This window comes from Salmonella sp. 741265055_HSA (genome assembly GCF_046569525.1).
GTDB lineage: Bacteria > Pseudomonadota > Gammaproteobacteria > Enterobacterales > Enterobacteriaceae > Salmonella > Salmonella enterica.
This window is the reverse complement of sequence record NZ_JBKFSQ010000022.1, coordinates 1-57,671: the sequence shown is the minus strand read 5'-3', so window position 1 is coordinate 57,671 and position 57,671 is coordinate 1. Positions and strand designations below refer to the sequence as shown.

The window sequence follows — 57,671 nt, the reverse complement described above, 5'->3', positions numbered from 1 at the left end:
TCTTTCTCACTGCCTATCTGGAACTGGTTGCCCCCACTCCATGCAATAGACTCCGGGTCGTGGATGCCCTGCAACGGCATCCGCCCTACCAGCTGCCCTTCTGTCGTTAACCAGACCAGTTCAGGGGGATTATTAATAACGGCGAAAAGCATCCTGTCTTCGGCGGAGTAGGTCAAACCTGAAAGGTTACTCTTAACTCCTGCAACTGGTTTTTGCTGAATAACCGCTTTATAGCTACTCAGTGCTAGCGCCGAGGGTTTATCACCATATTTGAGGATCAGTTGATAAACATAGCGTATATCGTCCCTGACCATAAATAAAATCACGCCCAAGAGTACAACCACAATAACGCGTTTTAGTAATCTCATAAAAAATCCATAGCAGATCGCGTCACGACTGATGTCGTAACGCATTTCTTAAAAATAAAGCCGATGTCCGATAGAATCGTTATTCGGTTATGGCGAGCGCCATTAGCATAGGCAAAATGAAATAGTGAGGGTTATCACAAAAAGCCCGATTTTAATCACTAACGTACCCTTTTTGTAAATTGACATAATCAAGAGGAGGGTAGTTTCGGCTAATTATTTAAATAGTACGTCTGCAAATTCGCCCCTGTATGCAGGGCAAATGACAAAAAGTGATAATTAATGAGATGTAACACCGCAATCTGATCTGCTATTGCTGCTCCCACTTCTATTCAACCGGGCAGCAAAAAAATGAAACTCAACCTTATTACCGTCAGCCTGGCTACGCTCGTTGCCGCTGGCGTATTCCCGGCCCATGCTGGTCCTCAGGCGCATGTCGTGTGCGGCTATCACCACACGCTGGGCGATGACGCGATTATGATGTTTGGTAAAGCGAATCAGGCGATGTGGCATGACTTTTTTGGCAACACCCACACCGACGCGGTCTCTACCTACCAGACGTTGCGCGCGCAACCAGATACCACCTGTGATAATAAAGCCGACAGCTCCGCTTACTGGGCGCCGTCCATGAAATTACCCGATGGTGAAATCGTAAAACCGGCCTACCAAAAGACCTATTATCAATCCACAAATGTAGCGCAATATCCGCTCCATCCATTCCCGGCCGGGCTGGAGTTACTGGCAGGCGATCATCACGGTACTGGCCCCAGTTCCGCAATCACCTTTTTATGTGCCAACGGCAAAGGTTACACCAACAAGGTAGGCGAAATATGCGGCCTGCGTAAAGCGGGCGATGCCGTCCAGTTTAATATCGGGATCGCTTTCCCCAACTGTTGGGATGGCGTCAACCTGAAACCGACCCATAGCCACAATAATGCTATCTATGCCGACCACGGGAAATGTTCCGCAGACTATCCGGTCAAAATCCCGACGGTTAATATGAACATCGCCTGGGTACTCCCGCAGATCTCCTCGCTGGATACGTCCAAAGTGGAATTGTCGATGGACCCGGTAATGCATGGCGAAACCCGGGAAGAGCGCTGGGGAAGTCTTTATACCGCCCATGCCGATTTTATGAATGGCTGGACGGAAGATGGCGCGCAGTTTATGACGGATCTGTGTATGAATCAGGGACTGGATTGCGGCACTACGGTTCCTTACGCCTACAGTAAAGCGGAAGAAAATACCTGGATAAGCAGCGAAGACGACAAGCCTCATGCCAGCGTCGATACCTTGTACGTACAGGATGACTGGACAAATGGCGGACGCACGCAGCACCCGGAAACGCTCACGCTGGTGAAATTTAAGATCCCGCCCCTGCCTGCCAATATGGACGCTTCGCTATTCAAATACCGTATTCGCCTTTTTGGCGGCAAAACGGAAACGAACGGCGCCGATCAAATTTTCTTTTACCCGACCAGCAGTGACTGGCACACCAGTACCGTGTCCTGGAACAATAAACCGGCGATCAACTACCGTTCCGATGCCGTGTTATATCTAAACCATTCACATGAGTATCGCATGGTTGATGTCGATAAAGCGGTGCGCAAAGCGCTGGCGGAAGGGAAAACGGAAATATCCTGGTATATCGGCGGCGACCGTCAGGGAAATCACTACGATTTCACGCCAGCGGACTCAAAACAGAGCCTGGTGCTGATGCTGACCGGTTTCAAAAAGACGCCGGAGCTGTAATAGTAAACTGTGCCCGCTGACGCAACAGCGGGCACGATGGCGGCACAAGCATTATGGCACGCCATCAAAACCTGACCAATACCTCAGAAAAACAACCGTTTATTCTCAGGCTGTAGTCCCTGTTGCTGCTGAACATCCTGCAAATAACAGGTCGCTACGATGGCAAGCCGGGCATAGAAGGCGCTAACGGTATTGCGTTGCAGCAATTCCAGATAGCGGAATCCCCAGGGCAGCAGATGCGCCTCCAGTAACCGGTTGGCCGCCACGTTGTCGCCTCGTGCCAGCAGATCGCTACAGGCTAATAGCATCAGGCCAAACTGATCTTCCGGCTCGCGTTCACGGTCAGTGAATACCATGCCCTGCGCCTGTAAAAAAGCTCGATAATCGGCGGTGGTTTCCCCCATCAGCAAATTATCTGTTTCCAGATAGACCGATCCCCAGGGCGGGACGGGCATCTTTCCCTGGCCTTCAAACAACACGGAAAATTGCCATGTAAGCGCATCATCATCCGGTAGCGACCATGACGCACACAGTGATTCAATATGTCCGCGATCGCGCCAGGGGTAAAGCTCAGGCAACGTTGGCAAACAGTCGAACAACGCTTTCACCTCCGGCCTCTCAGGGGAGAAGTAAAACAGTGCGCCGAGGATACGCGGCAAAACAGCACGGGAAGGCATAGCAATAGCTCCTGAAATATTTCGCCTGATGACGCTACGCTTATCAGGCTTACATGGCATAAACCGGGCAAAAAACTACATTGGCAACGTCCACAGATTGTAAAACGCAATCCTACCCGCCAACTCCGCCGCGATAACCACCACAGCCGTCATGGCCAGCACCGCAGCGCTCGATTTCAGGCGCGCGCAGACCACCACCCCGACCACGCCCGCCGCCAGCAATATCGCCTGGGCGGTAAACCAGCTATGCTGCGCAGCGGTCAGAGCGCTATCGGCGCTCATCAGCGTCGCCATATAGCCCGGGCGCAGACAAAAGCTCACCAAAATCGCCAACACGCTGACCAGTAGCCCCAGACGGCGCACGCCAAACAATGCCGCCAACGCGCCGCCGCCAATCAACGGCGTCAATATCATCATTGCCGTGGTGTAAGATGAACGCCAGGTCGCCACCGTCGGCAGTTGGTAAATCTGCGGAACGGCGTATAAGAAGACAACTCCGACTATCGCCGCCAACCAGACCAACGCGTTACACAGCGGCGTCGCCCGGTTCAGCAACAAACCGAGCGCCCCCAGCCCGCCGAGCGCCGCAAAAGCCGCCGACAAGACAATCTCGTTACTCATCGGCGAATGTCCGACGCGCAGCAGCATATTCAGCGCACGCAGCGGTTGCCCGACGTGGAAGGTGCCGATAATGACGCCCAGCCCAAACAGGCACATCACCGAGAACAGACCAATAGCCTTGCGCCGCGGCGCGACCAGCCCCATTGCGCCGCCAATCAGCAGCAGAATAAACGCGCCGACCGCGCTCTGGGTAAAGACCGTAAAAAAGACCAGCGGTAACTCATGCATGGCGCACCTCCCGAATGTTCATGATTGCGCCTTCCGTATCGCCCGTGGGTCTCGCTTTCGGATGCGGTTTAATAATGAGGTTAGGATGGGTGAACGACGCCGAAGGCAGCGGCGCGATTTGATTCTCCGTGCCATATTTTGCCCGTAATTCATCGACAGGGCCGAAATCCAGCGCTCGCTGCGGGCAAGAATCCACACAGATAGGGCGCAGATTGTTCTCCAGTCGGTCAAGACAACCGTCGCATTTACGCATCACGTTCGCCTGCGTATCAAACTGCGGCGCGCCGTAGGGGCAACGCATTTCACAATAGCGACAGCCGACGCATACGCTGTCATCCACCACGACCAGACCATCTTCTTTGCGTTTATGCATCGCCCCGGTCGGACAGCCGGAGACACATACCGGCTCATCGCAATGGTTACAAGCAATAGAGAGGTAGTAGGTAAAGGTGTCGTGATGCCAGCTTTCCCCCTCTTTCACCCAGCTTCCGCCGCCATATTCATAGACGCGGCGCAGTTTCGGACCGACATCCAGATCTTTATTATCCTTGCAGCTTACCTGGCAGGTTTTACAGCCTGAACAGCGCGAGGAGTCAACATAAAAGCCATACTGTTTCATCGTACATCACTCCTTAAGCGCGTTTAATTTCAACCAGATTGGTATGCTGCGGATTGCCTTTCGCCAGCGGCGAAGGATGGTGGCTGGTCAGCGTATTGATACAGCCGCCGACATCAACGCCGTTGCCGTCAAGCTGCGTCCACGCGCCCTGCGGCATCGCCGCCACGCCGGGTAAAATGCGCTGGGTCACTTTACAGGGAAGCTCCACCACGCCGCGGTCATTGAATACATGCACCCGATCGCCGGACTTCAATTGGCGGGCGCTGGCGTCAATCGGGTTAATCCAGACTTCATCCGGCACTGCCTCATGCAGCATCAGCACATTGCTGTAGGTCGAGTGGGTATGCCCTTTGGTATGGAAGCCGCTTAACTGTAACGGATACTTCGCCGTCAGCGCTTTGTTAAGATGCGACTCTTTCGCCGGACAAAATTCCGGCAATGCGGGAATTCGCTCGCCTTCTGGCAACGTCCACGTTTGCGCCAGATCCGCCAGCGCCTGGGAGTAAATTTCAATTTTGCCCGACGGCGTGGAGAGTGGATTAGCCTCGGCGTCGGCGCGGAAATCGGCAAACGCAAGGCTCTGCTGCTCGGTAGCGATACGCTGGTCAATCACACCCATCTCTTTCGCCACGCTCCACTCCGGCAGGTATGGACGTTTTTCACGGATCTGCTGATAGTGCATCTCCGCCCACTGCGCCTGAGTTCGGCCCTCGGTATATTGCTCGCGCAGTCCAAGATGCCCGGCGATATCCGCGCAGATGTCATACGTGCTGCGCACTTCCCACATCGGTTTAACGGTTTTCTGAATCGCAATCATATAGTTATGCGATCCCGCCGCATAGGAGCTGTCCACCAGGTCTTCCGCCTCAAGATAGCTGGTCTCTGGCAAAAGCAGGTCCGCATACATCGCGCTGGGCGTCATATGGTTTTCAATCACGATAATGGTTTCACACAGCGATTCATCCGCGAGAATTTGACGGGTGCGGTTTGTTTCGCCGTGCTGATTCAGCAAAGTATTACCGGCCTGGTTGAAAAACAGCTTAATTCCGGTTTTTAGCCTGTCCGCGCCTTTCACGCCCATTGTCGTCGCGGTCATTTTCTCCGGGTGCTGAATGGCGTCCGTCCACAGATAGCAAGGAATAGAGGTTGTGATCGGATTCTTACCGACGGGCAACAATGGCACGCCATACGGCGTACCGTAAGGCCAGTTGCCATTGTTGGTGCCGGGCCGCCCGAAGTGGCCGGTTAACGCTGGCAGCGTCTGAATAGCACGCACGGTTTGTTCGCCGTTGGCATGACGCTGCGGCCCCCAGCCCTGGCAAATATAGCAGGCGCGCGCCGAGGCGATTTCGCGTGCCAGTTGGCGAATACGCGTTGCCGGAATACCGGTGATATCCGCCGCCCATTCCGGGGTTTTCGCGATACCGTCATCGCCCGTGCCAAGAACATAATCTTTATAGCTGGCGTTAGGCGCAGCCGTGTCCGGCAAGGTGCTACGGTCATAGCCGACGCAATAGCGGTTTACCAGCGCCTCGTCGAGAAGCTGTTCGGTAATCAGCGTATGCGCTATGCCGGCGACTAACGCAGCGTCCGTGGTTGGGCGAATCGGTAGCCATTCGGCGTGTTCGGTAATCACTGAATCGGTATAGCGCGGATCGATAATAATGACTCTGGCTTTCGAGGTCTCCAGCGCCCGGCGCAACTCTTCAACCTGACCGCCGCCGGACATCCGCGTTTCTGAGAGATTCAGGCCAAATAGCACCACCAGATCGGAATGCGCGATCTGCGTAAAATGGCTACCGACATAATCGCCGTGGGTATAGGGCGTGGCGGTGGCGATTTGCGCCGTGGAATAGGTGTTGTGATAATTTAAATAACCGCCAGTGAGATTTAATAATCTTATCCAGGCGGGCCTGCCCTGCGTATGATAATATGCCCCGGATTGATAATTATAATAAATAGCTTCCCGGCCATATTGTTCGCTAACGCGCGTTAATTCCGCGGCAATAAAGGCCGTGGCCTCATCCCATGAAATACGTTTAAATTTTCCTTCACCGCGTTTTCCCACTCTTTTCATCGGATACTTAATGCGATCCGGGCTATAGACGCGCCAGCGACTGGAACGCCCACGCAGGCAGGGACGAATCTGATGCTCGCCGAATACCGCGTCATCTTTCGCGTCTTCCGGCTCAATACGCACAATGCGATCATTTTTCACGATAACCTTAAGCGGGCATCGGCTGCCACAGTTGACCAGACAGGCGCTGTGCCTGACGGTTTCGTCGTTGGCATCCTTCGGTATCGGGGTATCCTGCGCCTGGGCAGTGGTAGCAAAAGGCAGCGTAATCGCCTGGCTTAGCGTCACCGCCGCCCCTACTTTTGCAGTAGCGACAATAGCATCACGTCGGGTTATGGTTGTGTTCAGCCATTTTTTTATTTCCATTTTTTATTTCTCACATTGCTTCCATAATTATTCATAATATGTAATGAAAACCAATCATAATAGATTAAACATTAGCGCTGATTGATTGTGATCAAACGCATTCTGAACGTCAGTAAAAATAAAACGTGATACCGCATACATTATTATAAAAATTAATGAAAAATTATTTTATGCAATTCTGATGAAAATAAATTATCCATCACGGTATCCGGCGATATTAATTAACGACATGACGTTTGCCAGTCGACATGAGCAGGTAGCGCCCCCTGCAAGGTAAGACGGGCTTTTCAACACTGGAGCAACATCGCCTATGCCTTTGAATTAGACGCCTCATCAGGGATAATAACCTTACGATTCGTCCGCTCAGGTCCACTATGAAACACTCCCTGCCATGCCGGGCGTTACGCAAACGCCCCATGAAACTCGGCACTACCGTCATTCTGATGGTCAGCGCCGTTTTGTTTTCGGTGCTCGTTGTGGTCCATCTGATCTATTTTTCGCAAATCAGCAGCATGACGCGCGACGCGCTGGCAGATAAAGCGCTGGCGGTGGCTCGCTCGCTGGCGGACTCTCCGGCAGTTCGCGAGGGGCTGAAAAAACCGCCTGCGGAAAGCGGCATTCAGACGCTCGCCGAAGCGGTGAGCCAGCATAATGGCTTTTTGTTTATTGTGGTGACCAATATGCAGGGCATCCGTTATTCGCACCCAGAAACGCAGCGAATCGGTCAACCGTTCAAAGGCGATGATATTCTGCTCGCGCTGCAGGGAAAGGAAAACGTTGCCATTAATCGCGGCTTTCTTGCCAAAGCGCTGCGCGTTTTCACACCGGTTTATGATGAACGCCACCGGCAGATCGGCGTGGTAGCGATTGGACTGGAACTCAGTCACGTTACGCAGCAGATCAACAACAGCCGCGGCAGTATTATCTGGTCCATTCTTTTCGGCGCTCTGGTGGGGTTATTAGGCACGTATGCGCTGGTCAAAGTGCTAAAACGAATCCTGTTTGGCCTCGAACCCTATGAGATCTCAACCCTGTTTGAACAACGCCAGGCGATGCTGCAGTCAATCAAAGAGGGCGTTATCGCCGTTGATGATAGCGGCGAAGTCACGTTGATTAACCATGCGGCGCAGGCGCTGCTCGATTATCGAAAAACGCAGGATGACGCCAGATTATCCACCCTGAGTCATGCCTGGTCGCAGGTGGTAGACATTAGCGAAGTGTTGCGTGACGGTACGCCGCGCCGCGATGAAGAGATCATCGTCAAAGGCCGTCTGCTGCTGGTGAATACCGTTCCGGTGCGCAGCAACGGCGAAATTATCGGCGCGATATCCACCTTCAGGGATAAAACAGAAGTTCGCCAACTGATGCAGCGGTTGGACGGGATGGTGAACTACGCGGATGCGCTCCGTGAACGATCCCACGAATTCATGAACAAATTACATGTGATTCTGGGATTATTGCACCTGAAGAGTTATAAGCAGCTTGAAGCGTATATTATCAAGACGGCCAATAACTATCAGGAAGAGATCGGTTTGCTGCTGGGTAAAATAAAGTCGCCGATTATCGCTGGCTTTTTGCTCAGTAAGATGACTCGCGCCTCTGATTTCGGGCACAGTCTGGTGATAAGCAGCGACAGCCAGTTACCGGATAATAACAATGAAGATCAGGTTACGGCGCTGATTACGGCGCTGGGTAATTTGATTGAAAACGCACTGGAAGCGTTGAGCCAGGAATCCGGCGGCGAAATCAGCGTCTCATTGCACTACCGCCATGGCTGGCTGCATTGCGAAGTGAGCGATGACGGTCCGGGTATCGAACCTGAGCGCATCGACGCGATTTTTGAAAAAGGCGTCTCGTCGAAAGGCGCCGAACGCGGCGTCGGTTTAGCGCTGGTTAAACAGCAGGTTGAAGCGCTTGGCGGCGTAATTTCCGTGGAGTCCGAGCCTGGGATCTTCACACAATTTTTTGTACAGTTACCCTGGGATGGAAAAAGGACCAGCCTATGATCAATGTATTAATTGTCGATGACGATGCGATGGTCGCGGAGTTAAATCGCCGCTATGTCGCGCAAATCTCCGGTTTTCATTGTTGTGGAACCGCTTCGACGCTGGAAAAAGCGAAAGAGTTTATCTTCAACAGTGAAAATCACATTGACCTCATCCTGCTGGATATCTACATGCAGCAGGAAAATGGATTGGATCTGCTGCCTGTCCTGCACAGCGCAGGCTGCAAAAGCGACGTTATTGTCATTTCTTCTGCCGCTGACGCCGCCACCATTAAAGATTCGCTTCACTACGGCGTGGTGGATTATCTGATCAAGCCTTTTCAGGCCACGCGCTTTGAAGAAGCGCTGACCGGCTGGCTACGTAAGAAAACGGCGATGGAAAAACGCCAGTATTACGAACAGTCTGAGCTTGACCTGCTCATTCACGGCAATTCATCCAGCGAGCAGGAGCCTCGCCGGCTGCCAAAAGGGCTGACGCAGCAAACGCTACGCACCTTATGCCAGTGGATTGATGCGCATCAGGAGCAGGAATTTTCTACCGACGAGTTGGCCAACGAAGTGAATATCTCTCGCGTCTCCTGCCGTAAATATCTTATCTGGCTGGTGAATTGCCATATCTTGTTTACCAGTATTCATTACGGCGTGACCGGCAGGCCGGTTTACCGCTACCGCGTTCAGCCAGAACATTACTCTTTACTGAAACAATATTGTCAGTAAGGATACCGCATAAAACCGGCGCGAAGCGTTATATCCTGGTAACATTTATTATAACAATGCCAATAAAAACGCTATCACATTAATAACAAAACAGGGAAATTGTGTCAGATCAAATATACTCAATCCAGGCCTGTTAACGTTATTTCTTATTATTACAGCGCTATGCGCTGTTTTTAATTTCAAAACGATAACAAAAGTTAATTAAGTATTATCCCATGCAGAGAGTGTGTATTTTTATTAAAAAAGGGATTTGTCCGGAGTTTTCCTGACACTTAAATAAAATTATGTTTGTAGCAATGGAGCTTGTGCTACGCCTATGGACAATACGTATATTGGTGAGCAGATACGCGTCTCCACACGCCATACTAATAATTTAAAAAAATGGCGTGACAATGATCACATAAGTCACATTCTGTTCGCTTTATCTCGTGATTTACCTGATGGCGAGACACAAAAATCAAATAATAAACGCCTGTTTTTAAAACAGACAAATCATAATCTACTGCTCTCGCTGACTCCACCTGCCCATCGCCAGAGGGTGCTTCCCTCTGAACATCACCATCGCAAGAAAATAATTACTTAAAGCAACTCTGTAAAACGCTTAATCGTTAATCGTCGCCACTGGCGCATTGAATATTCGCCATTTCCTGATGTTCATTCACAAAAATCAGAAGATGACTGTGATCCATTTATCAAAATTGACTGGGTTTATCGCGAGGATAAATAAAAATGTTATTTAGTATACAGCTTCTCATAATATTAATATGTCTGTTTTATGGTGCCCGAAAGGGCGGGATCGCGCTCGGGTTGTTGGGCGGTATCGGTCTGGTCATTCTGGTGTTTGTTTTCCATCTCCAGCCAGGTAAACCGCCCGTTGACGTAATGCTGGTCATTATCGCGGTAGTCGCCGCGTCGGCAACGTTGCAGGCGTCAGGCGGGCTGGATGTGATGTTGCAGATTGCCGAAAAGCTGCTGCGTCGCAACCCCAAATACGTCTCTATTGTGGCGCCGTTCGTCACCTGTACCCTGACGATTCTGTGTGGGACAGGCCACGTGGTCTACACCATTTTGCCGATTATCTATGACGTGGCGATCAAGAATAATATCCGTCCGGAACGTCCAATGGCGGCCAGTTCTATCGGCGCGCAAATGGGCATCATCGCCAGTCCGGTTTCCGTCGCCGTTGTTTCTCTGGTAGCGATGCTGGGCAACGTGACATTTGACGGCAAACATCTGGAGTTCCTCGATCTGCTGTCGATCACCATCCCGTCTACCCTGCTCGGTATCCTGGCAATCGGTATTTTTAGTTGGTTCCGCGGTAAAGATCTGGATAAAGACGAAGCGTTTCAGAAATTTATCTCCGTACCGGAAAACCGTCAGTACGTGTACGGCGATACCGCGACGCTGCTGGATAAAAAACTGCCGAAAAGCAACTGGCTGGCGATGTGGATCTTCCTGGCGGCGATTGCCGTGGTCGCTCTCCTGGGCGCGGACTCCGACTTACGCCCAACCTTCGGCGGCAAACCGTTGTCGATGGTGCTGGTCATTCAGATGTTCATGCTGCTGACCGGGGCGCTCATTATCATCCTGACCAAAACCAATCCTGCGTCTATCTCAAAAAACGAAGTTTTTCGTTCCGGTATGATTGCGATTGTCGCGGTATACGGGATCGCCTGGATGGCGGAAACCATGTTCGGCGCGCATATGTCGGAAATTCAGGGCGTGCTGGGCGAAATGGTCAAAGAGTATCCGTGGGCCTATGCCATCGTTCTGCTGCTGGTCTCCAAGTTTGTTAACTCCCAGGCGGCGGCGCTGGCGGCGATTGTTCCCGTCGCGCTGGCTATCGGTGTCGATCCGGCGTATATCGTGGCCTCTGCGCCGGCATGTTATGGCTACTATATCCTGCCGACCTACCCAAGCGATCTGGCGGCGATTCAGTTTGACCGTTCCGGCACAACCCGTATTGGCCGCTTCGTCATTAACCACAGCTTCATTCTGCCGGGTTTGATTGGCGTGAGCGTCTCCTGCGTCTTTGGCTGGATCTTTGCCGCAATGTACGGATTCCTGTAATGGCCGCGCGCGCCGCCCGGTTATGCGCGGCGCGCGACTTAGAGCCTGGCCCATGAGGCTCTTAATACATTTTCTTACTATTAGGCTGGAAGCACATGTCGAAAAAAGAGTTTATCTATCAGGCACCTTTCCCGATGGGAGAGGACAAAACAGAGTATTATCTGCTCACCTCCGATTATGTCAGCGTCAGTGAATTCAACGGAGAATCTATCCTCAACGTTGAGCCGCAGGCGTTAACGTTGCTGGCTCAACAGGCCTTCCATGATGCGTCTTTTATGCTCCGTCCTGAACACCAGCAGCAAGTCGCCGCCATTCTCCATGACCCCGAAGCCAGCGAAAACGACAAATATGTGGCGTTGCAATTTCTGAGAAACTCCGAGATCGCCGCCAAAGGCATTCTGCCGACCTGCCAGGATACCGGCACGGCGATTATCATGGGTAAAAAAGGCCAACGCGTCTGGACGGGCGGCGGTGATGAAGCCGCGCTCTCCAAAGGCGTGTTTAATACCTATATCGAAGATAACCTGCGCTACTCGCAGAACGCGCCGCTGGATATGTACAAAGAGGTCAATACCGGCAGCAACCTGCCAGCGCAAATCGATCTCTATGCCGTCGATGGCGACGAGTACAAGTTCCTTTGCGTGGCGAAAGGCGGCGGTTCAGCAAACAAAACGTATCTCTATCAGGAGACCAAAGCGCTGCTCACCCCAGGCAAGCTGAAAAACTTCCTCGTTGAGAAAATGCGCACGCTGGGCACTGCGGCCTGTCCGCCATACCATATCGCCTTTGTCATTGGCGGCACCTCGGCGGAAAGCACGCTGAAAACCGTTAAACTCGCCAGCACCCACTATTACGACGCGCTGCCGACGGAAGGTAACGAGCACGGCCAGGCATTCCGCGATCTCCACCTGGAACAGGAACTGCTGGAAGAAGCGCAAAAACTTGGCCTCGGCGCCCAGTTCGGCGGGAAATATTTCGCCCACGATATTCGCGTAATTCGCCTGCCGCGTCACGGCGCTTCCTGTCCGGTGGGGATGGGCGTCTCCTGCTCGGCCGACCGTAACATCAAAGCGAAAATCAACCGCGAAGGCATCTGGATCGAAAAACTGGAACACAATCCGGGCCAGTATATTCCGCCAGCGCTGCGTCAGGCGGGCGAAGGCGACGCGGTGAAAGTCGATCTCAACCGTCCGATGAAAGAGATCCTCGCCCAGCTATCGCAGTACCCAGTCTCGACTCGCCTGTCGCTGACGGGCACCATTATCGTAGGTCGCGATATCGCCCACGCGAAGCTAAAAGAGCGTATTGAATCCGGCGAAGACCTGCCGCAGTATATTAAAGACCATCCCATCTATTACGCAGGTCCGGCAAAAACCCCGGCAGGTTATCCATCTGGCTCATTAGGCCCCACCACCGCAGGCCGAATGGACTCTTATGTCGATCTGCTGCAATCCCACGGCGGCAGTATGATCATGCTGGCGAAAGGCAACCGTAGTCAGCAGGTCACCGATGCCTGTAAAAAACATGGCGGCTTTTATTTGGGCAGTATCGGCGGCCCGGCGGCGGTTCTGGCACAGCAGAGCATTAAACATCTGGAGTGCGTCGAGTATCCGGAACTCGGCATGGAAGCTATCTGGAAAATTGAAGTAGAAGATTTCCCGGCCTTTATCCTGGTGGATGACAAAGGCAACGATTTCTTCCAGCAGATTGTCAGCAATCAGTGCGCTAACTGCGCGAAATAACCTGGCAGGCCCGGCGTTCTCCCGGGCCGCGTTATCGATTAATTGCCGGATGGCGCTACGCTTTCACGCTACGTGGCATTGACAATCAAGCCCATGATGGTGCCGGATCTGCCATCCAGCGCGGCTGGAGATTAACGGCGTAACCAGGCCGGAAGCCAGTCGCCATGCGCGGCGATCAGATCGTCAACCAACGCATAGATTTCTTCGATACCCAGCACCGCCGCGGTATGAGGGTCCATCATCGCCGCGTGATACACGCGATCGCGGTTTTCCGTGAGGATGGCTTCGGTCAACAGCGTTTGCACGTTGATGTTGGTCTGCATCATCGCCGCCAGATGAGAAGGGATCGTCCCCACCTTCGTCGGCTGGATGCCGTTGGCATCCACCAGACAAGCCACTTCCACGCAGCTTCCCTGCGGCAGGTTATCAATCAGCCCCTCATTACGCACATTGCCGTAAATCACGCTCGGCTCGCCGGTCCACAGAGCGTTCATAATGGTGCTGGCGTACTCGCGGGACGGTTTGATGTCGATACGCTCGGCGGTTTTATACTCCTCCAGCTCTTTATGCCAGTTCGCCAGTTGTTCTACACAGCGTTTCGGATATTCATCCAGCGGCACCTTGTAGCGCGCAATCAGATCCTCGCGTCCCGGTTTAATAAACCACGGCGTGTACTCGGCAAAATGCTCTGATGATTCGGTGACGAAGTAGCCCAACTTTTTGAACATCTCATAGCGCACAATGTTCTGGCAGCGTTCATTGCCGTGAATATTGGGCTTCGGCGCCTGTCCGGCGTCATAGGCCGCCAGCAATTCAGGATAGAGATCGACATAAGTCCCGTCAGCCGTTTTGCGCTCCAGTTCCAGGTAAAACGCCATGTGGTTAATGCCGGCGCAGCGGTAGCGCAGCGAGGCGGGATCGATATTCAGGTCGCGCGCCAGTTCTTCCGCCGTTCCCTGTACCGAGTGGCACAGGCCGACCTGTTTGATATGCGGATAGCGGGCATACATCGCCCAGGTATTCATCGCCATCGGGTTGACGTAATTGAGCATGGTGGCTTTCGGACAGACTTCCGTCATGTCTTCGCAAATCCGCCACAGATGCGGGATAGTCCGCAGCGCGCGCATAATGCCGCCCGGCCCCAGCGTATCGGCGATCGTCTGTTCCAGGCCATGATGCTTACAAACCTCAAAATCGGTCACGGTGCAGGGTTCATAGCCGCCAATCTGAAAGGCGACCACCACGAAATCCGCATCCTGTAGCGCCGCTTTCTGGTGGGTATGGCAGGTAATCCGGCCAGAAGCGCCCGCTGAGTCCATCAGTTTCCGTACCACAATGTGCGACTCTTCCAGCCGGGTTTCGTCAATATCCATCAGGGCGACATGCGCTGATTTTAGCGCCTCGCGGTGAAACACATCGCCGAGGATATTTTTAACGAAAATCGTAGAACCTGCGCCGATAAAGGTAATTTTGGGTGCCGTCATCATGACTCTCCAGAACAGTAGTGAACATCTTCATGGTGGCACGCGTTCCCGGTGAAAACCTCCGTCTTCCCCGATGAGCATTCCCGAAAACTCAGATCGTATGCTGACGCGCGGGAGATCTGAGTTTTTGGGACAAAATGGCGTAAAAAGAAGAGTATTCGGCCTGAAAGTCAGGCTACGCTCTACAATATCGACGGATTCTGTGTCCGGACTCCCGGTTTCCTCCCGGCTAAAGACGCATAATTCTGATAATTCAGGAAATGGAGTGACGATGAGTACGCAAGCAATACCCCTCCTCCCGCCCGACCCGCACATGTGCAACGGCGATGAAAAGCAAACCCGTAGCCCGCTGTCGCTCTATTCCGAATATCAACGACTGGACGTTGAACTGAGGCCGCCGCACAGAATGGCCAGCAGTCACTGGCATGGGCAAGTAGAAGTGAATGTTCCGTTTGACGGCGATGTGGAGTATTTAATCAACAATGAAGTCGTGCAGATAAAGCAGGGGCATATCACCCTGTTTTGGGCCTGTACGCCACACCAGCTTACCCGCCCCGGCAACTGCCGCCAGATGGCGATTTTCAGTTTGCCGATGCACCTGTTTCTCTCCTGGCCGCTGGATCGCGATCTTATCAACCATGTCACGCACGGGATGGTGGTTAAATCACTGGCGACCCAGCAGCTTAGCACCTTTGAAGTGTTGCGCTGGCAGCAGGAAACAAGCAGCCCGAATGAGCAAATTCGCCAGTTGGCGATCGATGAAATCGGCCTGATGCTTAAACGCTTTAGCCTTTCCGGCTGGCAACCCATTTTGCTCAATAAAACATCACGCACCCACAAGAATAGCGTCTCACGCCATGCGCAGTTTTACGTAAGCCAGATGCTGGGATTTATTGCCGATAACTACGATCAGGCACTCACCATTAACGACGTCGCGGAGCATGTCAAACTCAATGCTAATTACGCGATGGGAATATTCCAGCGGGTTATGCAATTGACGATGAAGCAGTACATCACGGCGATGCGCATCAATCACGTACGTGCCTTATTGAGCGATACTGACAAAACGATCCTCGATGTCGCTCTGACTGCCGGGTTCCGATCCAGCAGCCGTTTTTACAGTACTTTCAGCAAATTTGTCGGCATGTCGCCGCAACAATACCGCAAGCTAAGCCAGCAACGACGCCAGACGATGCCCGGCTAAAGCCGGATACCACTATCAGCCAAAAAAATAATTCACCTGTCGATAAACGGCAGGTAAAATCGCTCGATATCAATAATTAACTCATTGTTTATTAAAACATAATATCAATAATTGACCATTATTCCATCACTTTACACCCCCTATTTGACGGGGTAATACTTGCCCACGTCACATTCATACGGCGGGCCGGCAAGGTGTAAATTGCACGGCCTCCATAACCGGGTAAAAGATGATGAAAGTATTAATTGTTGAAAGTGAGTTTCTGCATCAGGACACCTGGGTTGGCAACGCGGTTGAGCGTCTGGCGGATGCCTTGAGCCAACAAAATGTTACCGTCATTAAATCGACATCCTTCGATGACGGCTATGCCATCTTGTCCGCGAACGAAGCCATTGACTGTCTGATGTTTAGCTACCAAATGGAACAACCGGATGAGCACCTGAGCGTCAGGCAATTGATCGGTAAGCTTCACGAGCGTCAGCAAAACGTGCCCGTTTTCCTGTTAGGCGACAGGGAAAAAGCGACGGCATCGCTGGACCGCGACCTGCTGGAGCTTGTCGATGAATTCGCCTGGATTCTGGAAGACACCGCTGACTTTATCGCCGGACGCGCCGTTGCCGCCATGACCCGGTATCGCCAGCAACTGTTACCGCCGCTGTTTAACGCGTTGATGAAATACAGCGACATTCATGAATATTCATGGGCGGCACCGGGGCACCAGGGCGGCGTCGGTTTCACTAAAACGCCTGCCGGTCGCTTTTATCACGATTATTATGGCGAAAACCTGTTCCGCAGCGATATGGGGATTGAGCGTACCACGCTCGGTTCACTCCTCGACCATACCGGCGCGTTTGGCGAAAGCGAGAAAAACGCCGCCCGCGTATTCGGTGCTGACCGCTCCTGGTCCGTGGTTGTCGGAACCTCCGGTTCTAACCGTACTATTATGCAGGCCTGTATGACGGATAATGATGTCGTTGTACTGGATCGTAACTGCCATAAATCCATCGAGCAGGGGCTGATCCTCACCGGGGCCAAACCGGTATATATGGTGCCAAGCCGTAACCGTTACGGCATTATCGGGCCAATCTACCCGCAGGAAATGCAGCCTGAAACCTTGCAGAAAAAAATCAGCGCCAGCCCGCTGACCAAAACCAAAGCCGGACAGAAACCGTCTTACAGCGTGGTGACCAACTGTACCTATGACGGCGTATGCTATAACGCCAAAGAGGCGCAGGATCTGCTGGCAAAAACCAGCGATCGCATTCACTTCGACGAAGCATGGTACGGCTATGCGCGCTTCAACCCGATTTATTGCGATCACTACGCGATGCGCGGTGAGCCAGGCGACCATAACGGTCCGACCGTGTTTGCCACCCACTCCACGCACAAATTACTGAATGCGCTTTCACAAGCTTCCTACATTCACGTCCGTGAAGGCCGTGGCGCGGTGAATTTCTCCCGCTTCAACCAGGCATATATGATGCATGCCACCACCTCTCCGTTATATGCCATCTGCGCATCCAACGATGTGGCGGTATCGATGATGGACGGTAACAGCGGCCTGTCCCTGACTCAAGAGGTGATTGACGAAGCGGTTGATTTCCGTCAGGCGATGGCGCGTCTTTATAAAGAGTTTACCGATGAAGGCGACTGGTTCTTTAAACCGTGGAATAAAGACGTCGTCACCGATCCACAAACCGGTAAAACATATGACTTCGCCGACGCGCCGGCAAAACTGCTGGCCACCGACCAGAACTGCTGGGTCATGCGCCCCGGAGAAACCTGGCACGGCTTTAAAGACCTGCCGGATAACTGGAGTATGCTGGACCCGATTAAAGTCAGTATCCTGGCGCCGGGTATGGGCGACGATGGCGAACTGGAAGCATCCGGCGTACCTGCTGCGCTGGTCACAGCATGGCTTGGCCGCCACGGTATCGTGCCGACCCGCACCACCGACTTTCAGATTATGTTCCTGTTCTCTATGGGGGTCACTCGCGGGAAATGGGGAACGCTGATCAACACGCTGTGTTCCTTCAAACATCATTACGACGCGAATACGCCGCTGGCGCAGGTGATGCCGGAACTGGTGCAGGATTATCCTGACACTTACGCGAACATGGGTATTCATGACCTGGGCGATAAAATGTTTGCCTGGCTACGTGAAAATAACCCTGGCGCCCGTCTCAACGCCGCCTATTCCACCCTGCCGGTCGCGGAGATTACCCCGCGCGACGCCTACAACGCGATCGTGAACGACAATATTGAAATGGTGGCGATTGAAAATCTACCGGGTCGCATTGCGGCGAACTCCGTTATTCCTTACCCGCCAGGAATCCCGATGCTGCTCTCCGGCGAAAACTTTGGCGATGAAAACAGTCCGCAGGTGGGTTACTTACGCTCACTGCAATCCTGGGATCATCACTTCCCTGGCTTTGAGCATGAAACCGAAGGCACGGAAATTAAAGATGGCGTATATCACGTTATGTGCGTGAAAGCCTAATCACAAAGAGTCTTTTTTTTGAGGATGGCATGTATTCCCTGAGTATTGCTGCAAAACAATAATACTGTCATACCTTTTTGCGCGGGCCCCATCCCGCGCTTTTTTTATACAAAAATGACAAGTTTCCACTCGCGTACAACTTTTTGTACACCCTAATTCATCGTACAAATGTTGTAATATTATTCAGGAAAGTTATTTTAGTGCAGGTTCAATTCATCACACAATTGATTCAGTCCCCGTTATCTCTCCTGTTTGGCGAGATCCGGTATTTTATGTTCATATTCCAGGAGTTCGGGTATGAGGATTTGCAGCAACGAACCTTGCATAGTGTTATTAACCGAAAAAGACACATGGTTACGAGTAAATGGTAAGGAGCCAATCAGTTTAAAAGCGAATCATATGGCCATTCTGGCTTGTGAAAATAACGTTATTGACATTTCATCATTAAATAGCGTGCTAGTAATACAAGTGAGTCGCAATAATATTAAAGACTATTTACAATTCCTGAATAAAGATCTCTCACATCTTCCCGTCTGGCAACGCAACGCCGATCCCTTATTGACCGCCACCTGTCTGACGCCGGACATCTTCAGGGTTGCCGCCCGCTACAGCGCGATGGAAACACTGGATGAAATTGTTATTGAACGTACCCGTGCGCTCCTTTTCACCGTTTTATCCCGCTTTCTTGACCACAAAAAATTTATTTCTTTGTTAATGCACATGCTGCGCAGCCGCATCAGTGACAGCGTTTACCACATCATTCAGAGCGATATTCATAAAGACTGGAATCTGAGCGCCGTTGCCAGCTGCCTGTGCCTGAGTCCAAGTTTGTTAAAGAAAAAGCTCAAAAACGAGAGTACCAGTTATAGCCAAATAATCACGACCTGCCGAATGCGTTATGCCGTAAACCAATTATTAATGGACGGGAAGAATATCTCTCAAGTCTCACAGCTTTGTGGGTATAACAGCACGTCGTACTTTATTTCCGTGTTTAAAGAGTTTTATGGTATGACCCCCCTGCATTATGTTAGCCAACATCGGGAACGATCGGCTGCCTAATTTTTCTACACTCAACGATAAGACACGATAATATCAGCATTGGCGATAAGCCGTCTCCGATATAATTCAGCGGCATTCTGAGGGGGTATGATACGACGTAATTTATCGTAACGAAGTCACCTTTTCAGGAGTCCAAATTATGTCTTCGGATGCTGATGCTCACAAAGTGAGCCTAATCCCCGTCACCTTAATGGTATCGGGGAATATTATGGGTTCAGGGGTATTCTTACTCCCTGCCAATCTGGCGGCCACTGGCGGGATTGCAATCTACGGATGGCTGGTCACTATCATCGGCGCCCTGGCGCTGTCGATGGTTTATGCCAAAATGTCGTCCTTAGATCCCAGTCCCGGCGGTTCCTATGCCTACGCACGCCGCTGCTTCGGGCCGTTTTTGGGCTATCAAACGAACGTGCTGTACTGGCTGGCATGCTGGATCGGTAATATCGCGATGGTCGTTATCGGCGTCGGCTATCTGAGCTATTTCTTCCCGATTCTGAAAGATCCGCTGGTATTAACGCTTACCTGCGTCGCGGTGCTGTGGATTTTTGTTCTGCTGAACATCGTCGGGCCAAAAATGATTACCCGCGTACAGGCCGTCGCTACCGTACTGGCGCTGGTGCCTATCGTAGGGATTGCGGTCTTCGGCTGGTTCTGGTTTAAAGGCGAAACCTATATGGCGGCCTGGAACGTGAGCGGCATGAATACCTTCGGCGCAATTCAAAGCACGTTGAACGTCACGTTATGGTCATTCATCGGGGTAGAAAGCGCCTCCGTTGCGGCCGGTGTGGTCAAAAACCCGAAACGCAACGTGCCTATCGCCACCATCGGCGGGGTACTGATCGCCGCCGTCTGCTATGTACTCTCCACAACGGCGATTATGGGGATGATCCCCAACGCGGCGCTGCGTGTATCGGCATCGCCTTTCGGTGACGCGGCGCGTATGGCGCTGGGCAATACCGCAGGGGCTATTGTTTCCTTCTGTGCGGCAGCGGGGTGCCTGGGCTCTCTCGGCGGTTGGACGCTGCTTGCCGGTCAAACCGCAAAAGCGGCGGCGGACGATGGTCTCTTCCCGCCAATCTTCGCGCGGGTTAATAAAGCCGGTACGCCAGTGGCTGGGTTGCTTATCGTCGGCGTGCTGATGACTATCTTCCAGTTCAGCAGTATGTCGCCGAACGCCGCGAAAGAGTTTGGTCTGGTCTCCTCCGTGTCGGTTATCTTCACCCTGGTGCCTTATCTTTACACCTGTGCCGCGCTGTTGCTGTTGGGCCACGGTCACTTTGGTAAAGCGCGCCCGCTGTATCTGCTGATTACCTTCGTCGCGTTTGTGTATTGCATCTGGGCGGTCATCGGTTCCGGCGCCAAAGAAGTGATGTGGTCGTTCGTCACGTTGATGGTGATCACCGCGCTGTATGCGTTGAACTACAACCGCATTCATAAAAACCCGTATCCGCTGGATGCGCCGGTTAAACAGGATTGACCACGTGTAGTTAATGTTATCGCAACAGGCCGGATAGCGCAGGTTATCCGGCCACCACCAACATTAAGTTCTTAAGGTTCACTTAATTTTACTTTGTCACGATTAGCGTCACCGAATCGATGGACGCATCAACATGTTAAAGCGCTTTCTTAAAAGACCTGTTCTTGGGCAAATCGCCTGGCTTCTGCTTTTTTCCTTTTATATTGCCGTCTGCCTGAACATTGCGTTCTACAAGCAGGTACTACAAGACCTACCGTTAAACTCGCTGCGCAATGTACTGGTGTTTATTTCCATGCCGGTCGTCGCGTTTAGCGTGGTCAATAGTGTGCTGACGCTGGCCTCATTTATTTGGCTAAACCGACTGCTGGCCTGCGTTTTTATTCTGGTCGGCGCTGCCGCGCAGTATTTTATTTTGACTTACGGCATCATCATCGATCACTCCATGATCGCCAATATGATGGATACCACGCCCGCGGAAACCTTTGCGCTGATGACGCCGCAAATGGTGCTGACGCTGGGATTAAGCGGCGTTCTGGCAGCCGTAATTGCCTTCTGGGTCAAAATCCGCCCGGCGACGCCGCGCTTACGTAGCGGGCTTTACCGCCTGGCCAGCGTCCTGATCTCTATTTTATTAGTTATTCTGGTCGCCGCCTTTTTCTATAAAGATTACGCCTCGCTATTTCGAAATAATAAACAGTTGATCAAAGCGTTAAGCCCATCGAACAGTATTGTCGCCAGTTGGTCATGGTATTCGCATCAACGGCTGGCGAATTTGCCGCTGGTACGCATTGGCGAGGATGCCCATCGCAATCCATTAATGCTGAAAGGCGATCGCAAAAACCTGACGATTCTCATCGTTGGCGAAACCTCGCGCGGCGATGATTTCTCTCCTGGCGGCTATCCGCGCGACACCAATCCGCGGCTGGCAAAAGACGATGTGATCTACTTCCCGCATACCACCTCTTGCGGTACGGCGACCGCGATCTCTGTTCCCTGCATGTTTTCTGATATGCCGCGCAAACATTATGACGAAGAGCTGGCGCATCACCAGGAAGGGCTACTGGATATTATCCAGCGCGCGGGGATTAACGTACTGTGGAATGATAATGACGGCGGCTGTAAAGGCGCATGCGATCGCGTTCCGCATCAAAATGTCACCGAGCTAAACCTGCCCGGACAATGTATCGACGGCGAGTGCTATGATGAAGTGTTATTTCACGGTCTGGAAGACTATATCGACCATTTGAAAGGCGATGGCGTTATTGTATTACATACCATCGGCAGCCACGGCCCAACCTATTACAACCGTTATCCACCGCAGTTTAAAAAATTTACCCCAACCTGTGACACTAACGAAATTCAGAACTGTTCCCAACAGCAGTTGATCAACACCTATGATAATACCGTGCTGTACGTGGACTATATTGTAGATAAAGCCATTAACCTGCTGAAATCTCATCAGGATAAATTCACCACCAGCCTGGTCTATCTTTCCGATCACGGCGAATCATTGGGTGAAAATGGCGTTTATTTACACGGTCTGCCGTATTCCATTGCGCCGGATACGCAAAAACATGTCCCGATGCTCATTTGGCTTTCTAAAGATTATCAACAGCGTTATCAGGTGGATCAGGCCTGCCTGCAAAAACGGGCGAGCACGCTGGATTATTCACAGGACAATCTTTTCTCAACCATGCTGGGATTAACCGGCGTACAAACGACGTATTACCAGGCCGCAGATGATATTCTGCAACCGTGCAGGAGACTAAGCGAATGAAGATACTGATTGTTGAAGACGACACGCTATTATTACAGGGGTTAATACTCGCCGCGCAAACCGAAGGCTATGCGTGTGATGGCGTTTCGACAGCGCGTGCCGCCGAGCATAGTCTGGAGTCTGGTCATTACAGTCTGATGGTGCTGGATTTAGGGCTGCCTGATGAGGATGGCCTGCATTTCCTGACGCGAATCCGACAGAAAAAATACACCCTGCCGGTACTCATTCTGACCGCCCGCGATACGCTCAATGACCGCATTACCGGGCTGGATGTCGGCGCAGATGATTATCTGGTTAAACCCTTCGCCCTGGAGGAATTGCACGCCCGCATCCGCGCGCTGCTGCGCCGCCATAATAATCAGGGTGAAAGTGAACTGACGGTTGGCAATCTGACGCTCAATATAGGCCGCCATCAGGCATGGAGGGATGGACAGGAACTGACCCTGACGCCTAAGGAGTACGCGTTGCTCTCACGGTTGATGCTCAAGGCAGGCAGTCCGGTGCACCGGGAAATTCTTTATAACGATATCTACAACTGGGATAACGAACCCTCGACCAACACTCTGGAAGTGCATATACATAATTTGCGCGACAAAGTCGGCAAGTCGCGCATTCGCACGGTTCGCGGGTTTGGCTACATGCTGGTTGCCACTGAGGAAAGCTAAGTGAGCCTGATGCGTTTTCAGCGAAGAGCGATGACCCTTCGCCAGCGTTTAATGCTGACAATTGGTCTTATTCTGCTGGTGTTCCAGTTAATCAGTACCTTCTGGTTATGGCATGAAAGCACTGAGCAAATCCAATTGTTCGAGCAGGCGCTGCGGGATAATCGCAATAACGATCGCCATATCATGCACGAAATTCGCGAGGCGGTCGCCAGCCTGATCATCCCCGGCGTATTTATGGTTAGCCTGACGCTGCTAATTTGCTACCAGGCGGTACGGCGTATTACCCGTCCGCTCGCCGAACTGCAAAAAGAGCTGGAAGCGCGGACGGCGGATAATCTGCTGCCGATCGCCATTCACAGCTCCACGCTTGAGATTGAATCCGTCGTCTCGGCAATCAATCAACTGGTTACGCGTTTGACCACCACGCTCGACAATGAACGCCTTTTTACCGCCGATGTGGCCCATGAGCTGCGCACGCCGCTGTCGGGGGTGCGTTTGCATCTGGAATTATTGTCAAAAACCCACAATGTTGATGTCGCGCCGCTTATCGCCCGTCTTGACCAGATGATGGATAGCGTCTCCCAGCTTCTGCAACTGGCGCGCGTGGGCCAGTCATTCTCTTCCGGGAATTATCAGGAAGTAAAACTGCTGGAAGATGTGATCCTCCCCTCCTACGATGAGCTGAACACCATGCTGGAAACGCGCCAGCAAACTCTGTTGCTGCCGGAAAGCGCGGCGGACGTGATGGTGCGCGGTGACGCGACGTTACTGCGTATGCTGCTGCGAAATCTGGTGGAAAACGCGCATCGCTATAGCCCTGAAGGAACCCATATCACTATCCACATTAGCGCCGACCCCGACGCTATTATGGCGGTCGAAGACGAGGGGCCGGGTATTGATGAAAGCAAATGCGGGAAGCTAAGCGAAGCGTTCGTGCGAATGGACAGCCGTTATGGCGGAATTGGCCTGGGGCTGAGTATCGTCAGCCGCATCACTCAACTACATCAGGGACAGTTTTTCCTGCAAAACCGTACGGAAAGTACAGGCACCCGTGCCTGGGTGCTGTTGAAAAAGGCCTAAACAGCCATTTAATACGTCGTGACCCACACATAGATAAAACTGCTGACAATCAGCACACTACACAGGGTCGTCAAACTTTTATAAATATAGCTTTTCATGACGCTCTCCTCCAAAGGTATGGAGGAGAGTATGCCCGCGAGAGATTAAGCAAACCTTAAGCGTGAAATTTATTCATCGATGCGCGGATGTTGCTGTACCAGACGCGAACGTTTGACCTGCAGCTCCGCAATTTCCTGATCGATGTCGTCGATTTTCTGCTCAATATTATCGTAATGCTCGCCCAGAATTTCCTTCGCTTCCTGAATGTCCGACGCCGCTGGCGTTGCGCCTTTTAGCGGACGATTGGCCGTTTCCTTCATGGAAATACCGGTAATCAAGCCTATCACCGCGATGACCATCAAATAATACGCCGGCATCATCAGATCCTGCGAGCTTTCCACCAGCCAGGCTGCCAGCGTCGGCGTCAGACCGGCAATTAATACAGAGATATTAAAAGCCGCCGCCAGCGCGCTGTAACGAATATGCGTCGGAAACATTGCCGGCAATGTCGAGGCCATCACCCCGGTAAAGCAGTTCAGAATCACCGCCAGCATCAACAAACCGGCAAAAATCAGGCCAATAACGTTACTGTTTATCAGGATGAAGGCCGGGATCGCCAGCGCGAACAGCGCAATGCTGCCCATAATCACAAACGGACGACGACCGAAACGATCGCTCAGCAGCCCCATCACCGGCTGCACAAACAGCATCCCGATCATAATGGCGATGATAATCAACACGCCGTGATCTTCAGAATAGTGCAGGTTATGCGACAGGTAGCTCGGCATGTAGGTGAGCAGCATGTAGTAGGTCACGTTGGTGGCAATCACCAGACCGATACATGACAACAGGCTACGCCAGTGTTTGGTGGCAATCTCTTTAAAGGAGACTTTCGGCCCATCCTGCAACCCTTCGCGGTCGCCCTGCTCCAGTTTATCCACGTGCTGCTGAAACGCTGGAGTCTCCTCCAGCGCATGGCGTAAGTAGAGACCAATAATTCCCAATGGCAGGGCGATAAAGAACGGAATACGCCAGCCCCACTCCAGGAAATTCTCCTCGCCGACAATCGTCGAGATTAAGACCACCACGCCCGCGCCCAGCACGAATCCGGCGATGGAACCAAAATCCAGCCAGCTTCCCATAAATCCGCGTTTACGATCCGGCGAATATTCCGCGACAAAGATCGACGCGCCGGTATATTCCCCGCCAACCGAGAAGCCCTGCGCCATTTTACATATTAACAACAGTATTGGCGCCCAGATACCGATCGTCGCGTAAGAGGGGATTAACCCGATACAGAAGGTACTGATCGACATAATCACAATCGTGATCGCCAGGATCTTCTGGCGCCCGTATTTATCGCCGAGCATACCAAAGAATAACCCGCCGAGCGGACGAATCAGGAAGGGAACGGAAAACGTGGCCAGCGCGGCAATCATCTGGACGCTGGGATCGGCGCCGGGGAAAAAGACTTTACCCAACGCGTAGGCAACAAATCCATAAACACCAAAATCAAACCACTCCATCGCGTTGCCCAGCGAGGCGGCGGTAATCGCTTTGCGAAGTTTACCATCATCAATGATGGTCACATCGCCCAGTGTAATCGGTTTTATTTTTTTCCTTTTCAGCATAGCTGTCCTCATAGGCTAAGCCCTGTAGCGCTATATACGGCGGGCACTGGCATACCGCGCCAGCGTCGTCGTCGAGCGGAGGGAGGGGCGCGAACGCTATCCCTCATACAAGCGTAGCAGGTTTACTTACACTGTCCGGTTACGGACTGTACAACCGAACCTGTTGACGCCTGAATGGGCAGTTAATGACCTTTTTACCCTAACAGGGTTTAAATATGTGATCAACTTCACACATATATGTCAATTCGGTCAAAAGGTGTAAATAAGGACGCCCTAATGCGCTGTGGTGACAGTAAAAAAGCGGTTATTCGAGTGTAAACCATTGCTGACTGGCGTGGCGCAGACCCATTTATAAAAGCGGCAATAGTCCCGACAACGCTAAGGATTTTGTGTATAATTGCGGCCTTTTTCGGCGATCTGCCATTTTTGGGCGCGTTTGCCCCCGCTGACTTTTTGAGGATACCAACATGTCATTACCCCACTGCCCGCAATGTAACTCCGAATATACCTACGAAGATAACGGCATGTTCATCTGCCCGGAATGCGCTCACGAATGGAACGATGCGGAACCCGCTCAGGAGAGCGATGAACTGATTGTCAAAGACGCCAACGGCAACCTGCTGGCGGACGGCGATAGCGTCACCATCGTGAAAGATCTGAAAGTAAAAGGCAGCTCTTCCATGCTGAAAATCGGCACCAAAGTGAAGAACATTCGTCTGGTTGAAGGCGACCATAACATCGACTGCAAAATCGATGGTTTTGGCCCGATGAAACTGAAATCCGAGTTCGTGAAAAAGAACTGATTTACCGTATCATTGCCCGGTAGCGCCTCGCTTACCGGGCCTGAGCGGCCCTGCCACCGACAATATTGTGCCAATTTCGAACTACACTTAACGAGCATCTCTTACCTGAGGTAACCATCATGCCGTTAAGTCCCTATCTCTCTTTTGCCGGCAACTGTGCCGACGCCATCGCGTATTATCAACAAACGTTAGGCGCAGAACTGCTTTATAAACTCAGCTTCGGTGAAATGCCCCCCTCGGCGGCGGATAACGAAGAGGGCTGCCCGTCAGGAATGCGCTTTCCCGATACTGCTATCGCCCACGCCAACATGCGCATTGCCGGCAGCGATATCATGATGAGTGATGCCAGCGCGTCGGGAACGGCGCATTATTCCGGCTTTACGCTGGTGCTTGATACCCAGGATGTAGCAGAAGGGAAGCGCTGGTTTGATAACCTTGCCGCACAAGGGCAAATCGAAATGGACTGGCAGGAAACCTTCTGGGCGCAGGGTTTCGGCAAGGTCAGCGATCGTTTCGGTGTGCCGTGGATGATTAACGTGGTTAAACATCAGCCTGCCACCTAACTCCCCGGGAGGCTCGCCCTCCCCCTTGCCATCAGATTGATCTTTGGCTGCACGCTGGTTTTGACGTATCGGTCAACGGGGCGTGCGCACATCTGCCGCAAACGCAGGCGCGCGGGGGGAAAATGCCGCTGACATCGCCACCCGCCTGGAGCGAACAGCACATTATCCGCCGTTTAACTGCCATAGAATAATGCCGTCACACTGCCAGATGGCGCTGCGCTTACCCGGTCTACCGTTTAAAAAGCGATTGTTCGCTGCCAGCCGTCATCGCGATCGTCATCGTAATCGCGCCCGTTATCCGTTTTGTACGCCTCGTTGAGAGCTTGCTGAATATGCCCTATTGCCTCAGGCAGAGTAGATTGCCGGATGGCGGCTCCGCCTTATCTGGCCTGCGCTCAGCGTTTCTCCCCATAATAAATGTCATGCGGCATTTTCTTTCGACACGTCAAAACTGACGATAGCCTGTTTTTCGTCAGGGTTTTGAGCAAAATTCGCCCGTAATATCAGGGAATGCCCATACTAAAAAAGTGGCATAAAACATGCATACTGAGGGCGACAGCGCGTATGCGCGATTTGATTAACTGGAGCGAAACCGATGAAAAAAGTCGTCACGGTTTGCCCGTATTGCGCATCAGGTTGCAAAATCAATCTGGTGGTCGATAACGGCAAAATCGTCCGGGCTGAGGCGGCGCAGGGGAAAACCAACCAGGGTACCCTGTGTCTGAAGGGCTACTACGGCTGGGATTTTATTAATGATACCCAGATCCTGACCCCGCGCCTGAAAACCCCAATGATCCGTCGCCAGCGTGGCGGCAAACTGGAATCTGTTTCCTGGGATGAAGCGCTCAATTACGTCGCTGAACGTTTGAGCGCCATCAAAGCGAAGTACGGTCCGGATGCCATCCAGACAACCGGCTCCTCTCGCGGTACCGGAAATGAAACCAACTATGTAATGCAAAAATTCGCACGCGCCGTTATTGGTACCAATAACGTTGACTGCTGCGCTCGCGTCTGACACGGCCCATCGGTTGCAGGTCTGCACCAATCGGTCGGTAACGGCGCAATGAGTAATGCGATTAACGAAATTGATAACACTGATTTAGTGTTCGTCTTCGGGTATAACCCGGCGGATTCCCACCCTATCGTGGCGAATCATGTGATTAACGCTAAACGCAACGGGGCGAAAATTATCGTCTGCGATCCGCGCAAAATTGAAACCGCGCGCATCGCTGACATGCATATCGCGTTGAAAAACGGCTCGAATATCGCGCTGCTCAACGCCATGGGGCATGTCATTATTGAAGAAAACCTGTACGACAAAGCGTTTGTCGCCAGCCGTACCGAAGGTTTTGAAGAGTACAGTAAGATTGTCGAAGGCTATACGCCGGAGTCCGTCGAAGAGATCACTGGCGTGAGCGCACAGGAAATTCGTCAGGCGGCGCGGATGTATGCCAGCGCGAAAAGCGCAGCGATCTTGTGGGGTATGGGCGTCACTCAGTTCTATCAGGGTGTGGAAACCGTGCGTTCACTGACCAGCCTCGCGATGCTGACCGGCAACCTCGGCAAGCCAAGCGCGGGCGTTAACCCGGTTCGCGGCCAGAACAACGTTCAGGGCGCGTGCGATATGGGCGCGCTCCCGGATACTTATCCGGGCTACCAGTACGTTAAGTTCCCGGAAAACCGCGAGAAGTTCGCTAAAGCCTGGGGCGTAGAAAGTCTGCCTGCGCATACCGGCTATCGCATCAGCGAGCTGCCGCACCGTGCGGCGCATGGCGAAGTGCGCGCGGCGTACATTATGGGTGAAGATCCGCTGCAAACCGATGCGGAGCTCTCTGCGGTACGTAAAGCGTTTGAGGATCTGGAACTGGTCATCGTGCAGGATATCTTCATGACCAAAACCGCGTCGGCGGCGGATGTGATTTTACCCTCTACCTCATGGGGCGAGCATGAAGGCGTCTTCTCTGCGGCTGACCGTGGCTTCCAGCGCTTCTTTAAAGCCGTTGAGCCGAAGTGGGACCTGAAAACCGACTGGCAGATTATCAGTGAAATCGCCACCCGGATGGGCTATCCGATGCACTACAACAACACCCAGGAGATCTGGGATGAGTTGCGTCATCTGTGCCCGGATTTCTACGGCGCCACTTACGAGAAAATGGGCGAGCTGGGCTATATCCAGTGGCCGTGCCGCGACACGTCGGATGCCGATCAGGGAACCTCGTACCTCTTTAAAGAGAAGTTCGATACCCCCAACGGTCTGGCGCAGTTCTTCACCTGCGACTGGGTAGCGCCTATCGATAAACTCACCGAAGAGTACCCGATGGTACTGTCGACGGTGCGCGAAGTCGGCCACTACTCCTGCCGCTCAATGACCGGTAACTGTGCGGCGCTGGCCGCGCTGGCCGATGAACCGGGCTATGCGCAAATCAATACCGCCGACGCCGCGCGTCTGGGCATTGAAGATGAAGCGCTGGTGTGGGTTCATTCGCGCAAAGGCAAAATCATCACCCGCGCGCAGGTCAGCGATCGCCCGAACAAAGGGGCGATTTACATGACCTACCAGTGGTGGATTGGCGCCTGTAACGAGCTGGTGACTGAAAACCTCAGCCCGATTACCAAAACGCCGGAGTACAAATACTGCGCCGTACGCGTTGAGCCGATCGCCGATCAGCGAGCCGCCGAGCAGTATGTGATTGATGAGTACAACAAGCTGAAAACCCGCCTGCGCGAAAGCGCAATGGGTTGATCTGCCGGATGGCGGCATCAGAATGCTTTATTCGGCCTGCGTCTACTGTAGGCCTGATAAGATGCATTAGCATCGCCATCAGGCATTTTCCCTATAACAGCCTCCGCCCGGAGGCTGTTTTTTTATCCATACGATCTCTTTATACTGTCTTTTCCGTACCCTAAATAAAATTCAAAATGAAACTACTTCTTGCATTGATGTTGTTTATGACATTCTTTGCCCATGCCGCAGATCCTGAGCCGGGTAGCCAGTATTTGCAGGCAGCAGAGGCAGGTGACAGACGCGCACAATATTTTCTGGCCGACAGTTGGTTGAGCTATGGCGATTTGAACAAAGCTGAATACTGGGCGCAAAAAGCCGCCGACAGTGGCGACGCCGACGCCTGCGCGCTACTGGCGCAAATCAAAATCACTAATCCGGTAAGCCTGGATTATCCCGACGCGAAAAAGCTGGCTGAAAAGGCGGCTAACGCAGGCAGTAAAGCGGGAGAAATTACGCTGGCGCGGATCCTGGTCAACACCCAGGCCGGGCGCCCGGACTACCCAAAAGCCATCTCGCTGCTGCAAAAGGCCTCTGAAGATCTGGATAACGACTCCGCGGTGGATGCGCAAATGTTGCTTGGCCTGATTTACGCCAACGGCGTAGGCATTGCCGCCGATGATGAAAAAGCCGCCTGGTATTTCAAACGCAGTTCCGCTATTTCCCGTACCGGCTATTCAGAATACTGGGCGGGAATGATGTTTTTAAACGGTGAACCGGGCTTTATTGAAAAGAACAAGCAGAAGGCGTTGCACTGGTTGAATCTAAGCTGTCTGGAAGGGTTTGATACCGGTTGCGAAGAGTTCGAAACGCTAACAAATGGCTGATGTTTATTGCCGGATGAACGTAGTCGTTGTAGGCCTGATAAGCGTAGCGCCATCAGGCAACCCGGAGCAGGTTGTCGGATGGCGGCGTGAACGCCTTATCCGGCCTACATTCTCTTTCGCTGTAGGCCGGATAAGCAAAGCGCCACCCGGCAATCCGTTATTGGGCGGTCTTATCAAATTTGCCCAGCACATCGCGCTCGTAGGCCAGCGCTTTTTTACGGTCAAACTTGTGTTCCCACTTGGCGATCACCAGCACCGCCAGCGCATTCCCCACCACATTTAGTGCAGTACGCGCCATGTCGAGGATACGGTCGACACCGGCGATAAACGCCAGCCCTTCCAGCGGAATGCCCACGCTGCCCAGCGTCGCCAGTAACACCACGAAGGAAACGCCTGGCACGCCGGCAATCCCTTTCGACGTCACCATCAGCGTCAGCACCAGTACAATTTCCTGCCACAGCGACAGGTCGATACCGTATAGCTGCGCGATAAAAATGGCGGCGATGCTCTGGTATAACGTGGAGCCGTCGAGGTTAAATGAGTAACCGGTCGGCACCACGAAACTGGTGATAGAGGCTGGCGCGCCGTAAGCTTCCATCTTCTCGATAATGCGCGGCAGCACGCTCTCGGAGCTGGCGGTCGAGTACGCCAGAATCAATTCATCTTTCAGAATGCGAATCAGAATCCAGATACTTAACCCGCACAGGCGCGCCACGATGCCCAGCACCACCAGCGCAAAGAAGATAATAGCAAAGTGTACCAGCAGCACCAGTTTCGCCAGCGGCCACAGCGACGCGAACCCAAAATTCGCCACCGTGACGGCGATCAGCGCAAAAACGCCCACTGGCGCATAGCGCATCACCATATGGGTGACTTTAAACATGGTCTCAGAGATGGAACGAAATACAGTCACCAGCGGTTCGCGGTGCGTTGCCGGCAGGGACGACAACCCCAGCCCAAACAGGACCGAGAAAAAGATAATTGGCAGCATATCCCCTTTGGCCATCGATGCGATGATATTGGTCGGCACCAGCGACAGTATCGTCCCCATCAGCCCATGCGCATGACTTTGTACTTCCGCCGTGGTGTTCTGGTATTTCGAAATATCGACGGTCGCCAGTTGCGACATATCAATGCCTGAGCCTGGCTGAAAGACATTCGCCAGCGTAATGCCGAGGATAATCGCCACCGTGGTGATCAGTTCAAAATAGAGAATGGTTTTGGCGCCGATACGGCCTAGCTGTTTTGCATCGCCAACGCCGGCGATGCCGACAATCAGAGTCGAGATCACGATCGGCACGACGATCATTTTAATCAGATGGATAAAGATATCGCCAGCAGGCGACAGCAGGTTGGCAATCAGCCATTCACGACTGTCACTGTGATAATGCAGATAGCTGCCCAACAGAATGCCCAGCACCATAGCCAGCAAAATTTGCCAGGCCAGGCTGACTTTCAAATTTTTCATAACAACAGACTTCCTCGATGAAGCGTTGCTCTCCGCCGAAAGCATGGGAGCAATACATACTGAAAGGGTATGATTTGTGTTGCGTTGGTTTGTAGAGTTTTTTAACGCGCATAATCAGTATCATTTGCATAGCGTCTTGCGCAACCCTTTCATAACAGGGCTTTTGGCTGTTTTTATGCATAATAACGCGAGTTTATGGCGTTAATGATGAATAACTATTTGTTATGGAAAGTTTTTTACTTCGTCAAAAACGAATAATACACTGAGGTAATTAATTTTTACTTGTGTCTCATTCGCCGTTTTTTTAAACAGCACACATGACAAAAGTCACAAAAAAGAAAAAATTATTTCTGCCGATTTTGTAACAATTTAGCCAAATTAATGGCCTCTACCAGCTGCGTGCGGTTCACTCGCGGCGAGTTAGCATCCAGTAAGGTTTGCCACAGCGACACGGCTTGCGCATAATCCGCCTGCATAAACGCATCCGCCGCCAGCAGCATCTGCGCGGTCACTTCTGTCGCATCCAGCGCTAACGCTTTATTAATCATTTCACGCGTCGCAGGCGTCATATGTTGCCCGGCCTGGTAATACAGCACCGTTGCCAGCGCGGCGAAAAGCTGCGCGTTATCGCCTCGCAGACGCAACGCCTGACGATATGCCAGCAGCGCATTGTCATACGCATTGCGATAGAGATAATACTCGCCCAGCCGCGCCCATTGCTCGCTATCCTGCGGATTGGCGCGGATTTTTTCTTGCAGCCTGGAAAGCTGTGCCTCTGGCGTTTGCGGGTTCGTAAAGTCACGTAGCGGATCGGCCAGACGCTGTTGCTCGCTACACACAGCCTGCCATTTCGGCGTCAACAGATAGCCGCCGATACAGACAGCCACCATCAACACCGCCGCAGCCGCCAGACGCTTTACGGGCATGGGACGTAACGGCGCAGTGGAGTGTTCAGACTGGCTCATTGTTCCCCCTCCTCTGCGTGCTGACGCTTTCTCACCCGCCAGGCCACCACACCCACCAGCAATAACAGCAGGTACGGCAGCGCCCACAACAGCAGCGTTTGCTCATTCAACGGCGGGTTGTAGCGTACGAAATCACCATAACGGTCGGTCATCCAGGCGGTGATTTCCGCTTCGCTTTTACCTTCGGCCACCATGCTGTAAACCTGATGGCGCATACTGACCGCCACGGGCGCATTGGATTCCAGCAAATTCTGGTTCTGACACTGCGGACAGCGCAGTTGACCGGCAATAGACAGCGCTTTTTCCTGCTGTTGTGGATTGTCAAAGCGCCAGGTATCCACCACCTGGGCGTGGGTGGCGAAGGTGATTAAAAACAGGACGATCGTTAAGAGTAAAAACTTTCTGCCGGATGGCGCTACGCTTATCCGGCCTACGGTTTGCGCATCCTGTAGGCCGGATAAGGCGTTTACGCCGCCATCCGGCAACGCTGTGAGTAATTTACGCGTCACGCTTCCTCCCCCGCCATCCGCTCAGCAGCGCTCCACACACCATCAACAATCCCCCACCCCAGATCCAGCGCACGCCGGTCTGCACGTATAAGCGCATGGCGTAACGGTCCGGTCCGGTTTTTTCGCCCATCACCGCGTACCAGTCATGTAGCAGGTTCCAGTGAATCCCCGGCTCCATCATCTGTTGACGTCGTGCGGCATAGAAGCGCCTTTCAGGCTGCAGGCTGCCAATGCGTTTTTCATTCCGCCACAACGTGATCCGCGCTTTTTCACTGGTGTAGTTGCCTTTGGCTTCCAGATCCAGACGCTCGAAACGAAAGGTATAGCCCGCCAGTACCACCTGCTGCCCCGGGCTGAGGTTAAGGCTGATTTCATGCCGACTGCCGCTGGAAACCATGATCCCGGCGGCAAAGATAAATACGCCCGTATGCGCCAGCAATGCCGGAAGCTGACGATGCACAGAGACTTTGCGGCTTCTGATTGTCGCAAGCACGATAACCACCAGCATCAGCAGGCCAAACGGCAGCGTGACGCGATTAAAATAGGGCGCGCCCACCGAAAGCCTTCCCCAGCCCATCAAACCATAAATCATGGGGTAGAGCGTCCCGACCAGCACGATCAACAAGACGGCGCTAAAGAGCAGCAGCGTCGTCAGAATGAGCGTTTCGCACTTTCCGCCGCCCAAACGCGTCGCCGGATACGGCTCCCGCGCCCGCCAGCCGTACAGAACAAGCGATGCCAGACTTAACGCGGCAAAAAGGGTAAACAGCGGCACCGCGCGCACGTTATCCAGCGCAAAGGCATGTACCGAAACAAGAATGCCGGAACGCACAATCAGCGTTCCCAGCAACGAGAGGATCAGCGTCAGTATCGCCAGCAGCAACGACCAGTGACGGAAGCCCCCGCGCTGGCGGCTGACATACAGACTGTGCAGCAACGCGCTGGCGGCAAGCCACGGCAACAACGAGGCATTTTCCACCGGGTCCCAGAACCACCAGCCGCCCCAGCCCAATTCGCAATACGCCCACCACGATCCGAGAATGATACCCAGCGTCAGAGCGCACCAGCCGGGTAACGCCCAGCGCCAGCACACCCAGGCGGTTGCCGCGTTAAAGCCGCCGCACAGTAGCGAAGCCAGCGCTACGCTCGCCGCGGTCATCAGGCCGCCATAACCCAGATAGAGCAGCGGCGGATGTAAGATCAGCCCCAGATGTTGCAGCATGGGATTAAGGTCGCGCCCTTCCATGGCGGGAGGGAAAATACGCAGGAACGGATCGGACCACAGCACAATAAATAGCAGCAGCGAGGCCATAATGAGGGACAAGATGCTCAGGGTCAGCGGAAAAAGCGCGTCAGATTCATGCCGGGAGCGCCAGGCGAATAGCGCCGTCCACCCCGAAAGAAGCAGCGCCCACAGCAGGAGCGAGCCTTCATGACCGCCCCATACCGCCGCCAGTTTCAGTCCCCATGACAACTGACTATGGCTATGCTGCGCAACATAAACGACCGAAAAATCGCTGGTCAGAAAACAGCTAACCAGAATCGCAAACGCCAGTAGCAGCAGCGTGAACGCCGTCCACGCGCCGCAGGTCGTCAGGCGCATGACGCCGCGCCAATGCTGCCCCATCCCGCACCACGTCGCCAGCGGGGTCAACACGTTGACCCCGAGACTCAACAACAGCGCCAGAAATCCGGCTTCAGGAAGGAAGATGTCCAGATTATGCAACCGTTAGCTGTCCCGCATAAAGAATGAAAAAGCGCAGCAGCAGCACGCCGGTCAAACTGGCGCCGCTAACGGTCAGCACGCCGTGAAACGTGACGCTACGATTTGCCCAGGGTTTCAGCAGCAGCGGGATAATCAATCCCAGCCCTACGACCCCAAGCCAGAACCACCAGCTCCAGAATCCGCCGCCCAGCGCCGCCGCCAGCGCCCGCATTTTGCCGTCATCGCCCAGCGCCAGCCCGATAAAAAAGGCCGCCAGCAGGAAGATCTCCAGCCATACCACCGGGGTTTCCATGCGATGTACAAAGCGCGCCTCGGTGCTGTGCGGGTTGCTACGATGGCATAACGCCATAGCGATCAGCGCCACCGCCGCGCCGGAGGAGATGCCGGAAAACAGAAACAGCGCCGGCAGGATCGGGTTATTCAGGAACGGATAGGATTTCAGCGCCGACAGCAGAAACCCGGTGTACGCCCCGAGCAGAACCGCCAGTACCAGCATTAACGTCTCCAGCGCGCGATGAAACGGCGTTATTAGCGCCAACACTTTCTGCACGAGCTCTAAACGCGGCAGCCAACGCTGTTGCAGGGCAATCACCTCTTTTTCAAAGATTTTTGCCAGCCACAGCACCAGCACTACCATGTACAACTGGAACAGCATCACCCCCATCGACATCACCGAGGTAAAGCTGTAGTGGAACATCAGCTTCCAGAAGGTCCACGGGCGCGTCAGGTGGAAGACCAGAATCAGCAGACCAAGAATAATCGCCCCCGGCCCTAACACCAGCGTAGTGCGCAGCAGCGTGCTGTCCGAACCGCCCGCCTCCGGATGGAAGCGGCGCAGCAGAATCGCCAACGTGACCAGTCCGGCGGAGATGCCAATCAGAAACAGATAGATGGCGATGGGCCAGTCCCACACCAGTGATGCAAAATGAAATGCAGAAGCGGGGGTCATTGGCTCACCTCCCCATAGTTAAAGGGAACGCGATAGACCTTCGGTTTTGTGCCCAGCGCCAGCTTGTAACGATAGGTGGTTTTTTGCCGCAACAAACGGGAGATATCGCTGTTGGGATCGTCCAGATTACCAAACGTCAGCGCCTTCGTCGGACATGACTCAACGCAGGCGGGCTGTTTGCCCGCTTTCAGGTTGGTTTTCCGGCAGAAATCGCACTTATCCGCCGTCTTACTGACCGGATGGATAAAGCGCACGCGGTAGGGACACGCGGCAATGCAGTACTGACAGCCGACGCAAAGGTCCGGATTCACGTCGACAATACCGCTGGCGGCATCGCGGAATGATGCGCCGGTCGGGCAGACGTCAACGCAGGGGGCATGGTCGCAATGCTGGCACGAGTGGCGGAAGAAGCGATATTTCACATCAGGAAACGTCCCCTGCGGCTCGCTGCGAATAATCGTCAGGCGCGATACGCCTTCCGGCACGGTGTTGACTTCCCGACAGGCATCCATGCAGGCCGTGCAGCCGATGCATAATGACTCATCGTGTACCATGCCATAACGCACGCCGTTAATATTCAACGTGTTCGCTACAACGCGTCCTGCCATCCCACTGACCGCCGCCAGCGCGCCGACGCGGGTAATAAATTGACGTCGGGTGCAACTCATGGCTGCTCCTTAAGCAACGGAACGGACGCCGGATTAAAGTGCGGGTTAGTACGCTGATCGCTGTGGCAATCCACGCATATTTTGATCCGACCTTTCTCGCTTAGCGTCTGCATCGTGTCTTGCTGCGGATGCAGGGAATGGCAACTGGCGCAGGTCACTTTAGTAACATGAACATCGTGCGGCCAGAACGCTTTTTGCAGTTGTTCAGGCAAGTGGCAGGACATACAGACGCTGTTCTGCTGCTCTACCGTATACATCGGGTCGTTAAAACGCATCACATCTTTCACCCCTTCACGGTGGTGAAGCGACGGTTGACCGTGGCAGTTGGTACAGGTTATCGGCAATTTATTGTTCGGGTTGATAGCGCCCGTATGTTTACCGTGCATACCTTCGGTGTCCGGCTTGTGACAGTCCAGACAGGCAGCATCCGGATTACGCTGCTGGGTGACCGTCCAGCGTTGATCCGACTCCTGCGGCGTTGGCGTGGCAGTGATTCCACTCAGGCTCCAGAACAGGCCTGACGCCAGCACCCCAGCAGTTAATAACGAACGTAATACGCTCATATTCACTCCATTACATAATGCCTGATGGCGCGCAGCTTTAAGGCCTACAAGACTTCTGTAGGCCGGATAAAGCGCTTGCGCTGTCATCCGGCAAATTTGTCACATGTGAGGTTATTGGCTTAACAGACCGTTTTTACGCGCCTGATCTTCCCACTGCGGTACGACCGTTTTCAGGAAGTCCTGCTTCTCCGCGTTGATTTGTTGCATATTCAAACCAATCGCTTTCTGCGCCTTCTCTTTCGTCGAAATATCCGGCAGCGGAATTTCATGGGTAATGCCTTTGGTCGCCAGCAGTCGCGCCAGTTTAGTACGGGCATCCGCGGCTTTATCCATCGCACTGCCTAACATCCGTAGACCTTCTTCCGGGGCATGCATATGAATACCGTGTGACGCAATCGCCAGATCCCAACGCCACTGCGCGTGGCGAATATCGTTCAGAATCAGTTTCATTTCCGCGTCTGTCGCCCCCGCATCCCATGCGGCTTTCGCTTCGAAATGCGCATGTACCAGTTGATCTTCAACCTTGATTTTCAGGTCATGAATCGCCTGTTTACGCTCGGCGACCACCTTTTGCAGGGACGCTTTGTCCTGGGTGTGGCAGTTGGCGCAGGTTTGCGCGAAATTGTCGAACGGGTTGCCGATTTTATGGTCGGTGTAGAGCTTGCCTTCGGCGTTCTGTACTTTCGGCATGTGGCAGTCGATACAGGTCACGTTGTTCTTACCGTGAATGCCCACGCTCCAGGTTTCATATTCCGGGTGCTGCGCTTTGAGCATTGGGGTTTTCGACAGCGAGTTTGTCCAGTCAGAGAAGGCGATGGCGTCGTAGTATTGCTCCATGTTCTCGACTTTCATGCCCTCATCCCACGGGAACTTAACGGCTTTGTTTTTACCGTCAAAGTAGTACTCCACGTGGCACTGGCCGCAGACCATCGATTGCTGATCAAAGCGACTGGCTTTCTCAAACGGTTTGCCGATAGCCTCCATCGCCCGTTCAGCATAGGGGCGCGACAACGTTAATGCTGGCTTCCCCTGGGCGAAATCGTCCGACGCGGTGTTATGACAGTCGGCACAGCCCAAATCGTTGACAATTTCCGGGCCGCCGCGCGCCCATTTGCCATGGAAGTAGCCGTCTTCGCCTTCTTGTTGGATAAGGCGCGCGACATCGGGGCTTTTACAACTCCAGCAGGCCATCGGCAGCGGGCCGTCTTCCGCTGTTTTTGGCGCGCCGGTACGCAGTGTTTCGCGCACGTCAGTTACCGCATACGCGTGGCCGCGTGGTTTGTTGTAATCACGGGAGAAGGGATAGCCCGCCCACAGGATCACCAGACGAGGGTCTTCCGCCAGCGCATCTTCACGGGCAGACTGTTCTGACGTCGCTTTCCATGACTGATATTGGTCGGGGTGTTGAGGCGCGAACGTTTCATTTTTCGCTTCAACAGTAACGGTTTTTGCGGATACAGGCGTTTGCTCAGCGTAAACAGAGGTAATGAAGAAAAAAGGAAATATAAGGCTGAAGAAACGGCGTGCGCGTAGTGTTTTCCTTGCCATAGAGGTCTCATCCAGATTGCGCCATTATCTTTAACGGCGATTTTTTATCGTTTTCCATAACAGCAACCGCACAAATACTGTTATTACATTGCTCTCCTCTATGTGTAACAAATAACCACACTTAAAATGTTGTCTTTAATCAATTGTAAGTGTATGTAAAATACCACTTTAGAGTTAGTAACCTGGACAAAACTCCCTCTCTTTTGTGATTTCCGGACACGGATCACTTTTTTAAAAAATTTCATATAACGTCATGTTATCCCGAAAATTTATCTAATTTTGCGGGACACAATCAAAAAATAGATTGCTGCTTATTTGCACAGTTCCCTTTTTGCGTGATCTGTCGCCCAAATACTAAACAAAACTTATTAAGACCCTACATTTAACGTTTATGCGACATATTATTAACATCCTACAAGGAGAACAACAGCATGAGCCAAACACATAAACACGCCATTCCCGCCAACATTGCGGATCGTTGCCTGATAAATCCAGAGCAGTATGAGACTAAATATAAACAGTCTATTAACGACCCCGATACGTTTTGGGGCGAACAGGGAAAAATTCTCGATTGGATCACGCCGTACCAAAAAGTGAAAAACTCCTCCTTTGCGCCAGGCAATGTGTCGATTAAATGGTACGAGGACGGCACGCTGAATCTGGCGGCGAACTGTCTTGACCGCCATTTGCAGGAAAATGGCGATCGCACCGCCATTATCTGGGAAGGCGATGACGCGTCGCAGAGTAAACATATCTCTTATCGCGAACTGCATCGCGATGTCTGCCGTTTCGCGAATACACTGCTGGATCTGGGCATTAAAAAAGGCGATGTGGTAGCGATTTATATGCCGATGGTGCCGGAAGCGGCGGTGGCAATGTTGGCCTGCGCCCGCATCGGCGCGGTGCATTCGGTGATCTTCGGGGGGTTCTCGCCGGAAGCCGTCGCCGGACGCATTATCGACTCCAGCTCGCGGCTGGTGATCACCGCTGACGAAGGTGTACGTGCCGGACGCAGTATCCCGCTGAAAAAGAATGTCGATGACGCGCTGAAAAACCCGAATGTCACTAGCGTTGAGCATGTGATCGTCCTGAAGCGCACCGGCAGCGACATTGACTGGCAAGAAGACCGCGACCTGTGGTGGCGCGATCTGATTGAAAAAGCCAGCCCTGAGCACCAGCCTGAAGCGATGAATGCCGAAGATCCGCTGTTTATCCTTTATACCTCCGGCTCCACCGGCAAGCCGAAAGGCGTGCTGCACACCACCGGCGGCTATCTGGTCTACGCCGCGACCACCTTTAAGTATGTCTTTGATTATCACCCTGGCGATATTTACTGGTGTACCGCCGATGTGGGTTGGGTGACGGGGCACAGCTATCTGTTGTATGGCCCGCTGGCCTGCGGCGCGACCACCTTAATGTTTGAAGGCGTGCCGAATTGGCCAACGCCCGCTCGCATGTGCCAGGTGGTCGACAAACACCAGGTCAACATTCTCTATACCGCCCCGACGGCCATCCGCGCGCTGATGGCGGAAGGCGATAAAGCCATTGAAGGTACCGACCGTTCTTCACTGCGCATTCTGGGTTCCGTCGGCGAGCCGATCAATCCCGAAGCGTGGGAATGGTACTGGAAGAAGATCGGCAATGAAAAATGTCCGGTCGTCGACACCTGGTGGCAGACTGAAACAGGCGGTTTTATGATCACGCCGCTACCAGGCGCTATCGAACTGAAAGCCGGTTCCGCCACCCGTCCTTTCTTTGGCGTACAGCCTGCGCTGGTGGATAACGAAGGCCATCCGCAAGAAGGCACGACGGAAGGCAATCTGGTCATCACCGATTCCTGGCCGGGCCAGGCGCGCACTCTGTTCGGCGATCATGAACGTTTTGAGCAGACCTATTTCTCTACCTTTAAGAATATGTATTTCAGCGGCGACGGCGCGCGTCGCGATGAAGACGGCTATTACTGGATCACCGGTCGCGTGGATGACGTGTTAAACGTCTCCGGCCACCGTCTGGGTACGGCGGAAATCGAATCGGCGCTGGTGGCGCATCCGAAGATCGCCGAAGCGGCGGTGGTGGGTATTCCACACGCTATCAAAGGTCAGGCGATTTACGCTTATGTGACGCTCAACCACGGCGAAGAGCCGTCGCCAGAACTGTACGCGGAGGTGCGCAACTGGGTACGTAAAGAGATTGGCCCGCTGGCGACGCCGGACGTGCTGCACTGGACCGACTCACTGCCAAAAACCCGTTCCGGCAAAATTATGCGCCGTATTTTGCGCAAAATCGCGGCGGGCGATACCAGCAATCTGGGCGATACCTCGACTCTCGCCGATCCTGGCGTGGTGGAGAAACTGCTCGAAGAGAAGCAGGCCATCGCGATGCCGTCATAACCATAAATGCCGGATGGCAACGCGAAAGCGTTTTATCCGGCCTACGACCCTACCCCTGCCCTCTCTCAAACCGGGAGAGGGAAATATAAAAAAACCCTCCCCCAAAGGATTTCGTGTTACAGGAAGGCGGCAAGCGAGCACATCCCCAGCAGCATAGTTCACTATATGGCTGGGGCGCGCGAGTGCGGCCAACACGCCTGTAGCGCGAAAGACGCAGGGGGACCTCTGGAGAGCTCTGTGATGAATGACCCAATTTATCAGCGGATAGAAGACAGTGCGAGTTTCAGGGAGTTAGTTGAAAAACGGCAACGGTTTGCCACGATTCTGTCGGTTATCATGCTGGCGGTTTATATTAGCTTTATTTTACTGATCGCCTTCGCGCCTGGCTGGCTGGGCACGCCTCTACATGCGGGAACCAGCGTCACCCGAGGAATTCCCATTGGCGTCGGGGTGATTGTGATTTCTTTTGTGTTGACCGGAATTTATATCTGGCGGGCGAACGGCGAATTCGATCGTCTTAATAACGCCGTACTGCATGAGGTGAAAGCATTATGAAGAGAGTTCTGACGGCGCTTGCCGCCGCACTCCCCTTCGCCGCTCATGCGGCGGATGCCATTAGCGGCGCGGTTGAACGCCAGCCCACCAACTGGCAGGCGATTATCATGTTTTTGATTTTCGTCGTGTTTACGCTCGGTATTACCTACTGGGCCTCTAAACGCGTACGTTCCCGTAGCGACTACTACACCGCAGGCGGCAATATCACCGGGTTCCAGAACGGCCTGGCGATTGCCGGCGACTATATGTCCGCCGCGTCATTTCTCGGCATTTCCGCTCTGGTGTTTACCTCCGGTTATGACGGGCTGATCTATTCGCTGGGCTTTCTTGTCGGCTGGCCAATCATCCTGTTTTTGATTGCCGAGCGCCTGCGTAATCTGGGACGTTATACTTTTGCTGACGTTGCCTCTTATCGCCTGAAACAGGGGCCAATCCGTATTCTTTCGGCCTGTGGCTCCCTGGTAGTGGTGGCGCTTTATCTTATCGCCCAAATGGTCGGCGCCGGTAAACTGATTGAACTGCTGTTCGGTCTCAACTATCACATCGCCGTGGTGCTGGTCGGCGTGCTGATGATGATGTACGTGCTGTTCGGCGGGATGCTGGCGACAACGTGGGTGCAAATTATCAAAGCCGTCCTGTTGCTGTTTGGCGCCAGTTTTATGGCCTTTATGGTGATGAAACACGTCGGCTTTAGCTTCAATAATCTGTTTACCGAAGCCATGGCGGTACACCCGAAAGGTTCAGCCATTATGAGTCCGGGCGGGTTGGTGCAAGATCCGATTTCGGCGTTGTCGTTGGGTCTGGGACTGATGTTCGGCACCGCCGGATTGCCGCATATTCTGATGCGTTTCTTTACGGTCAGCGATGCCCGCGAAGCGCGCAAGAGCGTGTTCTATGCCACCGGTTTTATGGGCTATTTCTACATTCTGACCTTTATTATCGGTTTCGGCGCTATCATGCTGGTGGGGGCGAATCCCGCCTATAAAGATGCGGCGGGCGCGCTGATTGGCGGCAATAACATGGCGGCGGTGCATCTGGCCAACGCGGTAGGCGGCAACCTGTTCCTCGGCTTTATTTCGGCAGTGGCGTTTGCCACCATTCTGGCAGTGGTCGCCGGTCTGACGCTGGCGGGCGCATCGGCGGTGTCGCATGACTTGTACGCCAACGTGTTCCGCAAAGGCGCAACCGAACGTGAAGAGCTGAAGGTGTCGAAAATCACCGTCCTGGTGCTGGGCGTGATCGCCATTATCCTCGGCGTCCTGTTTGAAAATCAGAACATCGCCTTTATGGTGGGCCTGGCGTTTGCTATCGCCGCGAGCTGCAACTTCCCCATCATTCTGCTTTCCATGTACTGGTCAAAACTGACCACGCGCGGCGCTATGCTGGGCGGCTGGTTAGGTTTACTGACAGCGGTGGTGCTGATGATTCTTGGCCCTACCATTTGGGTGCAGATCCTCGGCCATGAAAAAGCGATCTTCCCGTATGAGTATCCGGCGCTGTTCTCTATCAGCGTGGCGTTCCTGGGGATCTGGTTTTTCTCGGCCACCGATAACTCGGCAGAAGGCAACCGTGAACGTGAGCAGTTCCGCGCTCAGTTTATCCGCTCCCAAACGGGATTCGGCGTACAACAAGGGCGTGCGCATTAATCTTACCGTTTCCTCCGGCCCTGTGGGTCGGAGGAAAATCAGAACATCACCCTCGCCACCAGCGGGGCTGCCAGCACCATCACCACGCCGGACAGCATCATGACCAGACTGGCGACGACGCCCTCCTGCTGACCAAGTTCATAGGAACGCGCCGTGCCCGCCCCATGTGACGCCGCGCCGAATCCTGCCCCTTTTGCCATGCCTTCCCGGATAGAGAGACGCAAAAATAGCGCGTCGCCGACCGCCATGCCAAACACGCCAGTGACGACCACGAACAGCGCCACCAGATCTGGCTGCCCGCCCAGGGGTTCTGCCGCCGCCAGTGCAAATGGCGTGGTAACGGAACGTACCGCCAGACTACGCTGAATCTCATCCGATAACGTGAACAGACGCGCCAGCCAAACGGAACTGGTGACCGCCACCACCGTCGCCGTCACTACGCCCGCGGTGAGCGACATCCAGTGACGTTTGATAATCGCGAGGTTATCGTACACCGGCACCGCAAAGGCAATAGTCGCCGGGCCGAGCAGCCACAATAGCCAGTGCGATTCACCAATGTAGTTTTGCCAGGAGATATGACCGAACACCAGCATTAACACCAGCAGTGCCGGCGTCAACACTAATGGCATCAACGGCAATTTGCGAAAACGGCGATACAGACGCTTATTGGCGAAGTAAATTCCCAGCGTAATCACCAGGCACAGTACGCTTAACTGAACGTTATTCACGGTTTAGCCTGCTCATCTCATAGCGATACACTTTATCCACCACCCACGCCGTCGCGCCGAGTACCATTAAGGTACTGATCGCTATCACCGAGAAAATGCGCCAGCCGTCCACCAGTAACAGATGGGCATAGTTCACTACCGCCACGACGGCGGGAACAAAGAATAACAGCATCTCCGCCAGCAGCCAGCGTGCGCCTGCGCGTACCCAGCTAAGCGGAATAATCCGGCAAACGATCAGCGCCAACATAAGCACCATGCCGACCAGATTCGCGGGCAACGGCAGGTGCAGCCAGGAGACAAGATATTGGGAAAAAATGAATAAACCTGCATAGAGCAGTACCTGAACCGGTACCTGGAGTCGTTGCACAACGGCAGGCGTAACGCGGCTTATCGCCACAGCCATGAGGGAATGTCCTGAAAAATAATACGGAGCGCCAGTATAGAGAACCTCCGTCACGGGCAGAAATGAATTAAAATCATTGCAGGCATAGTCGGAAGGAATAATCATGGATATCAGAACGCTGCGTTATTTTGTCGAGGTGGTGCGCCAGCAAAGTTTCACCCGCGCAGCGGAGAAGTTATTTGTCACCCAGCCCACCATTAGCAAGATGCTGAAAAATCTTGAAGATGAGCTTAACTGTACGCTACTGATCCGCGACGGACGTAAGTTATTGCTGACCGATACCGGACGCGTGGTGTTTGAACGCGGTCTGGCGATCCTCGCTGAGTTTCGCCAGTTAGAGGCTGAGTTGAGCGATATTAACCATCTCAATAAGGGCGTGCTGCGGCTGGGTATTCCCCCGATGGTCGGCATGTTGATGGCCGGGCCAATCAGTTTGTTTCGACAACGCTACCCTGGCGTTGAACTCAAAATTTCGGAGTTTGGCGGCCTGACGGTACAGCAGGCGGTAATGAATGGCGAGCTGGATGTTGCGATGACCGCGCTCCCGGTGGAAGAAGCGAGCGGGCTGACGACGTTATCGCTGTTCAGTCATCCGCTGTGCGTACTGGTTCCCCGTTCCGGTCAGTGGACAACCTGCGACTCCATCGCGCCTGAAGCTCTGGCGGAGCATCCTCTTCTTATCTATAACGAAGACTTTGCCCTGAGCCGCCAGTTGATGACCTTATTTAGCCAGCATGACGTAAAACCACGGATTGCCGTGCGCAGCGGGCAATGGGATTTTCTCGCCGCCATGGTGCAAGCGGGTGTCGGCATCGCCATTTTGCCGGAGCCGATTTGTCAGCGTCTGGATAAGGCCACGCTGCGCTGGCTACCGCTGGAAAGCGATCTCCGCTGGCAGTTGGGCATGATTTGGCGAGAGGGCGTGTATCTGTCGCACAGCGCGCGGGCGTGGTTAACCTGTTGCGAAGGATTTTGGCTGCAACAACCGTAAGCCATGGGTTAAAACCCTTGCCGGATGGCGGCGCAAGCACCTTATCCGGCCTACTTGTAGGCCCGGTAAGCATGGCGCCACCGGGCCACAAGGACTACTGATTTTCTATCAGTAGCGCTTCCATCAAATCCAGGTCGTGCAGCAGCTTTTGCAATGTTTCATTGCTGATTTCTCGTGTGGCGCGCAGATGATACAACTCGGCGCGTTCGGAACGCAGCGCGGCAAGACGGAAACGTCGCTCCAGGTTTTCTTCCTGTATGGAGCTTTCGACATCGTTTCGCCCATCGGCACGGCGACGCAAGTTACCAATGACACGCGAGCTTACTTCAGTAAGCAGCTGATTATCGATGTTTTCTTCGGTATCCGCCGCCAAACGCTCTTCCATTTTCTGAATGGCGACAATCGCCACTTCCGCCGTCGCCGCGCGGGCGACACGCTCCTCTTTCAACTGTTGCGCATGATCGGCGACTTCCAGATGTTGCAACAGCAGCGGCAGCATGATTACGCCGACAAATAACGAGAACAGAATGACGCCAGCCGCCAGGAATACCAGTTCATAACGCGCCGGAAATCCGCTGCCATTCGGCAAAAGTAACGGTATAGAGAGCACACCAGCCAGGGTGATCGCCCCACGAACGCCAGCGAAGGAAGCAATCAGAATTTCACGCGACGTCCAGTTGGCGAACTCCATCGGTTTCTTCTTCAAAAAGCGCAGGCTGAACTTTTTCATGGTCCACAGCCAGCCGAAGCGAACCAGCATCAATGCCGCATAAATCAGCACGATATCGGTAAAGAGCATCCAGGTTTCGACATTCGGGTCAGCTTCCGCCGCCGCCAGCGAAGATTCCAGAATCCCCGGCAATTGCAGTCCCAACAGCAGAAAGACCATACCGTTAAAGACAAATTCCAGCATCGCCCAGGTACTGTTCGCGCGCAAACGCATTGCCAGCGGCGCGCGGCGCATTACGCCAGAACGGGTGATGGTCATCCCGGCGGCAACCGCGGCCAGGATGCCTGAGACGCCAATATGTTCGGCAATCAGATAAGACGCGAAGGGCAGCAGAAACAGCAGGACGATTTGCGTCGCGGGTTCATCGCCGCCCCAGCGGCTCAAAAAACGCAGCGAGCGGCCATACAGCCAACTGACCACAAAACCCGCCAGAATACCGCCGATAGCGACCTTAAAAAATTCCAGCGTCGCGCCGCCGACGGTAAAGACCATCGTCCCCATCGCCACCGCGACGGCGAATTTCAGCGATACCAGACCGGAGGCGTCGTTCATTAACGCCTCTCCCTGCAGAATGCCCATGATTTTTTTCGGGATACGCCCCTCGCCCACAATTCCGGAGAGCGCTACCGCATCGGTCGGCGACAGCACGGCGGCCAGCGCAAAGGCGGGGATCAGCGGAATACCGGGCACCAGCCAATAAATCAGAAAGCCGATTCCAACGACCGTTACCAGGACCAGCGCCAGCGCCAGCCCGAAAATCTCTCGTCCATGCTCAAGAAATTCACGGGTCGGCGTCTTCCAGCCATCCGCAAACAGCAGCGGCGGAATAAACAGCACCAGGAAGAGTTCCGGGTCGAATTCCACATGCAAACCAAACGTCGGCCACGCCAACAGCGCGCCAATGGCGATCTGCATAAGGGGTAAAGGAAGCTGGAAGGGTAATACACGCGTAAATACCCCCGACAGCGAGACCACAAGGGTCATGATGAGTATTGTGAAGAAAATTTCCATGCGTTCCCTGTTTGCGATGTTTTTTATGATGGAGAGAGGCATCATGCCTCGGTTTCACCTTCTTCAGATTAACGCAAAAGGTAATGTGATGTGTCCTGAAAATGAAAACGGGCGACCAACGCCGCCCGTTTTTCAGAATGAAGGCAGAGCTAGATAGCCCAGCCGCCGGCATAAAAAGCGACCAGCGCGACCGCAATGACGACAGTTCCGATATTCAGCTTACGCCATTCACCGGAAACCAGACGCCCGACGACCAGCGTGGCAAAGCCGATCATAATCCCGGTGACAATGTTACAGGTCAGTACAATAAATACAGCCGTTACCAGCCCCGCCATCGCATCGACGAAATCAGCAAAATCGATTTTCGCCACGTTACTCAGCATCAGCAGACCGACATACATGAGCGCCGGGGCGGTTGCGTAGACGGGAACGAGATAAGAGAGCGGCGAAAGAAACAGGATCAGCAAAAACAGCACGCCCACGGTAATCGCCGTCAGGCCCGTTTTACCACCCGCCGCCGTACCAGCCGCAGACTCGATATACACCGCGGCTGGCGCCGCCCCGACCAGGCCGGAGAAAACGCTACTCAGGGAGTCGGTGGTTAACGCTTTGCCGCCATCGATAATTTGTCCGTCTTTGTCCAGCAGATTAGCCTGCCCTGCGACCGCTCGGATCGTGCCGGTCGCATCAAACACCGCCGTCATCACCAGCGCCAGTACGCTTGGCAGAACGACAGGGTTTAACGCGCCCATAATATCCAGGCTGCCGATCAGTGAGTTGCCGTTTTCATCGCTCAACGAAGGCATGGCGAAAATGCCGGAAAAATGGACGTTAGGATCGAAGAGCAAACCCACAATAGAAATGCCAATAATGGTCAACAGAATGCCGCCGGGGACTTTCAGCTTTTCCAGACCGAGAATAACAGCCAGCCCTACAAGCGACATAATCACCGGGAAGGTGTCGAAATCGCCCAGCGCGACCGGCAGGCCATCCAGCGGGTTTTTAATGACCAGGCCGACGCCGTTGGCGGCAATCAGCAACAAAAACAGGCCAATACCGATACCGGTTCCGTGGGCCACGCCCTGTGGCAAGTTACGCAAAATCCAGCTACGAATGCCGGTGGCGGAGATAACGGTAAACAGTACGCCCATCAGGAATACGGCGCCAAGCGCGACCGGGACGCTAATATGCTGCCCCAGGACCAGGCTAAACGCGGTAAACGCTGTCAACGAGATAGCGCAACCGATAGCCAGCGGCAGATTCGCCCAAAGCCCCATAACGATAGAGCCGACGCCTGCGACCAGGCAGGTCGCTACAAAGACGGCAGCAGGCGGGAACCCGGCTTTACCCAGCATCCCTGGCACCACGATGACGGAGTAAACCATCGCAAGAAACGTGGTTAAGCCAGCAACGACTTCCTGGCGAACGGTGCTCCCGCGTTGTGAAATTTTAAACCAGGCGTCGAGTGAACCGCCGGTACGCGCTGAAGGCGTAGACATAGAAAACATCCCCTGAGAATTTATTATTCGTCGGTATACGTGGGAGGTAATCCACTAACAGCGCAACGTTATCTCCTTGTGCTACATTTACGACAGCCGGGGCGCCGCAAAAAAGCAAACGTTTAGCTCCACGTATACAAAACGGGTGGCAAAAAAAAGCAAACGATTATCCAGCGATCATAAACGCTTTTTCAACTGAACTTTGCCGCTTTTTATGCTTTTCTGCTTAGTATGCTCAATAAATCGCCAGACGATGCGCAAACGTTATCGTCCCTGCGCAATCCAGCAACAATTTTTCGCATCGCTGTTAGCAAATACGTTGCGCAATCTGCTCACAAAAACGCCATTATCCGCCGGGAATGGTAAACGGACCGCCCTGCTGAATCGCTCGCTGCCAGGCTGGACGCATTTCTACCCGCGCTTTCCATGCGTTGATATGGTCGAGATGAGCGATCCCGCCTCGGGCAAGCAGCGCAAATAGCGGGAAGCTCATCTGGATATCCGCCATACTTAACTGCTCTCCGGCAAACCAGGGGTGATTTGCCAGATGTCCGTCAATAAAGCGCGCATGGGTTTCCAGTTGCGGATTGAGGTACGCTTTTTGCGCGCCCTTACCGATAACGCCGCCCAACGTTCGCAGGCCCAATGGTACCGGCGGTTTACCCAGAGAGGTAAAGAGCAGTCTCATCAATAGCAAGGGCATGAGCGAACCTTCAGCGTAATGTAGCCAGAATCGATAGTGTTGTTTCCCCTGCGCATCCGCAGGTTTAAAGCGTCCGATACTGTCGTAAGTGTCCTGCAAATATTCCAGGATGGCGCCCGATTCCGCAATAACCATACCGTTATCTTCGATAACCGGAGATTTACCCAGCGGATGCACTTTTTTCAATGCCGGCGGCGCCAGCATGGTCTTTTCACGCTGGTAACGCACAATCTGGTAAGGCAACGCCAGCTCTTCCAGCGCCCAGAGGATGCGCTGCGAACGAGACTGATTTAAATGGTGCACCGTCAGCATGGCTGTCTCCTGCAAGGTATGCCAACTAACTATAGAAAATTATGGCAGTTGCCGTAAAAATTTCGGCTAAAAAATCAGCATTTCGCTGGCGAACAGGGCGTCGTCGCTTACACTTACAGTATCAACACAAACCGGAACCTCCACCACGTGCTCGATATGAGGGGTGTTGACGTCGGGGGAAACCCTCCTGTAATCAGCGGGATAGAGCGAAAGACAAAGACCGGAAACAAACTAAAGCGCCCTTAGCGGCGCTTTAGTTTTAGGTGAACTCAGCCCGATGGCCGAGTGCATGTTAATCATCTTCAAGCAGCCGGGCGCCCGTCCCGTGTTCGCCAAGCCTGTCGCCTGGATTTCGCAGCGGACAGTCGCTACGCGATAAACAGCCGCAGCCGATACAACCGTCCAGCTCATCGCGCAACGCCACCAGCGTATGAATACGTCGGTCTAACTCTTCGCGCCACTGCGAGGAGAGCTGCTTCCACTCTTTCGCGCTTAACGTATGCCCTTCCGGCAAGATACCAAACGCGTCGCCGATAGTTGCCAGCGGGATGCCAATACGCTGGGCGATCTTGATAATCGCGACATAACGCAACACGTCACGCTTGTATCGCCGTTGGTTACCGCTATTACGGATACTGGTAATTAGCCCTTTACTTTCATAGAAGTGCAGGGCGGACACAGCAACACCGCTACGTTTCGCAACTTCCCCCGGCGTCAGTAAGGCTTTTAAACGGGGAGATTTTTTTTCCATAAATCGCTTTACCTCAAGTTAACTTGAGGAATTATACTCGCCCGCAGACAAAACGACGAATCGAATACTGTTTAAGAGGCAACAATATGTCGCATCAGCAGATAATTCAGACCCTTATCGAATGGATTGATGAACATATCGACCAACCGCTAAACATTGATGTGGTGGCAAAAAAATCGGGCTACTCCAAGTGGTATTTGCAGCGGATGTTTCGTACGGTAACGCATCAAACATTAGGCGAGTATATTCGCCAGCGCCGTCTCCTGTTGGCGGCCGTGGAACTACGAACGACCGAGCGCCCGATTTTTGATATCGCGATGGACCTGGGCTATGTATCGCAGCAAACCTTCTCGCGTGTATTCCGCCGCGAGTTCGATCGCACTCCCAGCGATTACCGTCACCGCCTGTAGGGCGTCTGCCCGCGTATCGTCAGAGGCGCGGGCGTTTGTTGTAGCCAGACGATGAATTCCTGCGGCGGTAACGCTTTCGCAAAGTGCCATCCCTGACAATACTGAACGCCGCGTTTTAGCAACCAGCTAACCTGTTCAGCCGTTTCAACCCCCTCAGCAATGATTTTTAGCCGCAAACTTTGCGCCATTTCAATAATATGCTCCACAATCAAATGGCTGGCGCTATTAGTGGTTAGCGTGTCGACAAAAGATTTATCAATTTTTAAAAGGTCGACATTTAATGAGTACAGGTTATGCAAGTTCGAATAGCCGGTACCAAAGTCATCAATTGCCACCTCGTATCCCGCCTGGCGAAACGCCTGAATAATCGGCGTCATTTTAGGCACATCAATAAATCCGCGCTCAGTCACTTCAACCTTTATCTGTTGCGCAAGCACTGAATGCTGACGCGTTTTTTCATGAATCATCACAATTAGTCGGGAAGAGAGAAAATCGGCGGCAGAGAGATTGATAGAGACATAAAGATGCGGGTGCGCGGCCAGAAAACCACCTAAATCATTAAATACCTCTTCGACGACATAATCGGTGATCTGCTCAATCATCCCCTCTTTTTCCGCTAGCGGAATAAATTCGCACGGGCTCATCACCGGACCGTGATAGCCCGGCCAACGCAATAGCGCTTCGGCACCTACACATGTCCCATTTCGGATATCAATGATCGGCTGATAATGAAGGCAAAGCTGGTGCCTGGTAATGGCCCGTTGCAGCAATCGACGCGGTGAGTAATATGCCTGCCGGGATCGTGACCACATAAATAAGACGATAATGCTACAGATGATCCCTAACGGTAGCGTTAACGTAAGCTGATGAAAGAGGTTCTGGTAAAAGCGTTGCTTTGAGGTTGAAACAATCGCGGCAACCGGTCGTTTTGCTGATTTAACCAGAGTATAAAAACGCTCACCCTGTTGGAACACAGGTTCACTCCGTCGTACCAAAGGTAATAGCTGATCAGCCTGCGCCTGTTCACTCAGGGAGAAAAAGGTGTTGGTCACCGTATCATACATTCCCCAGGCCAACGCCGGATCGTCTGACATCACCTCGCTATAAGATAAGGGATTGATAACCGCGACATAGTTTCCCCGCTGCATATATGTCATTTTATAACCGTTGAAAAAAGGCGTATCACGATAGTAATAAATAGCGATGTCAGGCTTTCGTTTATAGTCAGCGCGGGGAATAAAATAAGGACTTGTTGGCGTCATAACCGTAGAGCATAGAAAACGCTGGCCCTTAGCATAAATCAACTCATTAATGTACAAACGACCGCGGATAATATTCAGCATTCGCTGTTGATGGGCTGGCGTACAGGCTTGCCCCTGATATTGTTCAGCGGCATCGCGGGCTAAATCTGCTTGCAGGATAACCCGCTCCGCTTTATCTAATACCAACTGCGCAAATGAATGTAACTGATTTCTGGTTTCAGAGACTGCCCGGATATGAGCAAACCAGAGAGCCAGCAATACAGGAAGTAACACCACAATGATCGTTCCGAGAAATCTCAACACCTTGCGTCGTGTGCTTTGACTCATTTTCAGCCTATTTCCCTGCATTATTTGTGACTATTGTTGGCAAAATAAGACGTGAACCAAACGGAGGTTTACGGTGCATGAATTTATCAATATTAGCAACAGACTTTTACCGATCAACATTTACTATTAATAACTACGCGCAATATCTCTCACATACCAGGCAGGACGCTAAATATTTTTGATAATATCAGATTTATACCTAAGTAAACGATGGGGTATACATCTTTACTCCTTTCTTTTGATAAATAACTTGATATTTTTATCAGGTCTGAATTTCACGGAAAAAATAAAAGAGTAGTAATAATACATCTTTGCTTTCCGGCAGTTTCTCTACGGACGCACAGAAGTCACACAAAAAATAAGGTTATAAAACGCACAAAAAATACATTGCCGATCTGGCGAATAAGCCTGTTTTTGTGATATAGTTCACAAAAACAATGAAACAGAAACAATGTTTCATTCGATGTTGATGTGATGTCCGTTGATAGCCAGAATGTCCCACATTTCCCGGGAACAACGCCGTGCTGTCCTGGACAAAGGTCTATTCAGAGGAAATGTTTCATGGCTGCCATAACCACTGGTGTCGTTCTTCTCCGTTGGCAACTGCTGAGCGCCGTGCTCATGTTTTTAGCCAGCACGCTCAATATCCGTTTCCGTAAATCAGATTATATTGGTCTGGCGGTGATCAGTAGCGGTCTGGGCGTGGTATCCGCCTGCTGGTTTGCCACCGGTTTACTCGGTATTACCATGATGGATCTCGCTGCGATCTGGCATAACATTGAAGCCGTAATGGTCGAAACGATGAGCCAGACCCCGCCAGAATGGCCGATGGTGCTGACCTGATACGCTATCGCTGCCGCTGAAGCCGCCCACCGGTTATCTCAACGCGGAATCGCGCGCCAGGGGTAGCCTTGCGAACCATCACGTCCTTCACATAGCCGTTGATGAGGGCCGCCAGGTGTGGTTATCCAAAAATGGCAAGTGGAATAGCCCTAACAGAATCGAGCTAAACTTATTGAAAACATTGCCGACTCGTTAAATGACAAAAAGACCCGTTTGTGCAACGGGTCTTTTTTATTAAGAGCCTATCCCACCAGGCGTTATTGGCGCAGCCAGTTTGGACACGGACAGCGCGCAAAAACCGGAGCGTACACGTAGTACGTGAGGATTTTGAGCACTGCCCAGGTCCAAAATGGCAAGTAAAATAGCCCTAATGGGATAGGCTCTAAGTAGCACCGCCTGATAACAGCGACAAGCGCTGCTTATTTTACGTTAATAATTTATCCGGAGAACAATCACGGATTATTTTTCCACCTTTCATTACCAGAACCCGGTCAAAATACTTTATCAGGTATCGACGATGCGTCACCATGATTAACGTTTTCCCATGAATAAACTCATCTAAGTTATCAAAAATTTGCTTCTCGGTATTCTCATCCAGATTGGATGTTGGTTCATCCCATAAAAAGACGCTGGCGTTACTGCTCAGACTACGTGCTAATAATAACTGCTGCTGCTGTCCGGATGACAGGTTTTTAGCCATAAAATTCACCGGAAACTTCAGCCCCATAGGATGTTGCAAGATAAAACCACAGTTCGCCAGATGAAGCGCCTTGAGTACTCGTCCCCTGTCGTTTTGCGGTTTTAACGCGAAATTACTTTCAATGGTTCCGGTGAATAAAACATCATGTGTCGTCACCACACTTAAATGCTGAGAAAAAAAGTTCTGCGATAAATGTCCTAAGTTATATCCATCATATAAGATGGCGCCGTCTGTTGGCGAAAGGTAGCCAGATAGCATTCCCAGTAATGAGCTTTTTCCTGCTCCACATTCGCCTACCACCGCGACACGTTGCCCCGCAGGTATGTCTATAGACAGTCGGTTAATAATCATCGGAGATTGAGCATCATACTGATAACTCACGCCCCGGATAGAGATATCGCCATTGCACTTTGATATGGACTGTAATGCCGGTGTTTTTTCTGCCTGATCTTCATCAAAAAAAGAAAGCAGATCCTTACCGGTTTTTTCTGCTGATAAAATAGAGATTAATGTAGAAGAAAAATTCGAAATGATTCCGGAGATACGACCAGAGACAATGACAGATGAAACAATTGCGCCAGTGGTAACATCACCCTTAATTACCATAAAAAAGGCTATTACCATAATAGTTATTTGGGTAATAGATGACATACTACCCAATATAGATTGATAGATAAGATTTAATTTCCTTATCTTCAGGTTAAGATACGACTGTTCATTTGATGTATTAACCCAATCAAAAAGTAAACCTTGATTATTTAAGGTATGGATCATTTTAATAGATAAGAAAACTTCTGAGATGAAAATATTCCTGTTCTTCTGTCCTTCTTTTTGTTTGTTCATTAACTCATTAGTATAATGGTGGTTAACGATGGAAATAATAATAGAGACGATAAACATGGTAACAGGTACAATAACGACCAGACCTAAATTTATATATATAACAATAAGAAATATAATAAATATTGGAATATCGGCTATACGTTGAAAGATCGAGTTTAATAAAACGGGTTTAATTTTCTGAAACTCATTCCATAGCACAAATGCTGATGACATGGATCTGCCATTTTTCTTTTTACTATAAAGGACCGCCTCAAGAAATGCGATATCAATATCGACGTCATCCTGCCTTGCTGTGATAGACTGATAAATATCTTTCGAAGTGCGAAGGATAAACTCAAAAATAATAAATACAGCAACAATTATAGCCACGCCAAATAAAGATGAAACCGAAGCGCTTGGAACAAGCTTATCATAGAACAGATTACTAAATACTGGGATAGTTAACGCAAAAATTGCCATAAAAAGAGATGAAAAGAAGTATTTAGTATAAAAAATCTTGTTCATCGATAAAGAGTTTTTTATGATGTTTTTTACTCTTATACTATCAACAACTTTATTTAAAGGTAGTATACTAAATGCAGATAACTCTTTTAAATATTCATCTTCAACTTCAACATAACAGAGTTCACCGCGCGCGTTTACCAACTTTATTTTTTGCCCGCCACTCACACACACCATCCACTTCATTTCTGGTGTTAATAGTAAAATCGGCATAGGCTCATTTAGTAAATCCTCACCATTACTAAATAATACATCCTGTAGAGAAAGCCCTAACGACAGAAAGAAATTCTTCATTTGTATAGAGTCATCAGTGTTATTTCTGTCGTACTTTTTAAATCTTAAATTTATATCATCCTCTTTGATGTCAATTTTTATGTTGAATTTTTTAGACACTATAGATAATGCCGTTTCCGCACTTAAATAATAAGGTTCTAGTTTTTTATCCATAAGTAAACCCCCTCACCCAAAGGTGAGGGGTCTCCGTTATTATGCGTGTTCTTCTTGATTATCTACAGGTAGCGTAACTTCATTAACGGCGAAAACATCAATAGCGCCGTTATTGTTGTGCCCTACAGAACTTGTTGAAGGGGAATCATTAATATCATCCTCGGTCTTTCCTCTTGCATTCATTGCGTTCACAATATCCGCCGAGGAGTGATCGACTGAGAATGTTTTCTCCTTAATCAGGAAATCAGCGTCCTTATCAATGAATTTCACGTCCATAGTATATTCACCATCGTCCAAAGATAGCGGAACTTCGAATATTGCTTTCTGGTTAGTTATCGGCAGAGTAAACTCTTCTCCTTCAAACATAACACTGACATTAACAATATTCTCAGGTACTGATATTTCAAAAGAAGGTGTCTGACTAATTGAACGATCTATTTCATCCCCAGAGTCAGCGTTTAACAAGGTAATACTATAGGCTGTCTCCTTCACCACGCTTTCTTCCGCCGCAGACGGCACTGTACGAAGATGCGTATCACTTTCGGCATTCGCTGTTTCAGACTCCGGTGGAGTAACCACTGTTGGCGTGGCGTCATCGCTCGCATCGTCATGCAGGTTATCCGCTGTTACTGTCACCGTTGAATCAACCGTCACCTCCAGCGAAGCAGATTGCTGTGAATTCCCCGCGCGATCCACCACCGTCACGCTCAGCGTGTAGGTACCGTCACTCCAGGCGGCTGGCGGCGCGAAGGTCCAGCCATCCGCGCCTTGCGTCGCCTGATAGATGTCTGTCACGCCGTTATGCGTCACGTTTACGGTCGCCCCGGTCACATCAGCATCAATATGCTGCAGCGTGAACTTAGGCTGGGGGTGATTCGTCACGTTATCGCTGTCTGAAGCGCCATTGTCTTCACCTGCTGCCAGCGCAATCTCTGGCACCGTAAGCGTTGAGTCAACCGTCACCTCCAGCAAGGCAGATTGCTGTGAATTCCCCGCGCGATCCACCACCGTCACGCTCAGCGTGTAGGTACCGTCACTCCAGGCGGCTGGCGGCGCGAAGGTCCAGCCATCCGCGCCTTGCGTCGCCTGATAG

46 protein-coding genes and 3 pseudogenes (1 of these 49 running past the window's edge) are annotated in these 57,671 nt (G+C 52.3%); 24 read left to right on the top strand and 25 right to left on the bottom strand.

The window, feature by feature from the left end:
• Positions 1-413: the start of an SdiA-regulated domain-containing protein gene (locus ACLD4K_RS13680; protein ID WP_001268195.1), read on the bottom strand. 493 nt of this gene lie to the left of the window's left edge; 413 of the gene's 906 nt are visible here — the first part of the coding sequence; it begins with the start codon at positions 411-413; its stop codon lies off the left edge, out of view.
• Between the two features lie 303 nt (positions 414-716).
• On the opposite strand from ACLD4K_RS13680, the gene ACLD4K_RS13675 reads away from it, so the two are divergent.
• Positions 717-2,117 carry a DUF1996 domain-containing protein gene (locus ACLD4K_RS13675; protein ID WP_411012013.1) on the top strand — a complete coding sequence of 467 codons (1,401 nt, stop codon included), beginning with the start codon at positions 717-719 and terminating at the stop codon, positions 2,115-2,117.
• An 83-nt stretch (positions 2,118-2,200) separates the two neighbouring features.
• On the opposite strand, the gene ACLD4K_RS13670 is transcribed toward ACLD4K_RS13675, so the two are convergent.
• From ACLD4K_RS13670 to ACLD4K_RS13655, 4 genes are all read right to left on the bottom strand, one after another.
• A complete protein-coding gene (locus ACLD4K_RS13670) occupies positions 2,201-2,794 on the bottom strand; it encodes a molecular chaperone (RefSeq protein ID WP_316987464.1) in 594 nt (197 codons plus the stop codon).
• A gap of 75 nt (positions 2,795-2,869) precedes the next feature.
• Entirely contained in the window at positions 2,870-3,643 is a 774-nt protein-coding gene (locus tag ACLD4K_RS13665; protein WP_080094996.1) for a dimethyl sulfoxide reductase anchor subunit family protein, read from the bottom strand.
• Entirely contained in the window at positions 3,636-4,262 is a 627-nt protein-coding gene (locus ACLD4K_RS13660; RefSeq protein WP_000816143.1) for a DMSO/selenate family reductase complex B subunit, read from the bottom strand. The genes ACLD4K_RS13665 and ACLD4K_RS13660 overlap by 8 nt, the downstream gene beginning before the upstream one ends.
• A gap of 13 nt (positions 4,263-4,275) precedes the next feature.
• Complete coding sequence (locus ACLD4K_RS13655) at positions 4,276-6,705, bottom strand: DMSO/selenate family reductase complex A subunit (protein WP_392483380.1); 2,430 nt, start codon at positions 6,703-6,705, stop codon at positions 4,276-4,278.
• Between the two features lie 374 nt (positions 6,706-7,079).
• Between ACLD4K_RS13655 and ACLD4K_RS13650 the strand changes: the two genes are divergently transcribed.
• The 5 genes from ACLD4K_RS13650 to fumA all read left to right on the top strand — a co-directional run bounded on the left by ACLD4K_RS13650 (position 7,080) and on the right by fumA (position 13,239).
• Positions 7,080-8,711, top strand: a complete 1,632-nt coding sequence (locus tag ACLD4K_RS13650) for a sensor histidine kinase (protein ID WP_183060040.1) — start codon at positions 7,080-7,082, stop codon at positions 8,709-8,711.
• Positions 8,708-9,427, top strand: a complete 720-nt coding sequence (gene dcuR, locus ACLD4K_RS13645; RefSeq protein WP_000611307.1) for a two-component system response regulator DcuR — start codon at positions 8,708-8,710, stop codon at positions 9,425-9,427. Before ACLD4K_RS13650 ends, dcuR begins: the two co-directional genes overlap by 4 nt.
• Before the next feature lie 316 nt (positions 9,428-9,743).
• A complete protein-coding gene (locus ACLD4K_RS13640; protein WP_076736114.1) occupies positions 9,744-10,010 on the top strand; it encodes a hypothetical protein in 267 nt (88 codons plus the stop codon).
• 146 nt (positions 10,011-10,156) lie between these two features.
• Positions 10,157-11,497, top strand: a complete 1,341-nt coding sequence (gene dcuB, locus ACLD4K_RS13635; protein ID WP_000899149.1) for an anaerobic C4-dicarboxylate transporter DcuB — start codon at positions 10,157-10,159, stop codon at positions 11,495-11,497.
• A gap of 95 nt (positions 11,498-11,592) precedes the next feature.
• Positions 11,593-13,239: a class I fumarate hydratase FumA gene (fumA, locus tag ACLD4K_RS13630; protein WP_411012012.1), complete on the top strand. Its 1,647-nt coding sequence runs from the start codon at positions 11,593-11,595 to the stop codon at positions 13,237-13,239.
• Positions 13,240-13,370: 131 nt separating this feature from the next.
• Here fumA and melA read toward each other — a convergent pair whose 3' ends face one another.
• Positions 13,371-14,726 (bottom strand): alpha-galactosidase, encoded by a 1,356-nt coding sequence (gene melA / locus ACLD4K_RS13625; protein ID WP_411012011.1) that lies wholly within the window; start codon positions 14,724-14,726, stop codon positions 13,371-13,373.
• A gap of 268 nt (positions 14,727-14,994) precedes the next feature.
• On the opposite strand from melA, the gene melR reads away from it, so the two are divergent.
• The 7 genes from melR (at position 14,995) to pmrB (ending at position 24,485) form a co-directional block, all read left to right on the top strand.
• Entirely contained in the window at positions 14,995-15,927 is a 933-nt protein-coding gene (melR, locus tag ACLD4K_RS13620) for a transcriptional regulator MelR (RefSeq protein ID WP_411012010.1), read from the top strand.
• A 232-nt stretch (positions 15,928-16,159) separates the two neighbouring features.
• The gene (gene adiA / locus ACLD4K_RS13615) at positions 16,160-18,427 is read left to right on the top strand and encodes an arginine decarboxylase (RefSeq protein WP_183060060.1); all 2,268 of its coding nucleotides are present in this window, start codon (positions 16,160-16,162) and stop codon (positions 18,425-18,427) included.
• Between the two features lie 297 nt (positions 18,428-18,724).
• Positions 18,725-19,486, top strand: coding sequence for an AraC family transcriptional regulator (locus ACLD4K_RS13610; protein WP_411012009.1), 762 nt, complete (start codon positions 18,725-18,727; stop codon positions 19,484-19,486).
• 139 nt (positions 19,487-19,625) lie between these two features.
• Entirely contained in the window at positions 19,626-20,963 is a 1,338-nt protein-coding gene (gene adiC / locus ACLD4K_RS13605; RefSeq protein ID WP_411012008.1) for an arginine/agmatine antiporter, read from the top strand.
• Between the two features lie 133 nt (positions 20,964-21,096).
• Positions 21,097-22,740, top strand: a complete 1,644-nt coding sequence (gene eptA, locus ACLD4K_RS13600; protein WP_411012007.1) for a phosphoethanolamine transferase EptA — start codon at positions 21,097-21,099, stop codon at positions 22,738-22,740.
• Complete coding sequence (gene pmrA / locus ACLD4K_RS13595; protein WP_000697899.1) at positions 22,737-23,405, top strand: two-component system response regulator PmrA; 669 nt, start codon at positions 22,737-22,739, stop codon at positions 23,403-23,405. Before eptA ends, pmrA begins: the two co-directional genes overlap by 4 nt.
• A 9-nt stretch (positions 23,406-23,414) precedes the next feature.
• A complete protein-coding gene (pmrB, locus tag ACLD4K_RS13590; protein WP_411012021.1) occupies positions 23,415-24,485 on the top strand; it encodes a two-component system sensor histidine kinase PmrB in 1,071 nt (356 codons plus the stop codon).
• A gap of 8 nt (positions 24,486-24,493) precedes the next feature.
• Here the strand turns inward: pmrB and pmrR are convergent, their stop codons facing one another.
• Both pmrR and proP read right to left on the bottom strand, forming a co-directional pair.
• Positions 24,494-24,583 (bottom strand): LpxT activity modulator PmrR, encoded by a 90-nt coding sequence (gene pmrR, locus ACLD4K_RS13585; protein WP_000844399.1) that lies wholly within the window; start codon positions 24,581-24,583, stop codon positions 24,494-24,496.
• A 69-nt stretch (positions 24,584-24,652) separates the two neighbouring features.
• Positions 24,653-26,155 (bottom strand): glycine betaine/L-proline transporter ProP, encoded by a 1,503-nt coding sequence (gene proP, locus ACLD4K_RS13580; protein WP_000919703.1) that lies wholly within the window; start codon positions 26,153-26,155, stop codon positions 24,653-24,655.
• Between the two features lie 467 nt (positions 26,156-26,622).
• Here proP and ACLD4K_RS13575 point away from each other — a divergent pair, with 467 nt between their 5' ends.
• From ACLD4K_RS13575 to yjcO, 5 genes and pseudogenes are all read left to right on the top strand, one after another.
• Positions 26,623-26,958, top strand: coding sequence for a zinc ribbon domain-containing protein YjdM (locus ACLD4K_RS13575; RefSeq protein WP_000056482.1), 336 nt, complete (start codon positions 26,623-26,625; stop codon positions 26,956-26,958).
• A gap of 119 nt (positions 26,959-27,077) precedes the next feature.
• Positions 27,078-27,521: a VOC family metalloprotein YjdN gene (yjdN, locus tag ACLD4K_RS13570; RefSeq protein WP_001131301.1), complete on the top strand. Its 444-nt coding sequence runs from the start codon at positions 27,078-27,080 to the stop codon at positions 27,519-27,521.
• A 32-nt stretch (positions 27,522-27,553) separates the two neighbouring features.
• A pseudogene (locus ACLD4K_RS13565) lies at positions 27,554-27,711 on the top strand (ribose 1,5-bisphosphokinase); the annotation flags it as partial.
• Positions 27,712-28,116: 405 nt separating this feature from the next.
• Positions 28,117-30,264 carry a formate dehydrogenase H subunit alpha, selenocysteine-containing gene (locus ACLD4K_RS13560; protein ID WP_011233236.1) on the top strand — a complete coding sequence of 716 codons (2,148 nt, stop codon included), beginning with the start codon at positions 28,117-28,119 and terminating at the stop codon, positions 30,262-30,264.
• 176 nt (positions 30,265-30,440) lie between these two features.
• Positions 30,441-31,130, top strand: coding sequence for a Sel1 family TPR-like repeat protein YjcO (gene yjcO / locus ACLD4K_RS13555; protein WP_000771454.1), 690 nt, complete (start codon positions 30,441-30,443; stop codon positions 31,128-31,130).
• A 76-nt stretch (positions 31,131-31,206) separates the two neighbouring features.
• On the opposite strand, the pseudogene ACLD4K_RS13550 reads toward yjcO, so the two are convergent.
• The 8 genes and pseudogenes from ACLD4K_RS13550 to nrfA form a co-directional block, all read right to left on the bottom strand.
• Positions 31,207-31,283, bottom strand: a pseudogene (locus ACLD4K_RS13550) (hypothetical protein); the annotation flags it as partial.
• A gap of 4 nt (positions 31,284-31,287) precedes the next feature.
• The gene (gene gltP, locus ACLD4K_RS13545; protein ID WP_000793278.1) at positions 31,288-32,598 is read right to left on the bottom strand and encodes a glutamate/aspartate:proton symporter GltP; all 1,311 of its coding nucleotides are present in this window, start codon (positions 32,596-32,598) and stop codon (positions 31,288-31,290) included.
• A gap of 344 nt (positions 32,599-32,942) precedes the next feature.
• A complete protein-coding gene (gene nrfG, locus ACLD4K_RS13540) occupies positions 32,943-33,563 on the bottom strand; it encodes a heme lyase NrfEFG subunit NrfG (RefSeq protein WP_411012006.1) in 621 nt (206 codons plus the stop codon).
• A pseudogene (gene nrfF, locus ACLD4K_RS13535) lies at positions 33,560-35,798 on the bottom strand (heme lyase NrfEFG subunit NrfF). Before nrfF ends, nrfG begins: the two are co-directional and overlap by 4 nt.
• A complete protein-coding gene (nrfD, locus tag ACLD4K_RS13530) occupies positions 35,791-36,747 on the bottom strand; it encodes a cytochrome c nitrite reductase subunit NrfD (RefSeq protein ID WP_183060035.1) in 957 nt (318 codons plus the stop codon). The pseudogene nrfF and the gene nrfD overlap by 8 nt, the downstream one beginning before the upstream one ends.
• On the bottom strand, positions 36,744-37,415 hold the full coding sequence (nrfC, locus tag ACLD4K_RS13525) for a cytochrome c nitrite reductase Fe-S protein (RefSeq protein WP_001278030.1): 672 nt from the start codon (positions 37,413-37,415) through the stop codon (positions 36,744-36,746). Before nrfC ends, nrfD begins: the two co-directional genes overlap by 4 nt.
• Positions 37,412-37,978, bottom strand: coding sequence for a cytochrome c nitrite reductase pentaheme subunit (nrfB, locus tag ACLD4K_RS13520; RefSeq protein ID WP_000115065.1), 567 nt, complete (start codon positions 37,976-37,978; stop codon positions 37,412-37,414). The genes nrfC and nrfB overlap by 4 nt, the downstream gene beginning before the upstream one ends.
• A 111-nt stretch (positions 37,979-38,089) precedes the next feature.
• Positions 38,090-39,526 (bottom strand): ammonia-forming nitrite reductase cytochrome c552 subunit, encoded by a 1,437-nt coding sequence (nrfA, locus tag ACLD4K_RS13515; protein ID WP_411012005.1) that lies wholly within the window; start codon positions 39,524-39,526, stop codon positions 38,090-38,092.
• Positions 39,527-39,957: 431 nt separating this feature from the next.
• Between nrfA and acs the strand changes: the two genes are divergently transcribed.
• The 3 genes from acs (at position 39,958) to actP (ending at position 44,117) form a co-directional block, all read left to right on the top strand.
• Positions 39,958-41,916 carry an acetate--CoA ligase gene (acs, locus tag ACLD4K_RS13510; protein ID WP_411012004.1) on the top strand — a complete coding sequence of 653 codons (1,959 nt, stop codon included), beginning with the start codon at positions 39,958-39,960 and terminating at the stop codon, positions 41,914-41,916.
• A gap of 240 nt (positions 41,917-42,156) precedes the next feature.
• Positions 42,157-42,471 carry a DUF485 domain-containing protein gene (locus ACLD4K_RS13505; RefSeq protein ID WP_411012020.1) on the top strand — a complete coding sequence of 105 codons (315 nt, stop codon included), beginning with the start codon at positions 42,157-42,159 and terminating at the stop codon, positions 42,469-42,471.
• Positions 42,468-44,117 carry a cation/acetate symporter ActP gene (gene actP / locus ACLD4K_RS13500; protein WP_000832529.1) on the top strand — a complete coding sequence of 550 codons (1,650 nt, stop codon included), beginning with the start codon at positions 42,468-42,470 and terminating at the stop codon, positions 44,115-44,117. The genes ACLD4K_RS13505 and actP overlap by 4 nt, the downstream gene beginning before the upstream one ends.
• Before the next feature lie 38 nt (positions 44,118-44,155).
• Here the strand turns inward: actP and ACLD4K_RS13495 are convergent, their stop codons facing one another.
• Both ACLD4K_RS13495 and ACLD4K_RS13490 read right to left on the bottom strand, forming a co-directional pair.
• Positions 44,156-44,845, bottom strand: a complete 690-nt coding sequence (locus tag ACLD4K_RS13495; RefSeq protein WP_001067096.1) for an LrgB family protein — start codon at positions 44,843-44,845, stop codon at positions 44,156-44,158.
• A complete protein-coding gene (locus ACLD4K_RS13490; protein ID WP_000257347.1) occupies positions 44,838-45,248 on the bottom strand; it encodes a CidA/LrgA family protein in 411 nt (136 codons plus the stop codon). The genes ACLD4K_RS13495 and ACLD4K_RS13490 overlap by 8 nt, the downstream gene beginning before the upstream one ends.
• 103 nt (positions 45,249-45,351) lie before the next feature.
• Here ACLD4K_RS13490 and ACLD4K_RS13485 point away from each other — a divergent pair, with 103 nt between their 5' ends.
• Positions 45,352-46,239, top strand: a complete 888-nt coding sequence (locus ACLD4K_RS13485) for a LysR family transcriptional regulator (protein ID WP_411012003.1) — start codon at positions 45,352-45,354, stop codon at positions 46,237-46,239.
• 94 nt (positions 46,240-46,333) lie between these two features.
• Here ACLD4K_RS13485 and ACLD4K_RS13480 read toward each other — a convergent pair whose 3' ends face one another.
• The 4 genes from ACLD4K_RS13480 to soxR all read right to left on the bottom strand — a co-directional run bounded on the left by ACLD4K_RS13480 (position 46,334) and on the right by soxR (position 51,245).
• Complete coding sequence (locus ACLD4K_RS13480; protein WP_411012002.1) at positions 46,334-47,980, bottom strand: Na+/H+ antiporter; 1,647 nt, start codon at positions 47,978-47,980, stop codon at positions 46,334-46,336.
• A gap of 149 nt (positions 47,981-48,129) precedes the next feature.
• Positions 48,130-49,479, bottom strand: coding sequence for a guanine/hypoxanthine transporter GhxP (gene ghxP, locus ACLD4K_RS13475; RefSeq protein ID WP_000106907.1), 1,350 nt, complete (start codon positions 49,477-49,479; stop codon positions 48,130-48,132).
• A 346-nt stretch (positions 49,480-49,825) separates the two neighbouring features.
• Positions 49,826-50,494, bottom strand: coding sequence for a glutathione S-transferase family protein (locus tag ACLD4K_RS13470; protein ID WP_058331896.1), 669 nt, complete (start codon positions 50,492-50,494; stop codon positions 49,826-49,828).
• Between the two features lie 292 nt (positions 50,495-50,786).
• The gene (soxR, locus tag ACLD4K_RS13465) at positions 50,787-51,245 is read right to left on the bottom strand and encodes a redox-sensitive transcriptional activator SoxR (RefSeq protein WP_000412686.1); all 459 of its coding nucleotides are present in this window, start codon (positions 51,243-51,245) and stop codon (positions 50,787-50,789) included.
• 86 nt (positions 51,246-51,331) lie between these two features.
• On the opposite strand from soxR, the gene soxS reads away from it, so the two are divergent.
• A complete protein-coding gene (gene soxS, locus ACLD4K_RS13460) occupies positions 51,332-51,655 on the top strand; it encodes a superoxide response transcriptional regulator SoxS (RefSeq protein ID WP_000019483.1) in 324 nt (107 codons plus the stop codon).
• On the opposite strand, the gene ACLD4K_RS13455 is transcribed toward soxS, so the two are convergent.
• Positions 51,643-53,244, bottom strand: a complete 1,602-nt coding sequence (locus ACLD4K_RS13455) for an EAL domain-containing protein (protein ID WP_411012001.1) — start codon at positions 53,242-53,244, stop codon at positions 51,643-51,645. The two genes, soxS and ACLD4K_RS13455, sit on opposite strands and share 13 nt — an antisense overlap.
• Positions 53,245-53,805: 561 nt before the next feature.
• Between ACLD4K_RS13455 and ACLD4K_RS13450 the strand changes: the two genes are divergently transcribed.
• Positions 53,806-54,087: a YjcB family protein gene (locus tag ACLD4K_RS13450; RefSeq protein ID WP_000719058.1), complete on the top strand. Its 282-nt coding sequence runs from the start codon at positions 53,806-53,808 to the stop codon at positions 54,085-54,087.
• A gap of 424 nt (positions 54,088-54,511) precedes the next feature.
• Here ACLD4K_RS13450 and siiF read toward each other — a convergent pair whose 3' ends face one another.
• Positions 54,512-56,578 carry an SPI-4 type I secretion system protein SiiF gene (siiF, locus tag ACLD4K_RS13445; protein ID WP_061372459.1) on the bottom strand — a complete coding sequence of 689 codons (2,067 nt, stop codon included), beginning with the start codon at positions 56,576-56,578 and terminating at the stop codon, positions 54,512-54,514.
• Between the two features lie 39 nt (positions 56,579-56,617).
• Positions 56,618-57,671, bottom strand: a 1,054-nt coding sequence (locus ACLD4K_RS13440) for an Ig-like domain-containing protein (protein WP_411012000.1), incomplete at its 5' end; no start/stop codon positions are given.

Excerpts from the sequence above, each read along its gene's own strand:
- ACLD4K_RS13675 (WP_411012013.1), top strand. The coding sequence starts at position 717 with ATGAAACTCAACCTTATTACCGTCAGCCTGGCTACGCTCGTTGCCGCT.
- ACLD4K_RS13670 (WP_316987464.1), bottom strand. The coding sequence starts at position 2,794 with ATGCCTTCCCGTGCTGTTTTGCCGCGTATCCTCGGCGCACTGTTTTAC.
- ACLD4K_RS13665 (WP_080094996.1), bottom strand. The coding sequence starts at position 3,643 with ATGCATGAGTTACCGCTGGTCTTTTTTACGGTCTTTACCCAGAGCGCG.
- ACLD4K_RS13660 (WP_000816143.1), bottom strand. The coding sequence starts at position 4,262 with ATGAAACAGTATGGCTTTTATGTTGACTCCTCGCGCTGTTCAGGCTGT.
- ACLD4K_RS13655 (WP_392483380.1), bottom strand. The coding sequence starts at position 6,705 with ATGGAAATAAAAAAATGGCTGAACACAACCATAACCCGACGTGATGCT.
- ACLD4K_RS13650 (WP_183060040.1), top strand. The coding sequence starts at position 7,080 with ATGAAACACTCCCTGCCATGCCGGGCGTTACGCAAACGCCCCATGAAA.
- dcuR (WP_000611307.1), top strand. The coding sequence starts at position 8,708 with ATGATCAATGTATTAATTGTCGATGACGATGCGATGGTCGCGGAGTTA.
- ACLD4K_RS13640 (WP_076736114.1), top strand. The coding sequence starts at position 9,744 with ATGGACAATACGTATATTGGTGAGCAGATACGCGTCTCCACACGCCAT.
- dcuB (WP_000899149.1), top strand. The coding sequence starts at position 10,157 with ATGTTATTTAGTATACAGCTTCTCATAATATTAATATGTCTGTTTTAT.
- fumA (WP_411012012.1), top strand. The coding sequence starts at position 11,593 with ATGTCGAAAAAAGAGTTTATCTATCAGGCACCTTTCCCGATGGGAGAG.
- melA (WP_411012011.1), bottom strand. The coding sequence starts at position 14,726 with ATGATGACGGCACCCAAAATTACCTTTATCGGCGCAGGTTCTACGATT.
- melR (WP_411012010.1), top strand. The coding sequence starts at position 14,995 with ATGAGTACGCAAGCAATACCCCTCCTCCCGCCCGACCCGCACATGTGC.
- adiA (WP_183060060.1), top strand. The coding sequence starts at position 16,160 with ATGAAAGTATTAATTGTTGAAAGTGAGTTTCTGCATCAGGACACCTGG.
- ACLD4K_RS13610 (WP_411012009.1), top strand. The coding sequence starts at position 18,725 with ATGAGGATTTGCAGCAACGAACCTTGCATAGTGTTATTAACCGAAAAA.
- adiC (WP_411012008.1), top strand. The coding sequence starts at position 19,626 with ATGTCTTCGGATGCTGATGCTCACAAAGTGAGCCTAATCCCCGTCACC.
- eptA (WP_411012007.1), top strand. The coding sequence starts at position 21,097 with ATGTTAAAGCGCTTTCTTAAAAGACCTGTTCTTGGGCAAATCGCCTGG.
- pmrA (WP_000697899.1), top strand. The coding sequence starts at position 22,737 with ATGAAGATACTGATTGTTGAAGACGACACGCTATTATTACAGGGGTTA.
- pmrB (WP_411012021.1), top strand. The coding sequence starts at position 23,415 with ATGCGTTTTCAGCGAAGAGCGATGACCCTTCGCCAGCGTTTAATGCTG.
- pmrR (WP_000844399.1), bottom strand. The coding sequence starts at position 24,583 with ATGAAAAGCTATATTTATAAAAGTTTGACGACCCTGTGTAGTGTGCTG.
- proP (WP_000919703.1), bottom strand. The coding sequence starts at position 26,155 with ATGCTGAAAAGGAAAAAAATAAAACCGATTACACTGGGCGATGTGACC.
- ACLD4K_RS13575 (WP_000056482.1), top strand. The coding sequence starts at position 26,623 with ATGTCATTACCCCACTGCCCGCAATGTAACTCCGAATATACCTACGAA.
- yjdN (WP_001131301.1), top strand. The coding sequence starts at position 27,078 with ATGCCGTTAAGTCCCTATCTCTCTTTTGCCGGCAACTGTGCCGACGCC.
- yjcO (WP_000771454.1), top strand. The coding sequence starts at position 30,441 with ATGAAACTACTTCTTGCATTGATGTTGTTTATGACATTCTTTGCCCAT.
- gltP (WP_000793278.1), bottom strand. The coding sequence starts at position 32,598 with ATGAAAAATTTGAAAGTCAGCCTGGCCTGGCAAATTTTGCTGGCTATG.
- nrfG (WP_411012006.1), bottom strand. The coding sequence starts at position 33,563 with ATGAGCCAGTCTGAACACTCCACTGCGCCGTTACGTCCCATGCCCGTA.
- nrfD (WP_183060035.1), bottom strand. The coding sequence starts at position 36,747 with ATGACCCCCGCTTCTGCATTTCATTTTGCATCACTGGTGTGGGACTGG.
- nrfC (WP_001278030.1), bottom strand. The coding sequence starts at position 37,415 with ATGAGTTGCACCCGACGTCAATTTATTACCCGCGTCGGCGCGCTGGCG.
- nrfB (WP_000115065.1), bottom strand. The coding sequence starts at position 37,978 with ATGAGCGTATTACGTTCGTTATTAACTGCTGGGGTGCTGGCGTCAGGC.
- nrfA (WP_411012005.1), bottom strand. The coding sequence starts at position 39,526 with ATGGCAAGGAAAACACTACGCGCACGCCGTTTCTTCAGCCTTATATTT.
- acs (WP_411012004.1), top strand. The coding sequence starts at position 39,958 with ATGAGCCAAACACATAAACACGCCATTCCCGCCAACATTGCGGATCGT.
- ACLD4K_RS13505 (WP_411012020.1), top strand. The coding sequence starts at position 42,157 with ATGAATGACCCAATTTATCAGCGGATAGAAGACAGTGCGAGTTTCAGG.
- actP (WP_000832529.1), top strand. The coding sequence starts at position 42,468 with ATGAAGAGAGTTCTGACGGCGCTTGCCGCCGCACTCCCCTTCGCCGCT.
- ACLD4K_RS13490 (WP_000257347.1), bottom strand. The coding sequence starts at position 45,248 with ATGGCTGTGGCGATAAGCCGCGTTACGCCTGCCGTTGTGCAACGACTC.
- ACLD4K_RS13485 (WP_411012003.1), top strand. The coding sequence starts at position 45,352 with ATGGATATCAGAACGCTGCGTTATTTTGTCGAGGTGGTGCGCCAGCAA.
- ACLD4K_RS13480 (WP_411012002.1), bottom strand. The coding sequence starts at position 47,980 with ATGGAAATTTTCTTCACAATACTCATCATGACCCTTGTGGTCTCGCTG.
- ghxP (WP_000106907.1), bottom strand. The coding sequence starts at position 49,479 with ATGTCTACGCCTTCAGCGCGTACCGGCGGTTCACTCGACGCCTGGTTT.
- ACLD4K_RS13470 (WP_058331896.1), bottom strand. The coding sequence starts at position 50,494 with ATGCTGACGGTGCACCATTTAAATCAGTCTCGTTCGCAGCGCATCCTC.
- soxR (WP_000412686.1), bottom strand. The coding sequence starts at position 51,245 with ATGGAAAAAAAATCTCCCCGTTTAAAAGCCTTACTGACGCCGGGGGAA.
- soxS (WP_000019483.1), top strand. The coding sequence starts at position 51,332 with ATGTCGCATCAGCAGATAATTCAGACCCTTATCGAATGGATTGATGAA.
- ACLD4K_RS13455 (WP_411012001.1), bottom strand. The coding sequence starts at position 53,244 with ATGAGTCAAAGCACACGACGCAAGGTGTTGAGATTTCTCGGAACGATC.
- ACLD4K_RS13450 (WP_000719058.1), top strand. The coding sequence starts at position 53,806 with ATGGCTGCCATAACCACTGGTGTCGTTCTTCTCCGTTGGCAACTGCTG.
- siiF (WP_061372459.1), bottom strand. The coding sequence starts at position 56,578 with ATGGATAAAAAACTAGAACCTTATTATTTAAGTGCGGAAACGGCATTA.